Annotated in this window: 54 protein-coding genes (1 of these 54 running past the window's edge); 39 read left to right on the top strand and 15 right to left on the bottom strand. The window is 72.4% G+C overall.

All coding sequences use genetic code 11. From position 1 onward, the window contains the following. Positions 1–270 precede the first annotated feature (270 nt). The 19 genes from ACJ6WD_RS02570 to ACJ6WD_RS02480 all read left to right on the top strand — a co-directional run bounded on the left by ACJ6WD_RS02570 (position 271) and on the right by ACJ6WD_RS02480 (position 20,194). Positions 271–1,749 (top strand): FAD-dependent monooxygenase, encoded by a 1,479-nt coding sequence (locus ACJ6WD_RS02570; RefSeq protein ID WP_020929343.1) that lies wholly within the window; start codon positions 271–273, stop codon positions 1,747–1,749. 23 nt (positions 1,750–1,772) lie between these two features. Next, the gene (locus ACJ6WD_RS02565) at positions 1,773–2,102 is read left to right on the top strand and encodes a TcmI family type II polyketide cyclase (RefSeq protein WP_233656328.1); all 330 of its coding nucleotides are present in this window, start codon (positions 1,773–1,775) and stop codon (positions 2,100–2,102) included. Next, positions 2,099–3,370, top strand: coding sequence for a beta-ketoacyl-[acyl-carrier-protein] synthase family protein (locus tag ACJ6WD_RS02560; protein ID WP_407615052.1), 1,272 nt, complete (start codon positions 2,099–2,101; stop codon positions 3,368–3,370). Before ACJ6WD_RS02565 ends, ACJ6WD_RS02560 begins: the two co-directional genes overlap by 4 nt. Beyond that, positions 3,367–4,623 carry a ketosynthase chain-length factor gene (locus ACJ6WD_RS02555; RefSeq protein WP_407615051.1) on the top strand — a complete coding sequence of 419 codons (1,257 nt, stop codon included), beginning with the start codon at positions 3,367–3,369 and terminating at the stop codon, positions 4,621–4,623. Before ACJ6WD_RS02560 ends, ACJ6WD_RS02555 begins: the two co-directional genes overlap by 4 nt. After that, positions 4,620–4,883 (top strand): acyl carrier protein, encoded by a 264-nt coding sequence (locus tag ACJ6WD_RS02550; RefSeq protein WP_016573124.1) that lies wholly within the window; start codon positions 4,620–4,622, stop codon positions 4,881–4,883. The genes ACJ6WD_RS02555 and ACJ6WD_RS02550 overlap by 4 nt, the downstream gene beginning before the upstream one ends. A 79-nt stretch (positions 4,884–4,962) precedes the next feature. Next, the gene (gene fabG, locus ACJ6WD_RS02545; RefSeq protein WP_233656332.1) at positions 4,963–5,745 is read left to right on the top strand and encodes a 3-oxoacyl-ACP reductase FabG; all 783 of its coding nucleotides are present in this window, start codon (positions 4,963–4,965) and stop codon (positions 5,743–5,745) included. A 31-nt stretch (positions 5,746–5,776) separates the two neighbouring features. Continuing rightward, complete coding sequence (locus tag ACJ6WD_RS02540; protein WP_233656333.1) at positions 5,777–6,724, top strand: aromatase/cyclase; 948 nt, start codon at positions 5,777–5,779, stop codon at positions 6,722–6,724. A gap of 2 nt (positions 6,725–6,726) precedes the next feature. Then, complete coding sequence (locus ACJ6WD_RS02535) at positions 6,727–8,220, top strand: FAD-dependent monooxygenase (protein ID WP_407615050.1); 1,494 nt, start codon at positions 6,727–6,729, stop codon at positions 8,218–8,220. Positions 8,221–8,259: 39 nt separating this feature from the next. Then, positions 8,260–9,021, top strand: a complete 762-nt coding sequence (locus ACJ6WD_RS02530) for an SDR family oxidoreductase (protein WP_407615049.1) — start codon at positions 8,260–8,262, stop codon at positions 9,019–9,021. 97 nt (positions 9,022–9,118) lie between these two features. Beyond that, positions 9,119–10,408 (top strand): MFS transporter, encoded by a 1,290-nt coding sequence (locus ACJ6WD_RS02525; protein ID WP_376554007.1) that lies wholly within the window; start codon positions 9,119–9,121, stop codon positions 10,406–10,408. Between the two features lie 139 nt (positions 10,409–10,547). Further along, entirely contained in the window at positions 10,548–11,732 is a 1,185-nt protein-coding gene (locus ACJ6WD_RS02520) for an acyltransferase (RefSeq protein ID WP_016574576.1), read from the top strand. Between the two features lie 34 nt (positions 11,733–11,766). After that, entirely contained in the window at positions 11,767–12,357 is a 591-nt protein-coding gene (locus tag ACJ6WD_RS02515) for an NADPH-dependent FMN reductase (protein WP_016574577.1), read from the top strand. An 11-nt stretch (positions 12,358–12,368) separates the two neighbouring features. Further along, entirely contained in the window at positions 12,369–13,421 is a 1,053-nt protein-coding gene (locus tag ACJ6WD_RS02510) for an aldo/keto reductase (RefSeq protein ID WP_233656744.1), read from the top strand. Between the two features lie 154 nt (positions 13,422–13,575). After that, entirely contained in the window at positions 13,576–14,553 is a 978-nt protein-coding gene (rfbB, locus tag ACJ6WD_RS02505; RefSeq protein WP_233656338.1) for a dTDP-glucose 4,6-dehydratase, read from the top strand. A 42-nt stretch (positions 14,554–14,595) separates the two neighbouring features. After that, entirely contained in the window at positions 14,596–15,906 is a 1,311-nt protein-coding gene (rfbH, locus tag ACJ6WD_RS02500; protein WP_016576558.1) for a lipopolysaccharide biosynthesis protein RfbH, read from the top strand. A 192-nt stretch (positions 15,907–16,098) separates the two neighbouring features. Then, positions 16,099–16,851, top strand: a complete 753-nt coding sequence (locus tag ACJ6WD_RS02495; protein WP_407615048.1) for an NAD-dependent epimerase/dehydratase family protein — start codon at positions 16,099–16,101, stop codon at positions 16,849–16,851. A gap of 60 nt (positions 16,852–16,911) precedes the next feature. Continuing rightward, positions 16,912–18,330 carry an NDP-hexose 2,3-dehydratase family protein gene (locus ACJ6WD_RS02490; RefSeq protein ID WP_233656340.1) on the top strand — a complete coding sequence of 473 codons (1,419 nt, stop codon included), beginning with the start codon at positions 16,912–16,914 and terminating at the stop codon, positions 18,328–18,330. Beyond that, entirely contained in the window at positions 18,327–19,346 is a 1,020-nt protein-coding gene (locus ACJ6WD_RS02485; protein ID WP_233656341.1) for a Gfo/Idh/MocA family protein, read from the top strand. Before ACJ6WD_RS02490 ends, ACJ6WD_RS02485 begins: the two co-directional genes overlap by 4 nt. Before the next feature lie 44 nt (positions 19,347–19,390). Beyond that, positions 19,391–20,194 (top strand): SAM-dependent methyltransferase, encoded by an 804-nt coding sequence (locus ACJ6WD_RS02480; RefSeq protein WP_376553998.1) that lies wholly within the window; start codon positions 19,391–19,393, stop codon positions 20,192–20,194. Between the two features lie 10 nt (positions 20,195–20,204). Here the strand turns inward: ACJ6WD_RS02480 and ACJ6WD_RS02475 are convergent, their stop codons facing one another. After that, complete coding sequence (locus tag ACJ6WD_RS02475) at positions 20,205–20,795, bottom strand: TetR/AcrR family transcriptional regulator (protein ID WP_407615047.1); 591 nt, start codon at positions 20,793–20,795, stop codon at positions 20,205–20,207. A gap of 150 nt (positions 20,796–20,945) precedes the next feature. Between ACJ6WD_RS02475 and ACJ6WD_RS02470 the strand changes: the two genes are divergently transcribed. The 12 genes from ACJ6WD_RS02470 to ACJ6WD_RS02415 all read left to right on the top strand — a co-directional run bounded on the left by ACJ6WD_RS02470 (position 20,946) and on the right by ACJ6WD_RS02415 (position 36,566). Next, the gene (locus ACJ6WD_RS02470; protein ID WP_233656344.1) at positions 20,946–22,190 is read left to right on the top strand and encodes a nucleotide disphospho-sugar-binding domain-containing protein; all 1,245 of its coding nucleotides are present in this window, start codon (positions 20,946–20,948) and stop codon (positions 22,188–22,190) included. 117 nt (positions 22,191–22,307) lie between these two features. Beyond that, positions 22,308–23,492 (top strand): nucleotide disphospho-sugar-binding domain-containing protein, encoded by a 1,185-nt coding sequence (locus ACJ6WD_RS02465; protein ID WP_407615046.1) that lies wholly within the window; start codon positions 22,308–22,310, stop codon positions 23,490–23,492. A gap of 49 nt (positions 23,493–23,541) precedes the next feature. After that, on the top strand, positions 23,542–24,729 hold the full coding sequence (locus tag ACJ6WD_RS02460; protein ID WP_275462006.1) for a cytochrome P450: 1,188 nt from the start codon (positions 23,542–23,544) through the stop codon (positions 24,727–24,729). 55 nt (positions 24,730–24,784) lie between these two features. Continuing rightward, positions 24,785–25,924, top strand: a complete 1,140-nt coding sequence (locus ACJ6WD_RS02455; protein WP_407615045.1) for a nucleotide disphospho-sugar-binding domain-containing protein — start codon at positions 24,785–24,787, stop codon at positions 25,922–25,924. Positions 25,925–26,004: 80 nt separating this feature from the next. After that, positions 26,005–27,153, top strand: a complete 1,149-nt coding sequence (locus tag ACJ6WD_RS02450) for a nucleotide disphospho-sugar-binding domain-containing protein (protein ID WP_407615044.1) — start codon at positions 26,005–26,007, stop codon at positions 27,151–27,153. 386 nt (positions 27,154–27,539) lie between these two features. Continuing rightward, on the top strand, positions 27,540–28,181 hold the full coding sequence (locus ACJ6WD_RS02445) for a dTDP-4-dehydrorhamnose 3,5-epimerase family protein (protein ID WP_016576275.1): 642 nt from the start codon (positions 27,540–27,542) through the stop codon (positions 28,179–28,181). Beyond that, a complete protein-coding gene (gene rfbA / locus ACJ6WD_RS02440) occupies positions 28,178–29,095 on the top strand; it encodes a glucose-1-phosphate thymidylyltransferase RfbA (RefSeq protein WP_233656348.1) in 918 nt (305 codons plus the stop codon). Before ACJ6WD_RS02445 ends, rfbA begins: the two co-directional genes overlap by 4 nt. Before the next feature lie 64 nt (positions 29,096–29,159). Beyond that, the gene (locus tag ACJ6WD_RS02435) at positions 29,160–30,155 is read left to right on the top strand and encodes an NAD(P)-dependent oxidoreductase (RefSeq protein WP_233656349.1); all 996 of its coding nucleotides are present in this window, start codon (positions 29,160–29,162) and stop codon (positions 30,153–30,155) included. Between the two features lie 44 nt (positions 30,156–30,199). Continuing rightward, on the top strand, positions 30,200–30,976 hold the full coding sequence (locus tag ACJ6WD_RS02430) for a class I SAM-dependent methyltransferase (protein ID WP_016578212.1): 777 nt from the start codon (positions 30,200–30,202) through the stop codon (positions 30,974–30,976). A gap of 96 nt (positions 30,977–31,072) precedes the next feature. Continuing rightward, positions 31,073–32,317, top strand: a complete 1,245-nt coding sequence (locus tag ACJ6WD_RS02425; protein WP_331249699.1) for a class I SAM-dependent methyltransferase — start codon at positions 31,073–31,075, stop codon at positions 32,315–32,317. Positions 32,318–32,548: 231 nt separating this feature from the next. Next, positions 32,549–34,339: a carbamoyltransferase gene (locus tag ACJ6WD_RS02420; RefSeq protein WP_407615043.1), complete on the top strand. Its 1,791-nt coding sequence runs from the start codon at positions 32,549–32,551 to the stop codon at positions 34,337–34,339. Positions 34,340–34,964: 625 nt separating this feature from the next. After that, complete coding sequence (locus tag ACJ6WD_RS02415; protein ID WP_407615042.1) at positions 34,965–36,566, top strand: hypothetical protein; 1,602 nt, start codon at positions 34,965–34,967, stop codon at positions 36,564–36,566. A gap of 77 nt (positions 36,567–36,643) precedes the next feature. Here ACJ6WD_RS02415 and ACJ6WD_RS02410 read toward each other — a convergent pair whose 3' ends face one another. The 6 genes from ACJ6WD_RS02410 to ACJ6WD_RS02385 all read right to left on the bottom strand — a co-directional run bounded on the left by ACJ6WD_RS02410 (position 36,644) and on the right by ACJ6WD_RS02385 (position 42,700). After that, positions 36,644–38,101: a cytochrome P450 gene (locus ACJ6WD_RS02410; protein WP_331249696.1), complete on the bottom strand. Its 1,458-nt coding sequence runs from the start codon at positions 38,099–38,101 to the stop codon at positions 36,644–36,646. Further along, complete coding sequence (locus ACJ6WD_RS02405; protein ID WP_233656356.1) at positions 38,098–38,721, bottom strand: ATP/GTP-binding protein; 624 nt, start codon at positions 38,719–38,721, stop codon at positions 38,098–38,100. The genes ACJ6WD_RS02410 and ACJ6WD_RS02405 overlap by 4 nt, the downstream gene beginning before the upstream one ends. After that, positions 38,702–39,073 (bottom strand): DUF742 domain-containing protein, encoded by a 372-nt coding sequence (locus tag ACJ6WD_RS02400; RefSeq protein WP_016573506.1) that lies wholly within the window; start codon positions 39,071–39,073, stop codon positions 38,702–38,704. The genes ACJ6WD_RS02405 and ACJ6WD_RS02400 overlap by 20 nt, the downstream gene beginning before the upstream one ends. Positions 39,074–39,078: 5 nt before the next feature. Continuing rightward, positions 39,079–39,456, bottom strand: coding sequence for a roadblock/LC7 domain-containing protein (locus ACJ6WD_RS02395; RefSeq protein WP_037633891.1), 378 nt, complete (start codon positions 39,454–39,456; stop codon positions 39,079–39,081). A gap of 50 nt (positions 39,457–39,506) precedes the next feature. Beyond that, positions 39,507–41,003 (bottom strand): ATP-binding protein, encoded by a 1,497-nt coding sequence (locus tag ACJ6WD_RS02390; protein WP_374206753.1) that lies wholly within the window; start codon positions 41,001–41,003, stop codon positions 39,507–39,509. A gap of 797 nt (positions 41,004–41,800) precedes the next feature. Then, on the bottom strand, positions 41,801–42,700 hold the full coding sequence (locus ACJ6WD_RS02385; protein ID WP_407615041.1) for an MBL fold metallo-hydrolase: 900 nt from the start codon (positions 42,698–42,700) through the stop codon (positions 41,801–41,803). A 291-nt stretch (positions 42,701–42,991) separates the two neighbouring features. On the opposite strand from ACJ6WD_RS02385, the gene ACJ6WD_RS02380 reads away from it, so the two are divergent. Both ACJ6WD_RS02380 and ACJ6WD_RS02375 read left to right on the top strand, forming a co-directional pair. Beyond that, positions 42,992–43,549, top strand: a complete 558-nt coding sequence (locus tag ACJ6WD_RS02380) for a TetR/AcrR family transcriptional regulator (protein WP_407615109.1) — start codon at positions 42,992–42,994, stop codon at positions 43,547–43,549. A gap of 260 nt (positions 43,550–43,809) precedes the next feature. After that, entirely contained in the window at positions 43,810–44,685 is an 876-nt protein-coding gene (locus tag ACJ6WD_RS02375; protein WP_233656359.1) for a serine protease, read from the top strand. Between the two features lie 53 nt (positions 44,686–44,738). Here ACJ6WD_RS02375 and ACJ6WD_RS02370 read toward each other — a convergent pair whose 3' ends face one another. The 3 genes from ACJ6WD_RS02370 to ACJ6WD_RS02360 all read right to left on the bottom strand — a co-directional run bounded on the left by ACJ6WD_RS02370 (position 44,739) and on the right by ACJ6WD_RS02360 (position 46,946). After that, entirely contained in the window at positions 44,739–45,086 is a 348-nt protein-coding gene (locus ACJ6WD_RS02370) for a VOC family protein (protein ID WP_233656360.1), read from the bottom strand. A gap of 893 nt (positions 45,087–45,979) precedes the next feature. Next, positions 45,980–46,309 (bottom strand): branched-chain amino acid transporter permease, encoded by a 330-nt coding sequence (locus ACJ6WD_RS02365; RefSeq protein ID WP_016573497.1) that lies wholly within the window; start codon positions 46,307–46,309, stop codon positions 45,980–45,982. Next, positions 46,302–46,946 carry an AzlC family ABC transporter permease gene (locus ACJ6WD_RS02360; RefSeq protein WP_038523164.1) on the bottom strand — a complete coding sequence of 215 codons (645 nt, stop codon included), beginning with the start codon at positions 46,944–46,946 and terminating at the stop codon, positions 46,302–46,304. Before ACJ6WD_RS02360 ends, ACJ6WD_RS02365 begins: the two co-directional genes overlap by 8 nt. Before the next feature lie 209 nt (positions 46,947–47,155). Here ACJ6WD_RS02360 and ACJ6WD_RS02355 point away from each other — a divergent pair, with 209 nt between their 5' ends. Both ACJ6WD_RS02355 and ACJ6WD_RS02350 read left to right on the top strand, forming a co-directional pair. Next, positions 47,156–47,572 carry an Lrp/AsnC family transcriptional regulator gene (locus ACJ6WD_RS02355; RefSeq protein WP_233656746.1) on the top strand — a complete coding sequence of 139 codons (417 nt, stop codon included), beginning with the start codon at positions 47,156–47,158 and terminating at the stop codon, positions 47,570–47,572. Positions 47,573–47,623: 51 nt separating this feature from the next. Continuing rightward, positions 47,624–48,019 (top strand): GNAT family N-acetyltransferase, encoded by a 396-nt coding sequence (locus ACJ6WD_RS02350; protein ID WP_376553971.1) that lies wholly within the window; start codon positions 47,624–47,626, stop codon positions 48,017–48,019. 274 nt (positions 48,020–48,293) lie between these two features. Here ACJ6WD_RS02350 and ACJ6WD_RS02345 read toward each other — a convergent pair whose 3' ends face one another. Together ACJ6WD_RS02345 and ACJ6WD_RS02340 are read right to left on the bottom strand one after the other, a co-directional pair. Beyond that, positions 48,294–48,818, bottom strand: a complete 525-nt coding sequence (locus ACJ6WD_RS02345) for a hypothetical protein (RefSeq protein ID WP_407615040.1) — start codon at positions 48,816–48,818, stop codon at positions 48,294–48,296. Between the two features lie 138 nt (positions 48,819–48,956). After that, positions 48,957–49,994 (bottom strand): NAD(P)-dependent alcohol dehydrogenase, encoded by a 1,038-nt coding sequence (locus ACJ6WD_RS02340; RefSeq protein ID WP_407615039.1) that lies wholly within the window; start codon positions 49,992–49,994, stop codon positions 48,957–48,959. 314 nt (positions 49,995–50,308) lie between these two features. Here ACJ6WD_RS02340 and ACJ6WD_RS02335 point away from each other — a divergent pair, with 314 nt between their 5' ends. Further along, entirely contained in the window at positions 50,309–51,841 is a 1,533-nt protein-coding gene (locus ACJ6WD_RS02335) for a flavin-containing monooxygenase (protein ID WP_407615038.1), read from the top strand. On the opposite strand, the gene ACJ6WD_RS02330 is transcribed toward ACJ6WD_RS02335, so the two are convergent. Beyond that, entirely contained in the window at positions 51,823–52,173 is a 351-nt protein-coding gene (locus tag ACJ6WD_RS02330) for a hypothetical protein (RefSeq protein WP_407615037.1), read from the bottom strand. The genes ACJ6WD_RS02335 and ACJ6WD_RS02330 overlap by 19 nt on opposite strands. Positions 52,174–52,200: 27 nt before the next feature. Then, the gene (locus ACJ6WD_RS02325; RefSeq protein ID WP_407615036.1) at positions 52,201–52,521 is read right to left on the bottom strand and encodes a class I SAM-dependent methyltransferase; all 321 of its coding nucleotides are present in this window, start codon (positions 52,519–52,521) and stop codon (positions 52,201–52,203) included. Between the two features lie 200 nt (positions 52,522–52,721). Between ACJ6WD_RS02325 and ACJ6WD_RS02320 the strand changes: the two genes are divergently transcribed. Continuing rightward, positions 52,722–54,041: a sensor histidine kinase gene (locus ACJ6WD_RS02320; protein WP_407615035.1), complete on the top strand. Its 1,320-nt coding sequence runs from the start codon at positions 52,722–52,724 to the stop codon at positions 54,039–54,041. A 6-nt stretch (positions 54,042–54,047) separates the two neighbouring features. Continuing rightward, complete coding sequence (locus tag ACJ6WD_RS02315; protein ID WP_376438629.1) at positions 54,048–54,707, top strand: response regulator; 660 nt, start codon at positions 54,048–54,050, stop codon at positions 54,705–54,707. A gap of 90 nt (positions 54,708–54,797) precedes the next feature. Here the strand turns inward: ACJ6WD_RS02315 and ACJ6WD_RS02310 are convergent, their stop codons facing one another. Next, positions 54,798–55,721, bottom strand: a complete 924-nt coding sequence (locus ACJ6WD_RS02310) for a CAP domain-containing protein (RefSeq protein WP_407615034.1) — start codon at positions 55,719–55,721, stop codon at positions 54,798–54,800. Positions 55,722–56,103: 382 nt separating this feature from the next. Here ACJ6WD_RS02310 and ACJ6WD_RS02305 point away from each other — a divergent pair, with 382 nt between their 5' ends. Next, positions 56,104–56,405, top strand: the 5' portion of a protein-coding gene (locus ACJ6WD_RS02305; protein WP_407615033.1) for a sigma-70 family RNA polymerase sigma factor. It continues 1,234 nt past the right edge of the window; 302 of the gene's 1,536 nt are visible here — the first part of the coding sequence; it begins with the start codon at positions 56,104–56,106; its stop codon lies beyond the right edge, outside the window.

The following is a 56,405-nucleotide window of genomic DNA, read 5'->3' as shown; positions in this document are numbered from 1 at the left end:
GCCTTTTCCGGGGCCGTTCAAGCGCCTAAGGGCCCCTTTCGCAAAGGCTGTGCCCGGCCGTCACGAAGCCCGCTCCGCACAAGGAGCCACATGCCGTCGCGGCCCTCGCCGGAGGGTTTTCCCGAACCTTCGCCACGTGCCGTGAAGAAGGGTGTGCAGCACCTACCGCGGCACCGTGCAGGTGCCGCCCGCGGCGCCCCTCAGCGGCCGGACCGCCTATTCCGCCTTCCTTTCACACAGGGGCCCCACCAGCCCAAGGGAGAGACACACATGGATGCTTCCGTCATCGTCGTGGGCGCCGGCCCGGCCGGACTCATGCTGGCCGGCGAACTGCGCCTGGCCGGCGTCGACGTCATCGTTCTCGAACGCCTTCCGCAGCGCACCGGCGAATCCCGCGGCCTCGGATTCACCGCCCGCACCATGGAGGTCTTCGACCAGCGCGGCCTGCTCCCGGGCTTCGGCGAGATCGAGACCAGCACCCTGGGCCACTTCGGCGGCCAGCCCGTCGACTTCGCCGTGCTGGACGGTGCCCACTACGGAGTCAAGGGCGTCCCCCAGTCCACGACGGAGACCGTCCTGGAACAGTGGGCCACCACGCTGGGCGCCGACATCCGCCGCGGCCACGAAGTCCTCGCCCTCGCCGACGACGCCGACGGCGGCGCCGTGACGGTGACCGTCGCCGGCCCCGAGGGCACCCACCACCTGCGCGCCGGCTACCTGGTGGGCTGTGACGGCGGCCGCAGCACCGTCCGCAAGGCCGCCGGCTTCGACTTCCCCGGCACCGCGCCGACCCGCGAGATGTTCCTGGCCGACGTCCGAGGCTGCGACATCACCCCCCGGCCCATCGGCGAGACCGTCGCCGGCGGCATGGTGATGTCCGCACCGCTCGGCGACGGCGTGGACCGCATCATCGTGTGCGAACGCGGCGCCCCGCCCCGCCGCCGCACCGAGCCGCCCGCCTTCGAGGAGGTGGCGGCCGGTTGGCAGCGCCTGACCGGCCAGGACATCTCGCACGGCACCCCGGTCTGGGTCAGCGCCTTCGGCGACCCCGCCCGCCAGGTGACCGCCTACCGGCGCGGTCGCGTCCTGCTGGCCGGCGACTCCGCCCACGTGCACCTGCCGGCCGGCGGACAAGGCATGAACACCAGCATCCAGGACGCCGTCAACCTCGGCTGGAAGCTCGCCGCGGTCCTCCACGGCACCGCCCCCGCCGACCTGTTGGACACCTACCACGCCGAACGCCACCCGGTGGGCCGGCGCCTGCTGATGAACACCCAGGCGCAGGGCATGCTCTTCCTCAGCGGCGACGAGATGCAGCCCGTCCGCGACGTGCTGGCCGAACTCATCCGCTACGACGTCGTCAGCCGCCACCTGGCCGGCATGGTCTCGGGCCTGGAGATCCGCTACGACGTCGGCCCCGGCGACCACCCCCTGCTCGGCATGCGCATGCCCCACCTGGAGCTGATCACCGCCGACGGCCGGAAGACCAGCACCACCCGCCTGCTACACCCCGCCCGTGGCGTCCTCCTCGACCTGGCGGACGACGCGGACCTGCGCCGCGCCGCCGCGCCGTGGGCCCACGCCGTCGACGTCGTCACGGCCACCCCGCACGCGCTCGCGCCCGCCAGCCCGCTGGCCGGCACCACCGCCGTCCTGCTGCGCCCCGACGGCCACCTCGCCTGGATCCACCCCGCCGGCCCCGCCGCGCCCACCGACGCCCTCACCCGCTGGTTCGGCCCCGCCCGCTAGCCCGAGCACGAAAGCAGGCACACATGCACACCACCTTGATCGTCGCCCGCATGGACCCCGCCTCCGCCGCCGACGTCTCCCGACTCTTCACCGACTTCGACACCACCGACCTGCCGCACCGCATGGGCACCCGCCGCCGCCAGCTCTTCTCCTACCGCGGCCTGTACTTCCACCTCCAGGACTTCGACGACGCCGACGGCGGCCAACGCATCGAGGAGGCCAAGGCCGATCCGCGGTTCGTCGCCGTCAGCGACGACCTCAAGCCCTTCATCCAGGCGTACGACCCCGCCACCTGGCGCTCGCCGGCCGACGCCATGGCGCACCGCTTCTACCACTGGCAGGCCCGTTCATGACCGCCCGCCGCGTCGTCATCACCGGCATCGGCGTCCTCGCCCCGGGCGGCATCGGCACCAAGGACTTCTGGAGCCTGCTCAGCGAGGGCCGCACCGCCACCCAGGCCATCACCCTCTTCGACCCCGCCCCCTTCCGCTCGCGGGTCGCCGCCCAAGCCGCCTTCGACCCCGAGGAACACGGCCTCGGCCCGCAGGAGGTCCGTCGGATGGACCGCGCCGCCCAGTTCGCCGTCGTCACCGCCCGACAGGCCCTCGCCGACAGCGGCCTGGACCGCGGCGAGCACCCCCCGCACCGCATCGGCGTCACCCTCGGCAGCGCGGTCGGCGCCTCCATGACGCTGGACCAGGAGTACCGCGTCGTCAGCGACGGCGGGCGCCTCGAACACGTCAGCCACGCGTACGCGCCCCGCCACCTCTACAACGCGTTCGTGCCCAGCTCGTTCGCCGCCGAGACCGCCTGGGCGGTGGCCGCCGAGGGCCCCACCACCGTCGTCTCCACCGGCTGCACCTCCGGCATCGACGCCGTCGGCCACGCCGTCGAACTCATCCGGGACGGCTCCGCCGACGTCATGGTCGCCGGCGCCACCGACGCCCCCATCTCGCCCATCACGCTGGCCTGCTTCGACGCCATCAAGGCCACCACGCCCCGCAACGACGACCCCGCACACGCCTCCCGGCCCTTCGACGGCACCCGCAACGGCTTCGTCCTGGGCGAAGGCGCCGCCCTCTTCGTGCTCGAAGAACTCCAGGCGGCCCGCCGGCGCGGCGCCCACATCTACGCCGAGATCGCCGGCTACGCCCAACGCTGCAACGCCTTCCACATGACGGGCCTGCGCCCCGACGGCGCCGAGATGGCCACCGCCATCGACGCCGCCCTCGCCGAGGCCCGCACCCACCCCACCGACATCGACTACGTCAGCGCCCACGGCTCCGGCACCAAGCAGAACGACCGCCACGAGACCGCCGCCCTGAAGAAGAGCCTCGGCGACCACGCCTACCGCGTCCCCGTCAGCTCCATCAAGTCGATGGTCGGCCACTCGCTGGGCGCCATCGGCTCCATCGAGATCGCCGCCTGCGCCCTGGCCATGGAGAACCACGTCGTGCCCCCCACCGCCAACCTCCACACCCCCGACCCCGAGTGCGACCTGGACTACGTCCCGCTGACCGCCCGCGACTGGCGCACCGACACCGTGTTGACCGTGGGCAGCGGCTTCGGCGGGTTCCAGAGCGCCATGGTGCTGACCCGGCCCGGAAGGAACGCCGCGTGAGCCCCGCCACCGTGGTCACCGGCATCGGCATCACCGCCCCCAACGGCCTGGGAGCCAGGCACTACTGGGACGCGACCCGCACCGGCCGCAGCGCCATCGCACCGGCCACCCGTTTCGACCCCACCGGATACCCCGCCCAACTCGCCGGCGAGATCACCGACTTCACCGCCGAGGACCACCTTCCGGGACCGCTGCTCGCACAGACCGATCGCGTCACCCGCCTGGCCCTCCTCGCCGCCGACTGGGCCCTCGCCGACGCCGGCATCACCCCCAGCACCCTCGACGCCTACGACATGGGCGTCGTCACGGCCAGCTCCTCCGGCGGCTTCGAGTTCGGGCAGAACGAACTGCGGGCCCTGTGGAGCAAGGGCAGCCGGCACGTCAGCGCCTACCAGGCATTCGCGTGGTTCTACGCCGTCAACACCGGCCAGATCTCCATCCGGCACGGCATGAAGGGACCCAGCGGCGTCGTCGTCAGCGACCAGGCCGGCGGCCTGGACGCCCTCGCCCAGGCGCGACGCCACATCCGCAAGGGCACCCCGCTGGTCCTCTCCGGCGGCCTGGACGCCTCCCTGTGCCCGTGGGGTTGGGTCGCCCAGCTCGCCAGCGAGCGCCTGAGCACCTCCCGGGACCCGCACCGCGCCTACCTGCCCTTCGACGCGGCCGCACACGGCCACGTACCGGGCGAGGGCGGTGCGCTGCTCCTCCTCGAAGACGCCGACGCCGCGCGCGACCGCGGCGCGCACGTCTACGGCGAGATCGCCGGCTACGGCGCGACGTTCGACCCGGCCCCGACCAGCGGCCGGCCCCCGACCCTGCGCCGGGCCGTCGAACTGGCCCTGGACGACGCCCGGACGGCACCTGCCGACATCGACGTCGTCTTCGCCGACGCCGCGGCCCTGCCCGACCTGGACCGCATCGAGACCCGGGCGCTCACCGACGTCTTCGGCGCCCACGCCGTGCCCGTCACCGCCCCCAAGACGATGACCGGCCGCCTCAACTCCGGTGCCGCGCCGCTGGACGTGGCCGCCGCCCTGCTCGCCCTGCGCGACGGGCTCATTCCCCCGACGGTCAACGTCACGCCCGACCCCGGCCACCCCATCGACCTGGTCACCGAGGCCCGCCCGGCCGCCCTGCGCACCGCGCTGGTCCTGGCCCGCGGCCACGGCGGCTTCAACTCCGCACTGGTCGTCCGCGCCGCCGACCCCGGCCGGCACGACGCACCAGCCGACCCGCGAGAGGGACGCACATGACCCGACCCACCTTCACCTTCGACGACCTCAAGGAGATCCTGCGCGAGGGCGCCGGAGCCGACCCGGAGACGCTGGCCGAGACGACCCTCGACGCCACCTTCGGCGACCTCGGCTTCGAATCGCTGGCCCTGCTGGAGACCCTCGGCCGCATCGAGCGGCAGTACGACCTGGCCCTGGACGACGCGGCGTTCACCGGGGCCACCACCCCCAGGGCCCTGATCGCCCTGGTCAACGAGCAGCTCAACGGCGCCGCCGCCTGAAGCCGTCGGCGCCGTGCCCGCCCGTCGATGCCCGGCACGGCGCCGACACCCCCGCCCACCCCCTTCGTGAAGGAGAACCGTGCCCGACCAGCAGCCCGTCGCCCTCATCACCGGCGGCACCAGCGGAATCGGACTGGCCACCGCCCGCCTCCTGGCCACCCAGGGCCACGCCGTCCACCTCGGCGCCCGCACCCCCGAGGACGTCACCCGCACCGTCGGGGAGCTGCGCGCCGAGGGCCTCACCGTCGACGGCAGCAGCTGCGACGTGCGGGACGGCGCGCAGGTCACCGCCTTCGTCCAGGCCGCCGTCGAGCGCTTCGGCACCATCGACGTCCTGGTCAACAACGCGGGGCGCAGCGGCGGCGGCGTGACCGCCGACGTCCCCGACGACCTGTGGGCCGACGTCATGGCCACCAACCTCACCAGCGTCTTCACCGTGACCCGCGAGGTCCTCAACGCCGGTGGCATGCGCAAGAAGAACCGCGGCCGCATCATCAACATCGCCTCCACCGCGGGCAAGCAGGGCGTCGTCCTCGGCGCCCCCTACTCCGCCTCCAAGCACGGCGTCGTCGGCTTCACCAAGGCCCTGGGCAACGAACTGGCGCCCACCGGCATCACCGTCAACGCCGTCTGCCCCGGCTACGTCGAAACCCCGATGGCCCAACGCGTCCGGGCGGGCTACGCCGCCGCGTACGACACCACCGAGGACGCGGTCATGAAGAAGTTCACCGCCAAGATCCCCCTCGGCCGCTACACCACCCCGGAGGAAGTGGCCGGCCTGGTCGGCTACTTGGCCTCCGACACCGCCGCCGCCATCACCGCCCAGGCCCTCAACGTCTGCGGCGGCCTGGGCAACTTCTGACCGACCGGCGCACCAGCTAAGGAGACCCACCATGACGCAACCGGGCCCGCGCACCGTCGAGCACGAGATCACGATCTCGGCCCCGGCCCGCGCCGTGTACCAGCTGCTCGCCCAGGTGGCCAACTGGCCCAGGATCTTCCCGCCGACCCTCCACGTCGAGCAGCTCGAACAGGACGGGCGCAGCGAGCGGATCCAGATCTGGGCCACCGCCAACGGCGAACCCAAGAACTGGACGTCCCGCCGCACCCTGGACCCCGAAGGGCTCCGCATCGACTTCCGCCAGGAGGTCTCCGCCCCGCCGGTGGCGTCCATGGGCGGTGCCTGGGTCATCGAACCGCTCGCCGCGGACCGCTCCCGCGTCCGCCTCCTGCACGACTACCGCGCCGTCGACGACGACCCCGACAAGCTCCAGTGGATCGACCAGGCCGTCGACGACAACTCACGCCAGGAACTGGCCGCGCTCAGGACCAACGTCGAAGCCGACCGGGCCGCGGGGGAGTGGACGTTCTCCTTCGAGGACACCGTGCACATCGACGGCGCCCCGAGCGACGTCTACGACTTCATCAACGAAGCGGACCGGTGGCCGCAGCGGCTCCCGCACGTCGCCCAGGTCGACCTCGCCGAAGCCACCCCCGGCCTCCAGCACCTGACGATGGAGACCCGGGCCAAGGACGGCTCCACGCACACCACCCAGTCCTACCGCGTCTGCTTCCCGCACCGGCAGATCGCCTACAAGCAGACCACCCTGCCGGCACTGATGACCCTGCACACCGGCCGGTGGACCTTCCAGGAGCACGGCAGCGGTGTACGGGCCACCTCGCAGCACACCGTCGTCCTCAACCCCGCCAACATCTCCGCCGTCCTCGGCCCGGAGGCCGGCATCCCCGAAGCCACCGCGTACGTGCGCGGCGCCCTGAGCACCAACAGCCGCGCCACCCTCGGCCACGCCAAGGACTACGCCGAAGCCCGGCGGCAGTGACCATGACGGCACCCGCCCTCGACACCCCCGTCGTCGTGGTCGGCGCCGGACCGGTCGGACTGATGCTCGCCGGCGAACTGCGGCTGGGCGGCGCGGAGGTGACCGTGCTGGAACAACGGCCCGCGCCCACCACCGAATCCCGCGCCTCCACGCTGCACGCCCGCACCATGGACATCCTCCACCAACGCGGCCTGCTGACGGAGTTGGGAGACCCGCCCCGTGGCGGCCCCGGCCACTTCGGCGGCATGCGCCTGGACCTGTCCGGTCCCAGCCCGCACAGCGGCCAGTGGAAGGTCCCCCAGGCCCGCACCGAGGCCCTCCTCGCACGGTGGGCCACCGGCCTGGGCGCCCGGATCCTGCGCGGCCACCGCCTGGTCGGCCTGACCCAGACGGGCGACCACGTCCGCGCCGACGTCGTGGCGGACGGCGTCCACCGCACCGTGCGCGCCCGCTACCTCATCGGCTGCGACGGCGAGACCAGCACCGTGCGGGAGTTGGGCGGGTTCGCCTTCCCCGGTCACGACGCCACCAAGGAGCTGCTGCGCGCCGACGTCGCCGACGTCACGGTGCCCGACCGGCGGTTCGAACGTCACCCGGGCGGCCTGGCCATCGCCTCCCGCGGCCCCGGCGGCATCACCCGCGTCATGGTCCACCGCTACGGCACCCCGGCCGCGCCCCGGACCACCGACCCCACCTTCGAGGAGGTCACCGCGGCCTGGAAGCACGTCACCGGCGAGGACCTCACCCACGGCCGCCCGCTCTGGCTGAACGCCTTCGGCAACGCCTGCCGCCAGGCCGACCGCTACCGCAACGGCCGGATCCTGCTCGCCGGTGACGCCGCGCACCACCAAATGCCGGTCGGCGGGCAGGCGTTGAACCTGGGCCTGCACGACGCGGTCAACCTCGGCTGGAAACTCGCCGCGCACCTCGGCGGCACCGCCGGCGACGGCCTGCTCGACAGCTACCACGACGAACGCCACCCGGTCGGCGCCCGCATCCTGGGCAACATCACCGCCCAGGCACTGCTCCTGCTCGGCGGCCCCGAAGTGGAGCCGCTGCGCGCCGTGTTCGGCGAACTCCTCGCCCTGCCCGAGGCCCGCACCCACCTCGCCGCCATGATCAGCGGCCTGGACCACGCCTACCCACCCGGGCCCGGCCACCACCCCCTGGTGGGCACCCCCGTGCGCCACCACGCACTGCGCACCACCACCGAGGCCACCGACACCTTCGCGCCGCTCCAGGCAGGCCGCGGCCTGCTCGTCGACCTCAGCGGCGACCCGGCCCTCGCCACGTGCGCCGCCCCCTGGGCGGACGGCCGGGTCCGGGTCCTGCGGGCCAGTGTGCCGCCCGGCACCGCACCGCCGGCCTTCACCGCCGCACTCGTCCGGCCCGACGGCCACCTCGCCTGGGCCGACGGCACGCCCGACAGCCTGGCGGCCGCCCTGCGGCGGTGGTTCGGGCCACCCCACGTCAGCCCCCGGGCCACCGGGCGCTGACCGCACACCCACCCCCACCACGACACCAAGGAGGACACCGTGGGCAAGCTCGCGGGAAAGACCGCACTGGTCACCGGCTCCAGCCGCGGCATCGGCCGCGCCACCGCCCGGCGCCTGGCGCGCGAGGGCGCGACCGTCGCCGTGCACTACACCGCCGACGAACGGGCCGCCGCGCAGACCGTCGCCGACATCGAGGCCGACGGCGGCCGGGCCTTCGCGGTCCGCGCCGAACTGGGCGTTCCCGGTGACGTCGAGACCCTCTTCGAGGCCCTCGAAGCCGGGCTGAAGGACCGCACCGGCACCACCACCCTGGACGTCCTGGTCAACAACGCGGCCATCATGGGCGGCGTGGCGCCCGAAGAGGTCACCCCGGAACTCTTCGACCGCCTGGTCGCCGTCAACGCCAAGGCGCCGTTCTTCATCGTGCAGCGCGCGCTGCCCCTGATCCCCGACGGCGGGCGCATCGTCAACATCTCCTCCGGCCTGACCCGCTTCGCCAACCCCCAGGAGGTCGCCTACTCGATGACCAAGGGCGCCGTCGAGCAGCTCGCCCTGCACTTCGCCAAGCACCTGGGCCCGCGCGGCATCACCGTCAACAGCGTTGCCCCCGGCATCACCAACAACGGCAGCCCGGTCTTCGACATCCCCGAAGCCGTCGAGCAGATGGCCCAGATGTCGGCCTTCGGCCGGGTCGGCGACCCCAGTGACGTCGCCGACGTGGTCGCCTTCCTCGCCTCCGACGACGCCCGCTGGATCACCGGTGCCTTCCTCGACGCCACCGGCGGAACCCTCCTGGGCTGACCCACCGCCCGCCCGCCCCGCCGCCCCGCGCGGCACCGGCCGCGGCCCCTCCGGGGCGTCGCGGCCGGCCCACAGCCCACCCCTTGGCGGTGACACCATGGCGCACCCGCACGCCTCACCCGCACACCCCGCCGCACCCCACGACCCGCCCCGCGCCCGCGGTGGTTGGGCGCTGTTGCTCGTGCTCGCCGGCAACATGCTGATCGACGCCCTGGAAGTCTCCGTCGTCATCGTCGCCCTGCCCCCGATCAGCGCCGGCCTGGGCCTGACCCCGCTCGCCGTGCAGTGGGTCATGGGCGGTTTCGCACTCGGCTTCGCCGGGCTCCTCCTGGTGGGCGCCGCCCTGGTCTCGCGCTTCGGACGCCGCCCCCTCTACCTCGGCGCCCTCGCCGTCTTCGTCCTGGCCTCCCTGGCCGGCGGACTGACCAGTGACCCGACCCTGCTGGTCGTCACCCGCGTCCTGAAGGGTGTCTGCGCCGCCCTGACCGCACCCACCGGCCTGGCCATCATCACCACCACCTACCGCGAGGGCCTTGAACGCCGGCGTGCCGTCTCCGTGTACACCTTCTTCGGCGCCATCGGCTTCACCGCCGGACTGCTCCTCTCCGGCGCCCTGGCCTCCCTCGACTGGCGGCTGACGTTCGTGTGCACGGCACCGGCCGCCCTGCTCCTGCTGTGCCTGGCCACCCGCGCCGTCCCCCACGACCCCCGCCGCGGGCCCGGCCGGCCCCGCACGCCGATCCGGCCCCCGTACCACCTGTTGACCAACGGGCGCCTGCTCCGCAGCGCACTGGGCGCCGCCACCCTCAACGGCACCTACCTCGCCCTGTTGGTCCTGGCGGCCTGCTACCTCCAGACCGCCTGGCACTGGTCCCCGTGGCAGACCGCACTGGCCTTCCTGCCCGCCTGCACGCCCCTGGCCGTCGCCGCCCTCTTCGCCGGCCCGATGGTCGCCCGCTTCGGCGCCCCGCGGCTGATCGCCCTGGGCGCCCTGGCGCCCCTGGCCGGGTACCTCCTCGCCCTCGCCGCCACCCCGCCGCATTCCTACGCCGCCGGTCTGCTGCCCACGTTGGTGCTGGTCGGCGCGGGATTCGTGCTGTCCTTCACCGCCTTGAACCTGCACGCCGGCAGCGCGTTGCCGGCCACCGACCGCCCCGCCGCCACCGCGCTGTACCAGACCGCCGTCCAACTGGGCGCGGTCCTCGTGCCCACGGCCAGCGCCGCACTGCTGACGGCACAGTTGGCCGGCCGGCCACCCGGCGCACCCGGCACCGCGGGCGCCTACCGGGCGCCCCTGATGCTGATCAGCGTCGTCGCGGCCATCGGCCTCGCCCTCGCCCTGTGGGGGTTGCGCGCCGCCAAGTCCCCCCGCAGCACGGCACGTTGAGGCGGCAGCCGGCTGACCGGGCGGGTACCGCTGCCCCAGACTGTTGCCCACCACCCGCCCGCCACCGACGCACCGGCCGAACGGTTCTCCCCGGCACCGCATGCCCAGGCACCGAACTCCCGAAGGAAGGCACCCGCCCATGACGCCCCCCGCCCCACCCTCCAGACTGCCCTCGCTCACCGGCATGCGGTTCCTGGCCGCCGCGATGGTCTTCGCGGTGCACGGTGCCGCCGCCGGCGCCTTCCGCGACATCGGCGCGGCCGCCGACTACTTCCGCTTCTTCGGCAACGCGGGCGCCCTCGGGGTCTCCTTCTTCTTCGTCCTCAGCGGTTTCGTGCTGACCTGGTCGGCCCGGCCCACCGACACCACCACCGGGTTCTGGCGCCGACGACTGTTGAAGATCTTCCCCAACCACCTGGTCACCTTCGTCGTCGCACTGGTGCTCCTGGCCCTGATCGGCACCACGGTCGCCACCAAGCAGACCGTGGTCACCCTGTTCCTGCTGCACGCCTGGATGCCCGACAGCTCCTACGTCGAGGCCGCCAACAACGTCAGCTGGTCACTGTCGGTGGAGTTGCTCTTCTACCTGTCCTTCCCGCTGCTCATCAAGGCGGTCAACAAGATCCGGGCCAGCCGCCTGTGGTACGCCGCCGGGATCAGCGCCCTGCTGGTCGTCCTGATGCCGGTGATCGCCCAGCACCTGCTCCCGGGCACCCCCCACTACTCGTTCCTGCCGGTGTCCTGGACCCAGATCTGGTTCGTCTACGTCTTCCCGGCCGTCCGCCTCCTGGAGTTCCTGCTCGGCATGATCATGGCCCGGATCCTGCTCACCGGCCGCTGGATCAACCTGCCGATCGTCCCGGCCGCCGTCCTCACGGTCGTCGCCTACCTGGTCCCGATCTACGTCGACCACAACCCGCTGTTCAACTACGCGGCCTTCACCATCGTCCCGCTGGCCCTGCTGATACCGGCCGCCGCCGCAGCCGACGTCCAAGGCCGCCGCACCCTGGTCAGCACCCGGCCCATGGTGTGGCTGGGGGAGATCTCGTTCGCCTTCTACCTCGTCCACTACCTGGTCCTGAAGTTCGGCCACCGGGCCTTCGGCTCCCAACCCAACATCTTCGGCCAGCCCTCCGGACCCGCCTGGAGCACCCCGGTCGCCCTCGCCTTCCTCGTGGGCTGCTTCGCCGTCTCCGTCGTCGCGGCCTGGGCGCTGTACGCAGGCGTCGAACGCCCGGCCATGCGCCGCTGGTCCCGGCCCAAGAACCGCCGCCCGCGGCAGGACGAACCGCAACCCCACGGCGTCCCCGCCGACGCCCGCTGAACCACCACCACCCCGCCCTCCGAGAGGACCCCCCATGTCCGCACAGCAGCCCCTGCGCCTGGCCGTCATCATCGGCAGTGTCCGCGACGGCCGGTTCGGCCCCACCGTCACCGAGTGGTTCACCCGGCTCGCCGCCCAGCGCCCCGACCTGGACGTCGACGTCATCGACCTGGCCGACGTCCCCCTGAGCACCACCGGCCCGACCCGCGAACCCTCGCCCGAGATGACCGCGGTCCTCGCCACCACCCGCCCCCGGCTCGCCCGGGCCGACGCCTTCGTGGTCGTCACCCCCGAGTACAACCACAGCTTCCCCGCCGCCCTGAAGAACGCCATCGACTGGCACCTGGTCGAATGGCAGGCCAAGCCCGTCGGCTTCGTCTCCTACGGCGGCATCGCCGGCGGCCTGCGCGCCGTCGAACAGCTCCGCCAGGTCTTCGCCGAACTCCACGCCGTCACCGTCCGCGACACGGTCAGCTTCCACGGCGGCGTCGCCGCCTTCGACGACCAGGGCCAGCCCAAGGAGCCCGAGGGGTGCGAGACCGCCGCCAAGGCCCTGCTGGACCAGCTCACCTGGTGGGCCCACGCGCTGCGCCGGGCACGCGCCGAGCGTCCCTACGGCGCGTGACCGCGATGCCCATGAAGTACGACGTCCTGGGCAGGACCGGGCTACGAGTCTCCGAACTCGCCCTGGGCGCCGGCACGTTCGGCGTCGACGACTGGGGCGCCTCCACGGAGGTCGCCGCCGAACTCATCGACACCTACGCCCAGGCCGGCGGCAACTTCCTCGACACCGGCAACGTCTACGGCGGCGGACGCTCCGAGGAATGCCTGGGCACCGTCCTGGCCGGCGGCCGCCGCGACCACTTCGTGCTGGCCACCAAGTACAACGCCATGACCAGGCCGGGCGACGTCAACTCCGCCGGCAACCACCGCAAGAACCTCGTCGCCTCCCTGGAAGCCAGCCTGCGCCGCCTGCGCACCGACCGCATCGACCTGCTCTGGCTGCACGCCCGGGACGCCCTCACCCCCGTCGAGGAGGTGATGCGCGCCCTCGACGACCAGATCCGCGCCGGAAAGGTCCTCTACGTCGGCGCCTCCAACTGGCCCGCCTGGGAGGTCTCCCGCGCCAACATGCTCGCCGACCTGCGCGGCTGGTCCGCCTTCGCCGGCCTCCAGGCCCGCTACAACCTGCTGGACCGCACCCCCGAGCGGGACCTGCTCCCCATGGCCGCGGCCTGCGACGTCACCGTCTTCGCCTGGGGCGCACTGGCCGAGGGGCGACTGACCGGCAAGTACCTGAGGGGCGAGCGCGGCCGGCTGTCCGTGGAGAACTGGGCCGGCGACCGCGACGACGACACCGCCCTGGTCCGCGAGGTCGTCCGCATCGCCGACGAAGGGGGCTGGACGCCCGCGCAGGTCGCCCTCGCCTGGCTGCGCACCCGCCCCCACCCGGTCCTCCCGATCCTCGGCGCCACCCGCCCCGAACAGCTCCACGACACCCTCGCCAGCCTGGACGTGACCCTGGACCGCGCACACCTCACGCGCCTGGACGACCTCAGCGCCCCCACGCTGGGCTTCCCCCGCGACCTGATGCGCCATCCCAAATACACCCGCGGCGCCTACGGAGACCGCTGGCAGGACATCGAACGGCGCCGGGCCCCGGCCCGTACCGTGACCGACGTCCTGTAACCCCCCAGCCCCCACCGGGCCGGGACCGGGCCCGTCCCGCGCCCCGTCCGGTCCGGGCCCGCCCGCCCAAGGAGAGCCACCAGATGACTCCCACCCGCGCCGCCGGCCCCAGCAGAAGGCAGCCGCCCCGCACCCCCACAGGAGGCACCACCCGATGAAACTCCTCGTCACCGGCGGTGCCGGCTTCATCGGCTCGCACTTCGTCCGGATGCTCCTCGGTGACCGCTTCGCAGGTTGGGAAGGCGCCCGCGTCACCGTCCTGGACAACCTCACCTACGCCGGCAACCGCGCCAACCTGCCCCCCTCCCACCCGCGCCTGGAGTTCGTCCGGGGCGACATCTGCGACACCGACCTGCTGTGCGAGCTGCTCCCCGGCCACGACGCCGTGGTCCACTTCGCCGCCGAATCCCACGTGGACCGCTCGATCTCGGGCCCGGCCGACTTCTTCCGCACCAACGTCCTGGGCACCCAGTCCGTGATGGAGGCCGCCCTGCGCTGCGGCACCGAACGGGTCGTCCACGTCTCCACCGACGAGGTCTACGGCTCCATCGAGGACGGTGCCTGGACCGAGGACTACCCGCTGCTGCCCAACACCCCCTACGCCGCCTCCAAGGCCGGCTCCGACCTGGTGGTCCGCTCCTACTGGCGCACCCACGGCATCGACGTGTCGCTCACCCGTTGTTCCAACAACTACGGCCCCTACCAACACCCCGAAAAGCTCATCCCGCTCTTCGTCACCCACCTCCTCCAGGGCCAGCCCGTACCCCTCTACGGCAACGGCCACAACGTGCGCGAATGGCTGCACGTCGAGGACCACTGCCGCGCCATCGGCCTGGTCCTCAACAAGGGCGGGGCGGGGGAGACCTACAACGTCGGCGGCGGCAACGAACGCACCAACCTCGACATCACCCAGGCCCTCCTCGACCTGTGCGGCGCCGACTGGTCCCAGGTACGGCGGGTCCCCGACCGCAAGGGCCACGACCTGCGCTACGCCCTGGACGACAGCAAGATCCGCCGGGAACTGGGCTACGCGCCACGGATCGATTTCGACCGGGGACTGGCCGACACGGTCGCCTGGTACCGGGACAACGCCGACTGGTGGCAGGACACCGACACCCCGGTGTCGCGGTGAGCGAGGAAGTGACCATCCGCGTCCGGACATCAAGGAGACCAAGTGGACACCCGCGACGCTAAGGCGCTGCTGCTGGACGACGTACGCACGTACCACCGCCAGACCCAGGCCGACCAGCGATTCGTCCCCGGCCAGACCGAGATCTGGCCCTCCGGCGCCGTCCTCGACGAAGACGACCGGGTCGCCCTCGTCGAGGCGGCACTGGACCTGCGCATCGCCGCGGGACGCAGCGCCCGCAAGTTCGAATCCGCCTTCGCCCGGACCCTCAAGCGCCGCAAGGCCCACCTGACCAACTCGGGATCCTCGGCCAACCTCCTGGCCCTCTCCGCGCTGACCTCGCACCTCCTGGAGGACCGGCGACTGCGTCCGGGCGACGAGGTCATCACCGTGGCCGCGGGGTTCCCGACCACCGTCAACCCCATCCTGCAAAACGGACTGGTCCCCGTCTTCGTCGACGTCGAACTGGGCACCTACAACACCACCGCCGACCGCGTCGCCCAGGCCATCGGGCCCCGCACCAGGGCGATCATCATCGCGCACGCCCTCGGCAACCCCTTCGAGGTCGCCGAAATGGCCCAACTCGCCGAGGAACACGACCTGTTCCTGATCGAGGACAACTGCGACGCGGTCGGCTCCACCTACGACGGCCGACTCACCGGCACCTTCGGCGACCTGGCCACCGTCAGCTTCTACCCCGCCCACCACCTCACGATGGGCGAGGGCGGCTGCGTCCTGACCTCCAACCTCGCCCTGGCCCGCATCGTGGAATCGATGCGCGACTGGGGCCGGGACTGCTGGTGCGAGCCCGGCGAGAACGACAAGTGCCTCAAGCGCTTCACGTACCAGATGGGCGACCTGCCGGCCGGCTACGACCACAAGTACATCTTCTCCCACGTGGGCTACAACCTGAAGGCGACCGACCTCCAGGCCGCCCTGGGCCTGACCCAGTTGGCCAAGCTGGAGGAGTTCGGCGCCGCCCGCCGCCGCAACTGGCGGCGCCTGCGCGAGGGCCTGGACGACGTGCCCCACCTGCTGCTCCCCGAGGCCACTCCGCGCAGCGACCCCAGCTGGTTCGGCTTCGTGCTCACCATCGACCCCGACGCCCCCTTCCGGCGCGCCGAACTCGTCGACTTCCTCGAAGGCCGCAAGATCGGCACCCGCCGCCTGTTCGCCGGCAACCTCACCCGGCACCCCGCCTACATCGGCCAACCACAGCGCGTGGTGGGGGAGTTGACCAACAGCGACCTGATCACCGAGCACACCTTCTGGATCGGCGTGTACCCGGCGCTGACCGACGAGATGCTCGACTACGTGATCGACTCGATCCGGGAATTCGTCAAGACGCACAGCTGACGGACCCCGCCGGGCCGACGGCGAACGCGCACCCCCGTCCCCCCGCACCACCTCCCGCCCGCCCCGCCGGTGGCTCAGGACCTCGCGTGACGGCGCGGCCAGCACGCATCCCGGGGTGACGCCGCGCCGCGCCGCGAGCCCCGCACGACACGCTCCCCGGCCCAGGCCGAGGGCCCCCTTCGAGAGGTTCCGATGGACATAGTGGGAAACGGGTTCCTCGCCCGCCACCTGACACCCCTGGCCGAGCGCCACCCCGACACGGTGGTGCTGGCCGCCGGCGTCTCCTGGGCCAGTCACACCTCGGACGCCGACTTCGCCCGCGAGGCCGCCCTGCTGCGCGAAGTCGCCGCGGAATGCCGGGCCACCGCACGTCGCCTGCTGTTCTTCTCCACCGCGTCCACCGGGATGTACGGCACCGCGGACGGCCCCGGGCACGAGGACCTCACCATCACGCCGTGCACCCCCTACGGCGCCCACAAGATCGCCATGGAGCGCCACCTGCGCGCCTCGGGCACCGACTTCCTGGCGCTGCGCCTGGGCCATCTGGTCGGCCCCGGACAGCCGCCCCACCAACTCCTGCCCACCCTGCTGCGCCAACTCCACCTGGGCTCCGTGGCCGTCCACAAGGACGCCACCCGCGACCTGATCGACGTCGACGACGTCATCGCCATCGTCGACCACCTGCTGACCCGCGGCGCGAGCCGGCAGATCGTCAACGTGGCCTCCGGCGTCGCGGTGCCCGTCGACCGCATCATCGACCACCTTGAGGAGCGCACCGGGCTGCACGCCACCCGCAGCTACGTCGACGTCGGCGGCCACCACACCATCTCCATCACCAAGCTCCGCACCCTCGTCCCCGAGGTCGCCGCCATGGGGTTCGGCCCCGACTACTACCGAGGCGTCCTCGACGACTTCCTGGCCGCCGCCACCCCGGCAACCCCCTGATCCCGCCCCGGGTCCGTCCCGACCGACAGGAACTCCCGCCGGAGTTCGGAAAGTTGGATCATGCCATCCCACGCCGACGCCTCCCACGCCGCGCCGCCCACGGTGCGGCCCCGCGCCGACGCCACGACCGCCGAACGGTTCGCCCGCTCCGCGGCCGCCCTCGAACCCACCGCTCCCGCCGCCCCCGGAACCCCCGACGTCCCCGCCTGGCTCGGCCGGCGACGACGCGCCCACGACTTCCGCGTCGAACGGATCCCGCTGGCCGACCTGGAGGGCTGGACGTTCGCCCCCACCACCGGCAACCTCGGCCACCACAGCGGCAAGTTCTTCACCGTCGAGGGGCTGGACGTCACCGCCGTCGACGACGAGGGCCACCACCACTGGCAGCAGCCCATCATCCGCCAGCCCGAAGTCGGCATCCTCGGCATCCTGGTCAAGGAGTTCGACGGCGTCCTGCACTTCCTGATGCAGGCCAAGATGGAGCCGGGCAACCCCAACCTGGTGCAGCTCTCGCCCACCGTCCAGGCCACCCGCAGCAACTACACCCGGGCCCACCGCGGCGCCGCGGTGAAGTACATCGAGTACTTCACCCGCCCCGGCCGCGGCCGGGTGCTCGCCGACGTCCTCCAGTCCGAACACGGTTCCTGGTTCTTCCGCAAGAGCAACCGCAACATGATCGTGGAGGCCGACGGCGACGTCCCCCTCCTGGAGGACTTCCGCTGGCTGACCCTCGGTCAGATCGCCGGCCTCCTGCATCAGGACAACATCGTCAACATGGACGCCCGCACCGTCCTGTCCTGCATCCCCCTGCCCGACGCCCACGGCCGGGCCCACCTCTCGGACACCGACCTGCTGTCGTGGTTCACCGAGGAACGCGCCCGCCACACCGTCAGCGCCACCCGCATCCCCCTGGCCGACGTCAGCGGCTGGAAGCGCGGCCCCTACGTCGTCGAGCACGAGGAGGGCCGCTACTTCAAGGCCGTCGGGGTGTCGGTGCGGGCCGGGAACCGTGAGGTCACCGGCTGGACCCAACCCCTCTTCGAACCGGTCGAACCCGGCGTCGTCGCGTTCCTGACCCGCACCTTCGACGGCGTCCCGCACGTCCTGGCCCACGCCCGCGTCGAAGGCGGCTTCCTGGACGCCGTCGAACTCGGCCCCACCGTCCAGTACACCCCCGCCAACTACGCGCACCTACCGGCCCGCCGCCGGCCCCCCTTCCTCCAGCACGTCCTGACCGCGCCCCCCGAGGCCGTGCGCTACCAGGCCGTCCACTCCGAGGAGGGTGGCCGCTTCCTCAACGCCGAGAGCCGCTACCTGATCGTCGAAGCCGACCAGACCACCGCCCCGCTCACCCCGCCGGCCGGCTACCAGTGGGTCACCCCCGGCCAACTCACCTCACTGGTCCGCCACGGCCACTACGTCAACGTCCAGGCCCGCACCCTCCTGGCCTGTCTCGGCGCGATGCGGCCGGCCCGATGACCCGCCCGCTGCGCCTCGGCGTCCTGGGCCTGGCCTCCATCGCCCGCCGCCGCATGCTGCCCGCCATGGCCGCCTGCCCCGACGTGCGGATCACCGCCCTGGCCAGCCGGGACGTGTCCGCCGCCGAGCAGGCCGCCGCCCAGTACGGCTGCCAGGCGGCCCCCGACTACACCGCGCTGCTGGCCAGGCCGGACGTCGACGCCGTCTACGTCCCGCTGCCCGCCGCCCTGCACGCCACCTGGACCCGGGCCGCCCTCGACGCCGGCAAACACGTGCTGGCGGAGAAGCCCACCACCACCAACGCCGCCGAAACCCGCGCACTGCTGTCCCTGGCCCGCTCCCGGGGCCTGGTCCTGGCGGAGAACGTCATGTTCCTCCACCACGCCCAACACGCCACCGTCCAACGCCTCGTCCGCGACGGCGCGATCGGCGAACTCCGTTCGTTCACAGCCCAGTTCAGCATTCCCGGGCTGCCCGACGACGACATCCGGCACCGCCCCGAACTGGGCGGCGGCGCACTGGCCGACGTCGGCGTCTACCCGCTGCGCGCCGCCCTGCACCTGCTCGGCGCGGACCTCGACGTGGTCGGCGCCGCCCTCACCCACGGCGCCGGCCGCCAGGTGGAGACCGCCGGCGGCGTCCTCCTGCAGAGCGCCACGGGCGTCACCGCGCACCTCACCTTCGGCCTGGACCACGCCTACCGCTCCTGGTACGAGCTGTGCGGCAGCACCGGGCGCCTCGTCGTCGACCACGCCTTCACACCGCCGGCCGACCACGCCCCCGTCCTCCGCATCGAACGCGGCACGGGGAGCGAAGAGCTGCACCTTGCGCCCGACGACCAGGTCACCAACACCCTGACCGCCTTCGCCGCGGCCGTCCGCACGCCCAGGCAGCGCCCCGCACCGGACCCGATGGTGCTGCGCCAGGCGGAACTGCTGGACGCCGTCCGCGACCGCGCCGTCGTCCACCACGCCCGGCCCGCCACCGCGCACGACGCGGCCCGCCACCCGGCGTGAGACCGCACCCGCGCCCACCGACCCCACCCCGTCAGGAGCCCGTGATGACCGCGACCCTTCCGTGGATCCCCGAGGACATGGACCGCAACACCGCCAGCGCCGCCCGCGCCTACGACTACCTCCTGGGCGGCACCCACCACTTCCCCGCCGACCGCGAACTGGGCGACCAGGTCCTGTCGGTGCTGCCGGCCAACGTCATGGCCCGACAGAACCGGGACTACCTCCAGCGCGTGATGGGCTTCCTGCTGGCCGCCGGCATCCGCCAGTTCATCGACCTCGGTTCCGGCCTGCCGGTCATGGGCAACGTCCACGAGATCGCCCGACAGGCCGATCCGCACGCCCGCGTCGTCTACGTCGACAACGAACCGGCCACCGTCGCCCACAGCGCGCTGCTCCTGCGCGACGAGGAACGCACCGCCATGGTCGCCGCCGACATCCGTGACCCCGAGGCCGTCCTGGAGGCCGAGGCCACCACCCGGCTCATCGACTTCTCCCAGCCCGTCGGCTTCCTCATGCTCGGCGTCACCCAGTTCCTGCCGGACGACGCACAGCTGTGGGAGATCACCGCCCGCTACCGCGACGCCCTGCCCGCCGGCAGCCACCTCGCCCTGTCCTGCTTCACCTGGGACAACGACGCCGACACCATGCGCCGCACGATCGAGATGTTCGAGAACAGCGGGCGCGCCCCGATCGTGCCCCGCACCGGCGCCGAAGTCACCCGCCTGCTGGGCGACTTCGAACTCCTCGACCCCGGGCTGGTCTTCACGCCCCAGTGGCGCCCCGACGCCACCTCCGGCGACGCCGACGAGCGCTCCAACCTCTACGCCGCCGTCGCCCGCAAGCCCTGACCCACCCGGGTCAGGCGCCCTCGCCGTGGGCGGTCTCCACCATGTCCGTGGCGATCGCCAACAGCGCCGTGCGCTTGACCTCCGGATCCCCCTCGAAGTGCCCCAGCGCGAACGTCCCGAAGTGCAGGGTGAACAGCGCGCCCATGCACCGCAACTGCTCGGTCAGCGGAGTGTCGGGATCGGTGAGCATCTCGCCGATGGCCGTCATCTGCTGGTTGAACTCCTGACCGACCTTCAAGTCCCGCAGCGTCGCCTCGTTCTCCCGCATGAACCGGAACAACGGGACCGTGGCGTCCATCGCCGCCCCGTACCGGCGCAGCAGCTCCTTCTTCGTCTCCAACGTCGGCGGCTGCTGCCGCCCCCAGGCGATGAGGTCGTCCACCGGACGCCCCAGGTCCTCGAAGATGCTCTGGAGGATGTCCTCCTTGGACCTGAAGTGGTAGTAGATCGCGGGCTTGGTGACCCCCAGGACCTCCGCGATCTCCCGCAGCGAGGTCTTCTCGTAGCCGTGCCGCACGAACAGCTCCAGCGCCACTTCCTGGATGCGCTTGCGGGTGTCCCCCCGGTCCTTCCTGGCGCCACTGCCGGCCACGGTCGTCACTCCTCGATCTCCTCGCACCCACGGGCGAAAGCCGCCCCTCCGGCGGCCACTTGCGCTCCACCGGAGGGCAGGCGGCCAGGCCCGAGTCTACGTCCGACCACCCGCACCGCCGCCGGCGGTGACCCCGCACGACCATGTGAAAGGAACGCGATGCGCGTTGTGTTCTCGGTGTCCAACTGGCCCGGGCACTGGTTCTCCATGGTGCCCCTGGGCTGGGCCCTGCAAGCCGCCGGTCACGAGGTCAAGGTCCTGTGCACCCCCTGCCAGACGGAACCGCTGACCCACGCCGGACTGCTCGCGGTACCCGTCCTGGAGGCGATGGACATGACCGTGCGGGGCCGGCTGCACAACTACCGCAAGGCGCGCGCGGGCACCTGGGCCTTCACCGGCCTGCCCCCGCACCCCCTGACCGGCGAACAGCTCACCTCCCTCGACGCGTTCGACATGGACACCTGGTCCAAGGAGAACCACGACTGGGCCGTCGGTGTCACCGCCCGCAGCTGCGACGCGGCCGTGGACTTCGCCCGCTGGTGGCGGCCCGAACTGGTCGTGAACGACCTGATGAGCCTGGAAGGCCCCCTGGTCGGACGGGCCCTGAACGTCCCTGCGCTGCTCCACCTGTGGGGACCGATGGGCCCCCAGGACCCGGTCCCCGGCGCCCCGCCCGGCGCCAGCTTCGTCCCCATGGACCCCAGCGACGCCTTCTCCCGGCACCACGCGGGTCGGATGGGACCGGACGTCTACGAGCACGTCATCGACCCCTCACCCACCACCGCCCGCCCACCGCTGGACGCCCACCGCATCCCCGTGCGCCACGTCCCCTACAACGGCCCCGGCGCCGTTCCGCCCTCCCTGACCGGCCACCACGGCACCAAGCCGCGCGTCTGCGTGGTGTGGGGGACCTCCGTCAGCGGCGTGTACGGACCGGCCTCCTTCGCCGTGCCGCGCATCCTCGAAGCCCTCGCCGACCTGGACGTCGAGGTCCTGCTGACCCTCACCGGCGCCGACCGCGCCCGCATCACGCAGGCCGGCCCGCTCCCACCCGGCGTGCGCCTGTTGGAACGCACCCCCCTGCACCTGCTGCTCCCGGCCTGCGACGCGGTGATCCACCACGGCGGTGCCGGCTGCACGATGACCGCCCTGGCCGCCGGCACGCCGCAGCTCGCGATCCACGCCGGATCCGACCAGGAAGTGATCGCCGAGCGGCTCGCCGGCGTCCGCGCCGCCCAGTCCCTGCCCAACGCGCACGCCGACCCCGAGGCCATCCGGACCGCCGTCCGCCGCCTCCTGGACGACCCCGTCCACCGCGACACCGCCACGCGACTGCGCCGGGAGATGACGGACCTGCCCACCCCGGCGGAACGCGTCGACACCCTCACCGCCCTCGCGCGCTGACGTCCACGCCGGCAGCCGGGACCCACCCGTCCCGCCGGCCGAGCCCGCCCCGACCACCCGCCCCGCCCGCCCGGGGCCCGGCCCCGCCCGCGCCGGAGCAGCCCCAAGGAGAACCCGATGCGCGTCCTGGTGATGACCACCCCCGACCCCAGTCACCTGCCACCCCTGGTCCCCGTGGCGTGGGCCCTGCGCGCCGCCGGCCACGACGTCCTCGTCCTCGGCCAACCCGACAGCGCCGAGTCGGCCCGCACCGCCGGACTGAACTTCGTGAGCCTGGGCGACTGGTTCCGCACGGAGGAACTGGTGCTGCGCGCCCTGGCCCCCGGCAAGCGCCCCCTGGAGTCCCGCCCCCGCGCCGACCCCCGGATGAAGGGCGGCTTCGGCGGCGTGTGGATCGAGCACGCCAAGGACATGGCCGGCACCTACCTCGACTTCGCCCGCGCCCACCGCCCGGACCTGATCCTCTCCGACCCGCTCAACTACAGCGCCCTGATCGCCGGCGGGGTCCTGGGCGTCCCGGCCGTCCACCACCGCTGGGGCGTCGATCCGATCGGCACCCCCCGCCTGCCGGCCGCCCGCCAGGAGCTCCAGGCGACGTGCCAGGCCCTGGGGCTCGACGCCCTGCCCGACCCCGCCGCCGTCCTCGACCCCTGCCCCACCGCCCTCCAACTGCCCGAACTCACCGGCCAAACCCCCCTGCGCTACGTGCCGTTCAACGGCAGCGGCACCGTCCCCGACTGGCTCCGCGCCGAGTGGGGCCGGCCCCGCACCGGCCCGCACCGCGTGGTGGTCTCACTGGGCCGGCGCACCCTCGCCTACCACGGCGTCCCCTTCACCCGGACCCTCCTGCACGCACTGGGCGAGCTGCCCGACGTCGAACTGCTCGCCACCGTCGGCGCCGAGCACCGCCAGCAGATCGGCCCGGTGCCCGACGCCGTCCGCATGGTCGACCCCTTCCCGCTCCATCTCGCCCTCGACTCCTGCGACGCGATCGTCACCCATGGCGGCTCCGCCACCACCATGACCGCCGCCCTGCACGGACTGCCCCAACTCGCCCTGCCCCAGATGGCGGACTGCTTCGCCCACGGCGACCGCCTGGCCGCCACCGGCGCCGGCCTCACCCTGGACACCGTCGCCGCCCAGGACGACCCCGACCGGCTCCGCCGGTCCCTGACCCGCCTGCTCACCGACCGCCAGCACGCCGAGGCGGCCGCCGCACTGCGCCAGGACATGGAGCGGATGCCCACCCCCGGCCAGACCGTCGGCACCCTCGAACGGCTCGCCGGACACCGCACCCGTTGACCCGCCCCACGCCGCACACCCCGAGCACCCCGGACCGAAAGGCACGACCGTGACGAACGCCAGCACGCAGTGGACCTTCCACGAGGACCAGTTCTGGATGCGGGGCGAACTGCCCCCGGGCAGGGTCTGCTACGACGAGAAGAAGGGACTGTGGAACGTCTACGGATACGCCGAGTGCCTCCAGGTCCTGGGCGACGCGGAGACCTTCTCCTCCGACCTGAGCATCCTGGCCCCCGAAGGCAAACGGCAGATCTTCCCCGGCAACCTCACCACGATGGACCCGCCCGAGCACACCAAGATGCGCAAGATCGTCAGTGGGGTGTTCACCCGCGGCGTGGTCGCCGCCCTCGAACCCCGCATCAAGGCGATCACCCACGAACTGCTCGACCAGGTCGAGCCCGGCGACGCCTTCGACCTCGTCGAGGTCCTCGCGCACCCGCTGCCCGTCATCGTCATCGCCGAACTGCTGGGCATCCCCGCCGGCGACCGCCACGTGTTCCGCGAGTGGGTCAGCAAACTGCTGGAGAACAACCAGAGCTTCTCCACCGGCGAGGACACCGAGGAACTGCGCAAGCAGCGCGAAGAGACCTTCGTGCAGATCAACAACCTCTCCACCTACCTGCGCGAACACGTCGAGCAGCGCATCGCCGAGCCCCGCGACGACCTCCTCACCAAGCTCGTCCAGGCCGAGGTCGACGGCGAACGCCTCTCCACCGCCGAGATCGTCAACTTCGCCTTCGTCCTCCTGGTGGCCGGCCACATCACCACCACCATGCTGCTGGGCAACACCATCCTGTGCCTGGACGCCCACCCGACGGCGCTGAAGAGCGTCCGCACGGACCGCAGCCGCATCCCCGCGGCCATCGAGGAGTCCCTGCGCCTGTTCGCCCCGCTGGCGGCCCTGCGCCGGGTCACCCGCAAGCCCGCCCGGATCGGCGACGTCGAGATCCCCGAGCTCCAGGTCGTCATGGTCTGGACGGCCGCCGCCAGCCGCGACCTCGACCAGTTCCGCGACCCGAACACCTTCGACCTGGACCGCGGCAACAACCCGCACCTGTCCTTCGGCCGCGGCTCCCACTTCTGCATGGGCGCCCCCCTGGCCCGCCTGGAGGGCCTCCTCGCCCTGGACATCCTCTTCGACCGCTTCCCGGCACTGCGCTGCGATCCCGACCAGGCACCCGTCTTCATGCCCGGCGCCAACGTGATGGGTGTGGAGTCCCTGCACCTGCTCACCTGACCCGACCGGCCACCGGAGCCCACCCGTCCCGCGGCGTCCCGAAGGAACACCCCACATGAAGCTGCTCTTTGTCGCCGGGCCCACGCCCTCCAACATCTTCGCCCTCGCCCCCCTGGCCACCGCCGCCCGCAACGCCGGCCACCAGGTGTTCATGTCCGCCCCCAAGGAACTCACCGCGGTGGTCACCGGCGTCGGGCTGCCCGCCATCGCGGCCACCACCACCGACCTGACCGCGATCAAGGCCACCCGCCGCTCCGGCGAACCCGAACACGTCCCCGATGACGTCGACCACCCCGACTTCATCCAGTACACCGGCCGTTGGTTCGGACGCCTGGCCGCGCACAGCCTCGTCCGGCTGCGCGAGGTGGTGGCCGCCTGGCGCCCCGACGCCCTCGTCGGCGGCCCGCACGCCTACGCCGCGGCCCTCCTGGCCCACGAGTACGACGTCCCCTGGATACGCCACTCCTGGACGGCCCTGGACACCGTCGGCATCCACACCGGCAGCGAAGGCGAACTCACGCCCGAACTGGCCGAGTTGGGTCTGGGCCGGTTGGTCCTCCCCGACCTGCTCGTCGACAACTGCCCGCCGGCCATCCGCCCCGCCGACGCCGCCCCCGCCCAGCAGATCCGCTGGACCCCCCTCAACACCCAACGCCCCCTCGAACCGTGGATGTACACCCGTCCCGCCCGGCGCCGGGTCTGCGTGACCGGCGGCAGCATGGCCACCACCAGCAACAACTTCGACCTGATCCGCAGCGTGGTGCAACGCCTGACCGCACTCGACGCCGAGATCGTCATCCCCGCCCCGGCGGAGGTCGCCGACGCACTCCACGCCCAGTTCCCACAGGTCAGGGCCGGCTGGATCCCCTTGGACGTCCTCATGCCGACCTGCGACCTCATCGTCCACCACGCCGGCGGGCTGACCGGACTGACCGCCTCCCTCGCCGGCGTCCCCCAACTCCTCCTGCCCCAGGAGGCCAAGGTCCACGAGGCCGCCCGCCTGGTCGCCGACTACGGCGCCGCCCGCAGCCTGCTGCCCCACGAAGCGGACCCGGACAGCGTCGGCAAGGCCCTCGACGCACTCCTGGACGACCCCGCGTACACGGACCGCTCCCACGACCTGGGCCGTGAGATCGCCGCCATGCCCAGCCCGGCCGAGGTCGTCGCCGTACTGGAGGACCTCGCCGCCCGCTGAACCCGCGCGCCCGGGGCCGGGGGAGCGGACACCGCCCCCGGCCCACCCCACCCCAGGCACCCACCCGTGAAGAAGGACCGATGAGAATCCTGTTCGTCACCGGCGGCGGGCCGGCCACCGTCTTCGCCCTGGCACCACTGGCCACCGCCGCCCGCGGCGCCGGCCACGAGGTGTTCATGGCCGGCAACGCCGATCTGCTGCCCGCCATCACCGCCTCGGCGCTCCCGGCGATCCCCACCACGGACCTGCCCGTCCAGCACTTCACCACCCAGGACCGCGCGGGCCGCCCGGTCGACTCCCCGCTGGGCAAGACCCTCGCCGAACAGGGCCACTTCACCGGCCGCTGGTTCGGCCGCCTGGCCGCCGCGAGCCTCCCCGCGCTGCGGCAGTTCGGCCGGCACCGGCGCCCGGACCTGATCGTGGGCGGCACCACCACCTACGCCGCCGCCCTCCTCGCCGCCGAACTCGGCGTCCCCTACGTGCGGCAAGCCTGGGACGCCATCGACGCCCAGCACATCCACCCCGGTGCCGACGAGGAACTCCAGCCGGAACTAGCCGAGTTGGGGCGCGACCGGCTCCCCGAACCGGACCTGTTCCTCGACGTCTGCCCACCCAGCCTCCGCCCTCGCCACGCCGCCCCCGCCAGACCCCTGCGGTTCGTCCTGGGAAACCAACACCGCCCCCTCGAACCGTGGATGTACACCCGCACCGACCGCCCCCGCATCTGCCTGACCGCCGGCAGCCAGGTCACCCGCGACGCCCGGCACCGCCTCTACGAGTTCCTCACCCGCGCCCTCGCCGAAGTCGCCCCGCTGGGCGCCGAGGTCCTCGTCGCGGCCCCCGAAGCCCTCGCCCCCGACCTCCGCGCCAGCCACCCCGACGTGCACGCCGGCTGGGTCCCCCTGGACGTCGTCGCCCCCACCTGCGACCTGCTCGTCCACCACGGCGGCGGCGTGACCAGCCTGACCGGCATGTGTGCCGGCACCCCCCAAGTCATCGTGCCGGGTGCCGAGATGCTCGCCGGTGCCGCCCGCGCCCTGGCCGAGTACGGCGCCGCCCTGACCCTGCCCACCGGCGACGACACCCCCGAGGCCCTCGGCCGGGCCTGCCGGCGGATGCTGGCCGACGACGCCCCGCGCCGGCGCGCCCAGGCCCTGCGCGAGGAGATCCAGGCCATGCCCACGCCCGCCGCCACCGTCCGGGTGCTGGAGGACCTGACGCGCCGGTAGGGCGTGTCCGAGAGGCCACGGCCGGGGCCGCGGCCACCCGACACTGCCTTGACCTTCCCCTGACACCGACTGACCTTCCCCTGACACCGGCCTGAAGGTCCCTGACACCGGCCGCAAAGTTCCCTGAAATCAACGCCGTTGACCCCGTACGCCCCCGAAGATAGATTTCCTAGGGTTCGCGGTATTCCCCGCTCGTCGCCGAATACCGCACCGCGCAGTGCCCAGGCACCGCGCCCGGCCGGCCGCGGCGGACGCCCATCCCGCCCCCGGCCCCCACCCCGCGCACCCCGCCACGGCACCACCACGCCACCCGCAGCGCGGACCCGGGGCCGTACACCGCATGCATCAGGGCCCGAAGCCCCCATCCCGCAATCCGGAGGGACACCTTGCAAGCGCGCAAGCTCGCCGTGCACGGCGCATTCGAATTCACCTCGCAGACGTTCTCCGACGACCGCGGGGTCTTCGTCGCGCCCTTCCAACAGCAGGCATTCCAGGCCGCCAAGGGCGGACCGCTGTTCTCCGTCGCCCAGAGCAACCACAGCGTCTCCCGACGCGGCGTCGTCCGCGGCATCCACTACACCGCCGCACCACCCGGCGCCGCCAAGTACGTCTACTGCGCCAGCGGCCGGTCCCTGGACATCGTCGTCGACATCCGCCGCGGCTCACCGACGTACGGCACCTGGGACGCCGTCCTCCTGGACCAGACCGGCTTCCGCTCGGTGTACCTGCCGGTCGGCGTCGGACACGCCTTCGTCGCCCTCACCGACCACACCGTCATGGCCTACCTCACCTCCGCCCCCTACGTCGCCGAACAGGAACTGGCCCTCTCCCCCCTCGACCCGGCACTGGCCCTGCCCCTGCCCGACGACATCGACCCGATCCTCTCCGAACGGGACGGCGCAGCCCTCACCCTCGCCCAGGCCGCCGACCGCGGCCTGCTCCCCGACTTCGCGCGCTGCCAGGAGCTCGAAGCCCGCCTCGGCACCGCCGCCCAGGCACCGCACGACCTGACCGGGACCCGGGCATGAAGGGCATCCTGCTGGCCGGCGGCAGCGGAACCCGCCTGCGGCCCCTGACCAGCGTGGTCTCCAAGCAGATCCTGCCCGTCTACAACAAACCGATGGTCTACTACCCCCTGTCGGTCCTCATGCTCGCCGGCATCCGGGAGATCCTGGTCATCTCCTCGCCCGCCCACACGGAGAGCTTCCGCACCCTGCTCGGCGACGGCTCCGACCTCGGCCTGACACTGGACTACGCCGAACAGAAGGAACCCAACGGCATCGCCGAAGCCTTCCTGATCGGCGCCGACCACATCGGCACCGACGACGTGGCCCTCATCCTGGGCGACAACATCTTCCACGGCCACGGCTTCTCCGAACTGCTGCGCACCACCACCACCCGCCTCGACGGCTGCGCCCTGTTCGGCTACCCGGTGAAGGACCCCTGGCGCTACGGCGTCGCCGAACTCGACGCCGACCGGCGCCTGACCGCCCTCGCCGAGAAGCCCCGCGAACCCCGCTCCAACATCGCCGTCACCGGCCTGTACATGTACGACCACACCGTCGTCCCGCTCGCCCAGGACCTCATCCCCTCCGACCGCGGCGAGTTGGAGATCACCGACATCAACAAGGCGTACCTGGAGCAGGGCCGCGCCCACCTCGCCGAACTGGGGCGCGGCTTCGTCTGGCTCGACATGGGCACCCACGACTCGCTCCTGGAAGCCGGCCAGTACGTGCAGATGCTGGAACAGCGCCAGGGCATCCGCATCGGCTGCGTCGAGGAAGTCGCCTACCTCAAGGGCTACATCACCGCCGAACAGTGCCACCGGCTGGGCCGGGAACGGGCCGGCACCGAGTACGGGGACTACCTGGTCAACCTCGCCGAAGAAGGCGGGGCACTGTCCCGCACCGTCGGCGCCGGCCACCTCCCCCGCACCGCCTGACCACCCCGGGCACCCCACCGCCACCGCACTCCCGCCCCTTCCTCTCCCACCCTCCGGAGGTCCCATGCAGAACCGCTCACCGGCCCCGCCCCCGGACCCCGACGCCCCCGGCGTCGTCGTCCTGGGCGGCAGCGGCTGCATCGGACGGCACGTCTGCGCGGCCTTCGCCCGGCACGGCTACCGCGTCACCGTCGTGGCCCGCACCCCCGCCCCGCACGTCGCCGCACACGCCTTCCAGTCCCTGGACCTGCTCACCGCTCCCGCCGACGCCCTGACCCGGCTCCTGACCGACACCGGCGCGCAGGCCGTGGTCAACGCCACCGACATGGCCGGCGCCACCGACGTCACCAGCGCCGCCGACGGCGGCGAACAGCGCGCCGCGGAACTGCTGGCCGCCAACGCCGGCCTGGCCCGCACCCTGACCCAGGCCCTCCAGCGGTGCCCGAAGCCGCCCCGCCTGGTCCACCTCGGCACCATCCACGAGTACGGCCCAGGCCAGCGCGGCGTCCCCCTCGACGAGGACCTCACCCCCCGCCCGACCAACGCCTACGCCCGCGCCAAACTCGCCGGCTCACAAGCCGTCCTGGCCGCCGCCAACACCGGGGTCGTCGACGCCGCCGTGCTCCGCCTGGTCAACACCGTCGGCCCCTACCCGACACCGGCCAGCTTCCCCGGCAAGCTCCTGCCCCGGATGCGCGCCGCGGCCCTCGGCGGCGAACCCCTCACCGTCGACGTCGCCGCCGCCGTGCGCGACTGGGTCGACGTCCGCGACGTCGCCGAAGCCGCCGTCCAGGCCGCCAGGCGCCCCCTGCCCCAACGGGTCTTCAACATCGGCAGCGGCGTCGCCGTCCCCATGCGGGAACTGGTCACCCACCTCCTGGTCGCCGCCGGCCTGCCCCTCACCGCCCTCAACGACGACCACGGTCCCGTCCGCAGCCTGGGCGCCGACTGGGTCCAGGCCGACATCCGCCGCGCCCGCACCCTCCTGCACTGGCAACCCCGCATCCCCCTCCACCAGACCTGCAAGGACCTGTGGGACGCCGGCCGGACCAGCCGCTGACCCCGCCGGCACCCGCACCCAGCGCCCTCCACGAAAGGACCACCATGACCGACTCCCCCTACAAGGACCCGCGCGTCGTCCCGCACGAGTCCGAGCAGGAACGCGACTCCCGGCTGCGCCTGACCGAACTCCTCGCCCAGACCCCCATCCCGCCCGAGTACCTGATCGACAACCTCCCCGTGTACCTGCGCCGCCCCCAACTCGCCGACCTCCTGGCGATGGACGCCCTCTACCGCAAGATCGTCGACGTGCCCGGCGTCATCATGGAGTTCGGCGTCCTGCACGGCCGCCACCTCGCCGCCTTCACGGCCCTGCGCAGCATCTACGAGCCCTACAACTCGCTGCGCCGCGTCATCGGCTTCGACACCTTCACCGGCTTCCCCGACATCGCCGACGTCGACCGCGCCACCCCCAGCGCCGTCGAAGGCCGCTTCGCCGTCCCCGCCGACGAGGTCGACCACCTGCGCGCCGTCCTGGCCGCACACGAAGCCAACGAACCCTACGGCCACACCCAGCGCAGCTTCGTCGTCCAGGGCGACGTCCGCAAGACCGTCCCCCAGTACCTGGCCGAGAACCCCGAGACGATCGTGGCCCTCGCCTACATCGACCTCGACCTGTACGAACCCTCCCTGGAGACCCTGCACGCGATCCGCCCGCACCTGGCCAAGGGCAGCATCATCGCCTTCGACGAACTCGCCCACCCCAAGTGGCCCGGCGAGACCAAGGCACTCACCGAGTTCCTGGACCTGGGCAGCGTCACGCTCCACCAGCTGCCGCACCGCGAGTCCCCGATCATCTACCTGGTCTGGGGCGAGGACTAGACCCCGCCCCCGCACCCCGCGTCCCACATCCACCCCGCGTCCCGCCGGACCCCCGACCGGTCGCCCGTCGCCGGCCGAGCTCGACTTGGAGAACCCATGCCCATCGACACCTGCCGCGCCTGCGGCAACAGCGAACTGCTGCCCGTGCTGGACCTGGGCCCGCAGGCCCTCACCGGCGTCTTCCCCCGCAGCCGGGAGGAGCACGTCCCGCAGGTCCCCCTGGAGCTCGTCAAGTGCTCACCCGCCGGCTGCGGCCTGGTCCAGCTGCGCCACACCGCCGACTTCTCCCTGATGTACGGCGAGGGCTACGGCTACCGCTCCGGCATCCGCGAATTCATGATCAACCACCTGCACGGCAAGGTCGCCCAACTCACCGAGCTGGTCCGGCCCGCCGCCGGGGACCTCGTCCTCGACATCGGCAGCAACGACGCCACCCTCCTGCGCGGCTACGCGAGCGGCCCCACCCTGGTCGGCATCGACCCCACCGGCGAGAAGTTCCGCTCCTACTACCCGGCCCACATCGACCTGATCCCGGACTTCTTCTCCCGCCGGCTGTTCCAGGAGCACTTCGGCACCCGCCGCGCCAAGATCGTCACCTCCGTCGCCATGTTCTACGACCTGCCGCGGCCGCTGGAGTTCATGCAGGACGTCCACGACATCCTCGACGACGACGGCGTGTGGCTGATGGAACAGAGCTACCTGCCGGCGATGCTGGAGGCCACCGCCTACGACGTGGTCTGCCACGAACACCTGGAGTACTACGCGCTCCAGCAGATCGAATGGATGGCGCACCGCGTCGGCCTGAAGGTCATCCGCGCCGAACTCACCGCCGTCTACGGCGGCAGCATCAGCATCACCCTCGCCCGCCGCGACAGCCGGCACCGCGTGGAGGAGGCCGCCCTGGCCCGCATCCGGGCCCGCGAGGTGGAACTGGGCCTCGCCACCATGGCCCCGTTCGAGGCGTTCGCCAAGCGTTCCCACGCCGCCCGCGACCAACTGCGGGACTTCCTCGACCAGTCCCGCAAGGACGGCAAGCTCACCCTGGGCTACGGCGCCTCCACCAAGGGCAACGTCATCCTCCAGTTCTGCGGCCTCACCGAGGCGGACCTGCCCTGCATCGGCGAGGTCAGCCCGGAGAAGGCCGGTGCCTTCACCCCCGGCACCACCATCCCCATCGTCTCCGAGGAACAGGCCAAGTCCCACCGGCCCGACCAACTGCTGGTCCTGCCGTGGATCTACCGCGAGGGATTCCTGGAGCGCGAGGCCGACTACATGGCCGGCGGTGGCCAACTCGTCTTCCCCCTCCCGGAGTTGACCGTCGTGCCCGGCCGCGGAAAGTAACCCCGCCGCCCCAGGACGGGCCGCCGGCCGGACACCGTCGGCCCGAGGCCGGGGTCCTTCGCGGCGCCCCCGCCCCGGCCCGGGGCGGCACCACCCCACCCCTTCACCACTGCCCGGCAGGCGAGGTCGACGCCGTTCCCCCTTCGGACGCACGGCGTCCACCCGGCCTGCCCGCAGGAGTTCCACGCCTCTCCCGGCAACCCCACCGGGGGCATCCACGGAGGAATCCCGATGATCATCCTGGGCTACAACGGCTTCTCCCAGGTCGCCGACCTCTTCGCCCGGCTCTACGGCCACGCCCCCGACGGCGTCGACCGCCACAACCTCATCGGCCACGACGCGGCCGCCGCCCTGATCATCGACGGCGAACTGGTCGCCGCCGTCGAGGAAGAACGCCTCAACCGCAACAAGAAGACCAGCGCCTTCCCCCTCAACGCCATCCGCTGGTGCCTGGCACAGGCCGGCCTGGACTACGACGACGTCGACCACTTCGCCTTCGGCTGGAACCACGACAACACCTACGCCGACACCACCGTCACCGCCGTCGCAGGCGCCCCCCTGACCGCCGAGGAGAAACTCACCGTTCTCACCACCTTCGGCGAGCTCTACCTCGGAGCGCTGGGCCGTACCGCACTCATCGAGGACTTCACCCGCCACACCGGCTACGCCCTCCCCGACCACAAGCTGGTCACCGTCCCCCACCACCGCGCCCACCTGGCCTGCGGCCGCACCTTCGCCGGCCTGAGCGAAGCCGCCTTCCTCATCAACGACGGCCAGGCCGAACGCGACAGCGCCATCATGGGCGAGATCCGCAACGGCAAGGTCGAGGTCTTCGACCGCTTCACCATCGACTTCGGCAACTCCCTCGCCCAACTCTTCGGGGAGATCACCCGCTACCTCGGCTTCGTCCCCAACAACGACGAGTACAAGGTGATGGGCCTGGCCGGCTTCGGCACGCCCCCCGCACCCGAGGACAACCCCCTGCTCGGCAACGTCGTCACCCTCGAAGACGACGGGCGCTACGCGCTGGCCCTGGCCCACGACCGACGCGGCCCCCGCGCCTACGCCGAACTGCTCGACAAGCTCTTCGACGGCCACGACGGCAACCGCGAAACCTTCGAGTTCCGCGTCCGTCTGGCCACCGCGGCCCAACAGTTGGTCGAGGTCGTCACCGCCCACCAACTGCGCGCCCTGGCCGCCGCCACCGACCTGCGCGACCTGATCTTCGAAGGCGGCCTGGCCCTCAACTGCGTCAACAACACCAAACTCCTCGAAGAGCTGCCGTTCGACCGCATCGAAGTCAGCTTCGGCGCCAGCGACCCCGGCGTCTCCATCGGCGCCGCCGCCCACGTCGCCCAGTCCCACGCCGCACCGCTGACCCACACCTCCCCCTACCTCGGCCCGGAATACGACACCGAGCAGATCCGCACCGCGCTGGAGGCCCGCGCCTCCGCCGTGACGTGGGAAGAGCTCCCCACCGAGCGGATCGTGGAGCGGACCGCCGAACTGCTCTCCGGCAAGACCGTCATCGGCTGGTTCCAGGGCCGCACCGAATACGGCCCGCGGGCACTGGGCAACCGCAGCATCCTCGCCAACCCGTCCTACCCGGACATGAAGGACATCATCAACAACCGGGTCAAGCACCGCGAGCCCTTCCGCCCCTTCGCACCCCTGGTCCTCGAAGAGGACGCCCCGACCGTCTTCGACCTGGGCAAGAAGCACCGCTCGCCCTACATGACCTTCGTCTTCCCGGTCCGCCCCGCCTACCGGGAGAAGATCGCCGCCGCCACCCACGTCGACGCCACCTCGCGCATCCAGACCCTCACCGACGAGAGCAACCCCCTCTTGGCCCGTCTGCTGCGCGCCTTCACCGCCCGCACCGGCGTGCCGTGCCTGATCAACACCTCCTTCAACGTCGCCGGCGAACCCGTCGTCTGCGCCCCCGAGGACGCCGTCGCGTGCTTCCTGGGCACCGACATCGACCACCTGGTCATCGGCAACTTCCTGGTCACCAAGCGCTGACCCCACCCAACGGCCCGCCACCCCGGCGGGCCGTTTTTTCTCTGTCCGCCTCCTGGACCCGGCCTGGGAACACGCCCGGCGCGCCCCCGCACTCAACCGGACGCCCCCGCCGACCGACGGTGCCGCGCGACGACCCCTGTACACCCGTGCGGCGGTGCGCGATTCTTATGCGTCTGCATCAAGTGGCCGATTGTCGCCGGTAGTTCGACAGGTGCTGTTCCGCGTCCCGAGGAGGATGACGTGCCGCTGCTCACCACGGTGGACACCCTGTCCCGCGCCCGCGCCGCCCGCTGCCCCGCACGGCAGGCCCGGCGCGGCGGCGACGACGACCCGTCACGCCCGGATCGTGCGTGACAGGTGCGGACGGCCTGATGCCTCGCGAGTCCCGCCTTGAGGAAGGACCAGTTGCATGCGTCGTGTGGTCTGTCTTCCGTCGACGGTGGAAAAAGGCGCTGCGGCCCTGCCCGCACTGACCTCCGACGGCCTCTTGGCGCAGCTCTCCCGAAGAGTCCACGCGCCAGCCAACTCGGCTACGAAAAAAGATACTTCGGACCCGGCGGCCTTCGACGTGCTGTGGCTCCCGAAGCGCGAGGCAGGGTCCCCGCTCGACGCCCACCTGGCAACGGTGCGACGGACGCCCCACGGCCCGGAGCGCGGGCGGGCCGGCGGTGACGCGTGGCGGTACGCGCCGGAGGAGACCCTCGCAGCCACCCTCAGCGACCCCCACCGCCTGGGTGAGCGGTTCACGCCATGGTCACGCGCGTGCGCGGAGATGGCCGCCCGCGGCCGGGAGTTGCTGACCGAGATCCACCGCACGCGCTCCGGCGGCCCCGCGGGCGAGCAGGTCCGAAGGGCCCCGGTGACGATCGGACAGGACCGGATAGGGGACATCTGCGCCCGGGCCCGTGCCGGCGCCAACGCCGGGCGCTCGACGAAGTCGACGCTGCCCTGCTGCACCGCGCCCTCGTGGTTGGCGGTGCGGGACGAGTTCGGGCTGCGGGGCGTCGCGGCCTACCCGAACTTCGCCATGGGCTCCTGGTGGATGGGCCTCCTCTCCGACGACTACGGAGACTGGCGCCAGGCATACCTGCCCCTGTTGGACTACGCCTTCTACCTCGAGTACAACGTCGACACCGCCCGGCCCGGCCCGGCCGGTGGCAACGACCTGATGCACGAGGTCCTCGCCCTGTGGGACATGCCCGGCCTGCCGGCCGAACTCCAGGCCCGCCGGCTGCACGTCGCCTGCGACATGGCGTTCTTCGACCTCAAACGCCGCCACGAGGCCAGCCTCAGAACACACCCGACCGACGGCCTGACCACCTGGGTCCACACCGATCGGGATGACTGGCGCGACTTCAAGGCCGTTGACAGCGGCATCTTCGCGCACTACCTGTCGTTCGCCCAAGGCCCCGCGGGCCGCGACGACATGATGCTCACCGGGCTCGTCAACGACTGGGTGGACCTCGGCCCTGACCTGCGCCACGAGGAGTGCGGCCAGGGCGTCCTGGCACTCACCCGCGGTTCCCTGGTCCTGACGGACCTGCTGGACTGCTACGAGCGGACCGTGTGGATGATCAACGCCCAACTGACCCCGGACGCCGGGGTCCGACCCGAGCGGTACGCGGGGTGCATGGAGACCCTCGGCACCTGCGTGTGGCAGATGTGCAACCACCGCCAGGACCTGTGGCGCTACTACGCACTCGCCCACGACCTGTGCGACCGGGCCGCCGCACGGGACCTGTACACGGCCGGCCAACTCGCCGAGTGCTACACCCCCGCCCTGGAACCCCGAACCCCCTCGCCGGGAGAACGCGTCTGCGTGCCGCGCCGCGAGCTGGAGTACGCGGTGCGCGTCGGGGGAGAGCTGCACCGCGGCACGCTGATGGTGCACCACGCGGTCCGCGCGGCCGTCGAAGACGGTCTGCTGCCGATGAGCGCCGTGGAGTACGCACTGGTCGTGCCCCTGCTGCTCCGCGACCGACGGATCACCGAGGGCGTCTTCCTGCGACACATGGACGGTGGCTACTGCGACCACTTCGCCTCCGTCATGCACGCGAGCCACGCCAGCGGGTTCTCCCGTGCCTACGGCACCGCCGTGGCCGCACTGGTGATGGAGCAGTGGTGGCACGGCATCTGGTTCGCGATCGGGGCGGGAAGCCTCATCGAGGCCCAGCCGGACCGCATCGCGGCGGACCGCGACTACGGACCGTCCGGGAGCCGCGCCTAGCCGTACGGTGCCGACGCCCCGGCGTCCGCCTCCCCGCCCGGGGGAGGAGCGAACGCCGGGCGCCCTGGGCGGCACGGCTAGTGTCCAGACAGCCACCGCGTCAACCGGGCCCACCACGACGAGCGGGACCTCGGGGCACCCGCGGGCGGCGTCGACGCGTCGGCGCCGCCCACGACCAGCGGCCCGTCGCCCGCGGATTCCCGGAGGTCGTGCGGGCCGTCGGCGCCGTCCCCGGAGGTGTCGGCGGACGCCGGGACGCCCGGGGTGAACTTCACCGGCAGCGCGCGCAGATGGCGGGCGATCCAGTGGGACACCCACGTCAGGTCGCCCTCGGGAACGGCCAGGTCGATGTCGGGCAGCCGCATCAGCAGGACGTCGATCCCCGTGTCGACGATGGCCCGACCGATGTCCTGGCCGGGACATTCGTGCGGTCCGCTGCTGAAGGCGAGGTGGGACCGGTTGCCGTGCATGGGCACCGAGCGATCGGGACGGATGACGGGGTCGCCGTTGCCGGGGGCCAGGCCGAGGAGGAGCATGTCCCCGGCCCGGACGGACTGGCCGCCGAGCTCCGTGTCGCCGCTGGCCCACCGGGCGGGCAGCACCGAGGTCGGCGGCTCGTCCCACAGCATCTGCTCCAGGGCGTCGGGCAGGGTCATGCTGCCCCCTGTGAGCGACGCCCGGAAGCGGGGATCGGTGAGCACCATGCGCAGGGTGTTCGCGGTGAGGTTGGTGGTGTTCTCGTTCGCGGCGAGGGCGACGATGCGCAGGTGCTGGGCGACTTCCTCGTCGGTGAGCCGCGTGGGGTGGCTCATCAGCCACGAGGTGAAGTCGGGGCCGGGGGCGTCCCGCTTGCGGGCGACGAGCTGTTCCAGTGCCGCCATGAGGAACGCGTTGCTCTCGACGGCCGTCTCCGACCCCTTGAGCAGGTCCCGGGTGGCCTCGACCAACCGCGGACCGGCCTCGTCGGGCATGCCGAGGAGCTGCGTCAGCACCAGCATCGGCAGTTGCTCCGCGAACTGGCGCACGAGGTCGGCCCGTCCGTCGGCGACGAACGCGTCGATCAGCTGGTTGGCGGACCGGGTGACGCAGCGGCGGATCCCGCGGCGGTCGAACCGCGCCATGCTCTCGTTGATCGCGAGGCGCAGCCGCTCATGCTCCTTGCCGTCCATGAAGAGGCAGACGGGCTGCCAGGCGAGCGCGGGCATCAAGGGCGAGTCCGCGGGGACCCGGCCCTCCCGGAAGCAGTGCCAGATGCGCGAGTCGTGGGAGAAGCGCGTGGGCGTGCGGAGGACTTCGAGGTTCTCGCGGTACCCGAGGACCAACCAGGCCGGCAGGTCACCGTCCACCAAGACGGGCGCCACCGGGCCGTGTTCGCTCCGCAGCCGCTCGAAGAAGCCGGGCGCATCGTGCGCGACCTCCGGCCCGAAGAGTCGCGCCAGATGGTCGGTGCCGCCCGCTCGGGCATGCGCCGGGCACCCCTGAGGGGGGCCGGACGCCGACGTCGTACCGGGCTGGTGTGAGGGAAAGGCGGTCACCGGGACTCCGAGGCTGTGGTGGTGAGGGCGTACAGATGGCGCACGAGGGTCAGCAGGGCGTCGCGGCTGGAGGAACGCTCCCGGGCGTCGCAGTCGACCATGGGCACGTCGTCGGGCAGGTCCATGGCGGCGCGGAGCTCCGACATGGGGTAGAAGGGGGCGTCCGGGAAGGCGTTGACGGCGACGACGAACGGCAGTCCGCGCTCCTCCAGCCGGCCGAGTACGTCGAAGCTGTCGTCGAGGCGCCGGGTGTCGATCAGCACCACCGCGCCCAGCGCGCCCTCGAAGAGGCCGTTCCACAGGAACCAGAACCGCTGCTGGCCCGGGGTGCCGAAGAGGTACAGCACGAGCTCTTCGCTGAGGCTGATCCGGCCGAAGTCCATCGCCACGGTCGTCTGGGTCTTGCGCTCCACGCCGGCGAGGTCGTCGACGCCCACCCCGGCCTGCGTCATGGTTTCCTCGGTGGTCAGCGGACGGATCTCGCTGACCGATCCGACCAGGGTGGTCTTCCCCACCCCGAAGCCACCGACGATCACGACCTTGACCGCGGTGGAGACCGAGTCCGGCAGGACGTCCTCGCTCCGCGGACCGACGACGGGTTCAGAGATTTTGCAGTCCATGCATCACCGCCTCCAACAGTTCGGCATCGGGCAACGACGCGGCCGGGATCGGTGCCCTGGCTTCGACGTGGCCGTTGTCCAGCAGGTCCGCGAGCAGTACCGTGACCACGCTGATCGGCAGGTGGACGTACGCGGAGATCTCGGCGACCGACAGCGGGTAGTCGCATATGCGGAGGATGGCGGACTGTTCCGGCTGGAGGCTCGACGAGGGCCGGTGCCGGGTCACGATCAGCGTGACCATGTCCAGCGTGTTCGACCGGCCCGGCGCGCTCCGCCCGGACGTGAGGACGTAGAGGCGCTCGGGGCCGCCCTCGTCCCACCGCTTGTGTTCTTCCGGTTTCGAGTCGCTCACGGGACCTACCGGTCGGCCCGCGGCGGGCTGGTGAGGTGCTGACCGATGCGGGCGACCAGGTCCCGCATGCCCTGCCCCATGAGGCCGGCGTCCACGTCGTCGTCGGCCAGCACCGCCAGGTACGCCCCGGCGCCGGCCGCCATGAGGTAGAAGAAGCCGCCGTTGACCTCGATGACGACGAGTTTCATCCGCCCGTCGCCGTAGGGGAATTCGGTGGCGATGGCCGCCGACAGGCTCTGCAGCCCGGCGCAGGCCGCGGCCAGCCGATCCGCGGTCTCCTCGTCCGTGCCGTACTGGGCCATGCACAAACCGTCCGAGGACAGCACCACGACATCACGGGTGTGCGGAACACTGGACGCCAGGCCCTCGAGCATCCAATTCATATTGAGTCGCTGCTGTGTCGCCACTTACTTACTCATCCTTACCTAATGACTCAGTAACGCTCGGACTCTTCATCGCTCGGGCCGTCGGGACGGCGCGCGGGGGAGTCGACCCGGGGCTCCCCGGAGATGCCCTCCTGGAAGGCGGCCAGCCACAACCCCGCCTGCGGGGGCGGAGCGGCCGACGCCGGGGTGCCGCATCCCGTGGCGGAGGTCGCGGGCTTCTGACGCAGGGGCGGGATCACGGTGCGCGTGCGGCGCCTGCGTTGCGGGAGCCCGTTGGCGCTGCGTGCGGCGGAGACGGGCGCGGCCGCCTCGTCGGCCCCCTGGGCGTGGCGCGCCGGACCGCCGTGGTGCCGGGGCGGCGGAAGGACGGCGGCCTTGGCGATGGCCCCGCCGGGCACGGGGGTCGCGGTGATCAGCTCCGGCGGGACGATCAGGACGACGCGCACCCCGCCGTACGCCGAACTCCGGAAGGAGACCTTGAAGTTGTACGTGCGGGCGAGCCGACCGACCACGGCCATGCCGAGACGCGGAGACTCGCCCAGGTCGTCCAGGTCGAGCCCCGTGGGGGAGTCCTGCGCCAAGGCTTGCTCCGCGCGCATGCGGGCCTCCTCGGTCAGGCCGATCCCGGCGTCCTCCATCTCGATGGCCACGCCGTTCTGGATCTCGGTCGCGGTCAGGTGGACGCGGGTCTGCGGTGGCGAGTAGCGGGTGGCGTTGTCCAGCAGTTCGGACAGGGCGTGGATCAGCGGCTCGACGCCCCGTCCGAGGATGCCGACCTCGGCCACGGAGTGCAGATCGACGCGTTGGTAGTCGAGGATGCGGGACATCGCACCGCGCAGCACGTTGAACAGCGGGATGGTCTGCTGCCACTGCCGACCGGGGCGCGCCCCACCGAGCACCGCGATGCTGTCCGCGAGCCGGCCGACGAGCGCGGTGCGGTGATCGAGGCGCAGCAGGTCCCCGAAGACATCCGGTTCGTGCCCGTGCTTGTCCTCCATCTCCCGGAGTTCTTGGGCCTGTTGGTGGACGATGGCCTGGACGCGCCGGGCGATGTTGACGAAGGCGCGCTGGGCGGAGTCCCGCAGGTCCTCCTCGGCCTCGACGGCCTGTAGGACGTAGCGCAGCACCGCCCGGTACGCGGCCTCGAACTCCGGGCTGACGCGGGAGACGTGGACGACCCTCTGGAGCACTTCCTCGGCCCGGGCGCCCTGTTGGAGCTGTCCCATCGCCGTGGGCAGGGTCTCCTTGGCCATCCGTACGGTTTCGGCCTCCTGTTGGGACAGGTGCCCGCGGAGGACGGCCTCCCGCTCGGCGCACTCCTGACGCAGCCTTTCGAGCGCGCGCCCTCGGCGGGCGGTCTCACCGGTCGCGAGGGCCACCGCCACCGTGGCGACGACGCCGATGGAGACGACCGGCGCACGGGCCATCGGCGGTGTCAGTGACACGGCCACGGCCGTGCACACGGCCAGGAGTACGGACGGGAGCAGCCATATGGGGGTGGGTGCCGCCCCCGGCCGCCCGGGGGGCGAATCAGCTTGAACCATCGGCGTCCTCAGAGCGCTAAAAGGGGTGGACAGGGCGACGTGCAGGGTGGAGAGGGGCACCGCGAGGAAGGCCGCCGGCAAGGTCGACCACGAGGGGATCGCGCTCGCCAATTGCTTGGCCGCGGCGCATGACCAAGGCGGCGTTCCGCACGCATGGGGCCGGGTCCCAGGACGCCCGAGCTTGTGTGCGATTGGCGGTACCACGACAGTTGGTCGCGACGGATCGTAATCGCCGCAACTCGCTGCGCGACAGCGAGCATAGCGGGGGCGGGATGATTATGTGGCTTGAGTGCGCATAACACATAAATGTACTCGTGTGCGAAATACAGAAGGAGTGTTCGGGTTCGGTGCCGGGCGACATCGGGGCTCGGGCGGGCCGCGGCCGCGTCGGGAGACGACGCTGTGGCGGGGAGTGGTGACGGTGGCCTTCTTCGGTCTGCCGGCTGGCAGTTGGGGGCTCAGGGGCAGCGCATGAGGTGGGCGCATGAGGTGCCCGCTCCAGAAGGACCGGGCGAGGGGCTGCGCACTCTTCCCGGATCTCGGCGGGTTCTGCAAGGAATTCGTGGATCGAGGGCGCGGCGGCTCCGGCGGCGTTCCGGGAATTCGACACCGTGCCGCAGTCGGAATTCCCGTGAATCACCGTGCCAGGAATGGCCTGTTGTGGACCGCGCTCGTGCCTGATTGTCGAACGCGGAGGGAATCTCGGAATCTCCGCACATGCCTCTTCGGTGAGCAGGGGCGGACGATTCTCCGTGCCGTACCTGCCGCCGGACGTGCGTGGCGCGCGGACCTCGCCCTCAGTCCCAGGCGGCCCACGCCGCCACCGTGAACCGGTCGCCGACGCGCCGCACTTCGGCCGCCCCCGGGCCGGGGAAGTGCGTGGGGAACACCAGGGCGCCCCGGTCCGCTGCCTCCGCCAGTACCCGGCGGCGGCTGTCGCGTGCGCGGGGCTCGTCCTCGTCGAAGCGGGGGCAGTCGTCCGGTTCCGCGATCTGCAACGGGCTGTGCACCAGGTCCCCGGCGAACACCGCCCGTTCCGTGCCCGACCGCAACCACACGACGCAGGAGCCCGGCGTGTGGCCGGGGGCGGGCTCGATGCGGAGGTGGGCGTCGACGACGTGCTGGTCGCCCTCCCACAGGGTGGTCTGCCCTGCCTGGTGCACGGGGGCGACGCTGTCCTCGAAGACGTTGGCCATCTGGCGGCCGGAGCGGGTCCGGTGGCCGGCTGCCGGGTCCCAGTAGTCGAAGTCGGCGCGCGGGATGACGTAGCGGGCGCGGGGGAAGGTCGGTTGCCAGGCGCCGTCCTCGGTCCGGCGGGTGTTCCAACCGACGTGGTCGCTGTGGACGTGGGTGCAGATCACCGTGTCCACGTCGGTCAACCGGACTCCGGCGGCGGCCAGTTGTGCGAGGTAGTCGGTGTGCAGATGGTGGAAGTTCGGCATGGCCGGGCGTTCCCGGTCGTTGCCGACGCCGGTGTCGATCAGGATCGTCCGGCCCTCGCTGCGGACGAGCCAGGTCTGGATCGTCAGGGCGACCTCGTCGGCGGCCGGGTCCAGGAAGGCGGGGACGAGCCACTTCTCGTGCGCCCGCCAGTGCTCGACGGGCACGTCGGGGAAGACGTAGTCGCGGGGGCGGCCCCTCGCCGGCAACTCCACGACGCGGGTGATCTCGACGTTGCCGAGCACCATGGTGTCCATGTCTCCAGCCTGCGTCCCGGACGAGGCGGGCGCTATCGCTCACCGGACCGCACCGCGGGGCCCTCCGGGCGCTCGGATGCGGGAGCCGGGTGCCCGCCCGGGCGGGGCGGGCGCGCCAGCGTCGTCGGGGCGCGGGATCCGGTGGCCGTGGGCGCCAGGTGGCACGTAGGCGCTGCTCTTCGTGGTGCGACGATCCGGCTGACTTTCCGCTCAGGATTTCTCGGCCCGGGCGGAGGGGGGTGCGGGCGCCGATTAAGCTGGGTGATCGTGAGCGACCGTAGAACAGCGATCATGGAGGCGGCCGCGCGGGTCATCGCCCGGCGCGGGGTCCGCGGACTGCGGGTCGAGGAGCTGGCCGCCGAGGCCGGGGTGTCCACCGCGCTGATCTACTACCACTTCAAGGACCGGGCCGGCATCCTGCGGCGGACCCTGGAGTTCATCAACGACCGGGCCGCCGCCTACACCACCGAGCGCGACCCGGACGCCGCTCCCCTCGACCCCCGGCAGGAGCTCGAACAGGCGCTGCTGCTGGAGTTGCAGGACGACGAGGCGGTCCGCGAGAACAGCATCGCCTGGGGCGAACTGCGCGCCAGCGCCATCTTCGAACCCCACCTGCGCGAGGACCTGGCCAAGGCCACGCTGATCTGGGTCCAAGAGGTCGCCGACCTGCTCGGCCGGGTGCGCCCCATGGCGACCGCCGCGGGCCTCGCCGTCGCCGCCGAACGCCTGACGGCCGTGGTGGAAGGGCTCAGCATGCGGTGGCTCAGCGGCATCCTGCCGCTGGGGCACGCCCGCGAGCTGGTGATGGACGCCATCGACGCCGAGTTGGAGCGACTGGGACGCCGGTAGGTCCAGGCGCCGTGCGGTCGCGGAGAGGGCCGGACGTGAGCGCCTGCCGTGTTGGCTGAAAAGTCAGTCAATGGGGTCCAGTGGACTGCGGACGTCGCGGCGGCGGTCAGGGGAGGACCGCGACGCCCGCGTACGGGGGGCGTGCTCGTCGCCTCCCGGTGCCGCGCACGACCCTCGGTGCACCCGCGCCCCTCCCGGGAACACCGGCAGCGGGGGCCGAACGCCCGTGGACCGCCCGGTGCGTGTCCTAGCATCCCGGCATGCGCCACAAGTCTGCTGCCGCAGTCGCCCTGCTCGCCGCTCTGGCCGCCGTGTCGGGCTGCGCCAGCGGGGACGTACCGGCCCGGAACACCCTGATCCCCGCGCCGACGGCGTCCTCGCCGTCCGCGTCCGCCACCGGTTCGGCACCCGGCTGGTCCGCGCAGCGGATGCGCGGCGCCAAGCCCTTCCGCCACCCGCCGGGGGTCTCGCACACCCCGCCGCCGACCACGTCCAACGCCCGGGTGGGCGCCCTGTTCAGCCACGGCGGCACCGGCGACCACTTCTGCACCGGGAGCGTCGTCGACAGCCCCGGCAAGTCCGTGGTGATCACCGCGGCGCACTGCATCCACACCGGCGCGGGCGGCGGCTACCAGACGGACCTGGCGTTCGTCCCGGGCTACCGCGACGGCCAGGCACCCAACGGCACCTGGCCGATCGAGAAGCTGGTGGTGGACGACCACTGGGCGCGGTCCTCCGACCCCGGCTACGACGTGGGGTTCGTCATCGTGGGCAAGGTCGGCGGCAAGCGGATCGCCGACGTGCTCGGCGCCAACCGCTTCGGGTACGACGCCGGCTACGACAACACCGTGCGGATCACCGGCTACCCGGCGAGCGGCCAGGACCCCATCTCCTGCGGCAACAAGACCACGAAGTTCCAAGCGGACCAGATGAAGGTGGACTGCACCGGCTACAGCGGCGGGACCAGCGGCAGCCCGTGGCTGACCCACTTCGACCGCGCCACCCGCACCGGCGAGGTCATCGGCGTCATCGGCGGCTACCAGGCCGGCGGCGACACCGACGACGTCTCCTACAGCCCCTACTTCAACGACGCCATCAAGTCCCTCTACGACAAGGCCGTCAGCGAGGAGGGCTAGGCGTGTCCGACGGGTCAGGGCCGGGCCGCGCGCCCGGTCCGTGCGCCCCGGCCTCAGCCGTGGCCGAGCACGTTCACCACGCGGCCGTTCGGGTCGCGCACGAAGAAGCGGCGGACGCCCCACTCCTCGTCGGTGAGCGGATGGACGATCTCCGCGCCCTGCGCGCGCATCGTGGCGTAGGCGGCGTCCACGTCCCCGACCTCGATGCTCATGTCCGGTGCCACGGGGGCCGTCTTGTCGTCGGTCATGAAGCTCACCTGGACGGCGGGGTTGTCGGCGGAGGCCAACGTCATGATCCAGCCGTGGTTCATCACCTCCTCGAACCCCAGCAGGCCGTAGAACCGCGCGCTCTCCTCCAGGGTTTCCGACTGCACGTTGGGGACGATCCGGCGCACGTACATCTCACGGCACCTCCGTGATGCGGGACGAAAGGGCGCCAGCAGCGTAGCGAAGGCGGGGCCGGAACAGGGGGTCTTTCGGCTGTCCGTCGGGTGCCTGTCCGCGACCCGTCACCGGCCCGTGCCGCCGCCGCTGCGCGGTCGGTTACTGTGCGCGGATGTCACACGCACGTACGCACTGCGGCTACCGGACCGGCGGTCTGTGGCGCGCGGCCGGCCTCTCGTTCGGCTTGTTGGTGGTCGGTTCGGGACTGGCCCTGTTCGCCATGGTGGAGTTCGACGAGCGGTGCATGCAGGGGCTGACGAAGGGCCCCGGCCGCTTTCTGCGGACCCGCGACCAGGCGTTCCCGCCCGCCACCGTCTGCGAGTTCGACCAGGGAGAGGTGGCGTCCTTCGGCGGCCGGGCGGTGCCCGGCACGCTGCTGTGGGCGGCCCTGGCGGTCATGGTCGGCTGCCTGCTCGTGGCGCTCCTCGCGGAGTGCCTGGACCCGCGCCCCGGCAGTCGCCTGGTCGTCCCGATGTCCAGGGGGCAGAAGGTCGCCCGCACCGGTACGGCGTTCTTCGTGACCGGATCGGTGTTCCTGCTGTGCTACGCGCCGGCTGCCTGGCGGCTCTTCACCGGTCCCTCGTCGGCCTGTTCGGCGGGCGCGGGCTGGAGCAGCCATCCGCCCAGGACCCTGGAGTACAGCTTCCTCCCGCCGCAGGCGTCCTGCCGGTACGGCAGCGGCCTGGTCCGGCCGATGAACCCCGAGTGGATGGCGTCGCTGGCGACCGAGTTGGCCGTCCCCGCCGCACTGGCCGGCGTCGGCTTCGTCCTCGCCTGGCGACGCTGGCGGGCCGAACGGCGCGCGGCCCGCGGGTCGTCGACCGGCGGCGGTGGGCACCTCGACGTGCGCTCAGTGGCCGAAGACGGTGCTGGCCAGGACCACGTTGACCACGGTGCCGCCGAGGATGCTCAGCAGCGCGTTGCGGCGCCACAGGTGCAGTCCGACGGTGACGGCCAGGGCCGCGAGGGGGGCCACGGCCTCGGGCCGGGACAGCGGTAGGTCGCGCAGGCAGTAGACGCACAGGATCACCATGACGCCGGCCGGCATGCGGGCGCCGAGGTACCGGACCACGGCGCTGGCGCGCAGCGGCGCCAGGACGGTGAACGGGAGGGCGCGCAGGGCCCAGGTGACGGCGGCCGAGACCGCGACGGCCAGGAGCAGGTACCGGGTGTCAGGCATGGGAGGACCTTGAGCGGGTGACGAAGTGGCGGACGAGGAGGGCGCCGGTGAACAGGGCGAAGGCGCCCAGCATCAGCTGCCCGGGAACTATCAGGCGGGCGATCAGCGCGCTGAGCAGCGCCAGCAGGGGCGTGGGCAGGTCGCCGCGCCGTTCCCGGACGGCGTCCAGGGCCAGCACGGTGAACAGCGCGGTCAGCGCGAAGTCCAGGCCGGTGACCGTGTCGGGCACCACGGAGCCCAGCAGGGCACCGGCGGTGGCGCCGCCGACCCAGTACGCCTGCATGAGCACCTGGAGCCACAGCAGTCGCGCGCCGCTCCAGGACCGGGCCTGCGGTCCGGTCGCCAGCGCGTAGGACTCGTCGTTGAGCGCGAAGGTGCTGTAGGCCCGGGCGGGGCGCCCGGACACCTTGTCCAGCGGGAAGGACAGCGCGTAGAACACGTGCCGGACGTTGACCAGGAAGGCGGTCAGCGCGATGGTCGCCAGCGGTACGGCCGCCAGGACCAGGCCGACGAGGATGAACTCGAACGAGCCGGCGTAGATGACCGCGGTGGACAGGCTCGCGCACCACCAGGGCAGGCCGGCGTGGGTGATGAGCACCCCGAGGGCGAGGCCGAGCGGCAGCAGGCCCAGGCCCACGGACGTCGAGTCCTTCAGGGCCGCCAGCGCCTCGGACCGCCGCCGGGGCGGGGGAACGGGGGCAGGACGAGGAGGGCCGCTGACGGCGACCGGAGAGCCAGGCATGCTGAAATTTTACGTGGACATCCGCCACATATGGTTGCTAACCATTCCCGTATCATGTGCCTGTGAGCAATGAAATGCACCTCGATGCCATTGATCGAGAAATTTTGTTTCATCTGCGCCAGGACGGGCGGCTGACCAACGTGGAACTGGCGAAGCGGGTCGGCCTGACCCCGCCGCCGTGCCTGCGCCGCCTCAAGCGGTTGGAGGAGGCCGGCGTCATCACCGGCTACCGCGCCGTCATCGACCCGGAAGCCGTCGGCCGCGGCCTGGAGGTGATGGTCGACGTCGAGGTCCACGCCAACGACCTCAGGACCATCGAGACGCTGGAGGAGACACTGGCCGGCTACGAGGAGGTCGTGGAGCTGCGCCGGATGTTCGGCCGCCCCGACTACTTCCTGCGCGTCGCCGTCGCCGACCACGCCGCCTACAACGCGTTCCTGACGAGCAAGCTCACCGGCCTCCCCGGCATCCTGCGCGTCGAGTCCCACCTGACGATGAAGAAGGTCAAGACCGGCGACTGACCATCGCCCGACACCCGGCGCGGCAGCCGGCGGGGACCTTACGATCGGGGCGTGACGATCGAGTACGAGTGGCGCGGCGACTTCGACGACGACGCGCTCGACACGCTGCACGCGGACGGCTTCGGCCACCCGGCCACCGCAACGGACTGGCGCGCCCGCCTGCACCGGTACAGCCTCGGCTGGGTCTGCGCCCGGGAGGACGGCGCGCTGATCGGCTTCGTCAACGTCGCCTGGGACGGCGGCCGCCACGCCTTCGTCCTGGACACGGTGGTCGCACCGCACCGCCGGTCGCACGGCGTGGGCGCCGCCCTCATCGCCACCGCGGCCGACCGGGCCCGCGCCGCGCACTGCGCCTGGCTCCACGTCGACTTCGAGGAGCACCTGCGCCCGTTCTACTTCGCCGCCTGCGGCTTCGAGCCGACGACGGCCGGCCTGATCGCCCTCTGACCCCGCATGCCGTGCCGTCCCGGCGCCCGATCCCAACTCCTGTGTGGACGGCGCACGTTCACCGCCCCCGTCCCTCGGCCCCCGATCGCCGGGCAGAGGGCAGAGGGCAGAAGGCGTCCAGGCGACGGTGCACCCCCCGGACCGGGACGCCCGCGCCGAGATCGCCCGGATCGTGGGCACCCCGTGGCAGGGCAGGGGCACCGCCGACGACGCCTGACGCACGGCCCGTTCGCCGGCATGCCAGGCAACGGGGCGGCCCGCCCCACCGGCCGTCTCAGCGGTGCTGGACCGGCGGGCACTCACCGGTGTCCTCGCCGATCGAGTTGATCTCGGCGTTGGACCGCGGGTCGCCCGCGTAGTCGATCTGGTTCGTGCAGCTCTGCCCGGGCTTCTTGGGCGTGCCGGTCGTCGCGCTGCCCTTCGTGGGCGCCGGGCAGTGGCCGGTCCGCTCGCCGATCGAGTTGATCTCGGCGTTGGAGCGCGGGTCGCCCGCGTAGTCGACCTGGTTCGTGCACCGCACGCCCGCCTTCGTCGGAGCACTCGACGCCGTGCTCTTGGCCCCGCCCTGGGAGGACTTGGCCGTGGACGCGCCGGACTGCGGGGCGCTCGCGTCCCCCGCCGCGCCGGACGACCCCGAGGCGGCGGACGAGGCGGTGGACGAGGCGGCGGACGACGAGACGGACGAGGCCGGTGTGCTGGTCCCGCCCCCCTGGCAGGCGGTCAGCCCGAAGGCGGCGATGGTGATCACCGCGGCAGCGGCGACCTTGCGGACGTGGCTCAGTGCGGCCCGGTGCGACATGGTCTTTCGTCCCGTTCTCTGAAGAGTGTGCGAGGCGGAGTTGCCTTCCCGAGAAAGAGACTGCCGGGCCCCGCTGACACTCCGACGCCGTCCCGCTAACGGCTCGCTAACGTCCCCGGGCCGCCGGCGGACGGCCCGTCACGGCCGCACCACCGCCTTGAGGGAGTCGGGCGTGCGGTCGGCGTCGAGGGCGTCCGCGGTGTGGTCGAGGTCGAACCGGGCGGTGACGAGGGCGGCCGGGTCGACCTGTCCGGACGCGGCGAGGTGGGTGGCGAGCGGCCAGGTGTCCGTGTAGCGGAAGACGCCGGTCACCGTGAGCTCGCGGCGCTGGATGACCGGGAGGGGCATCGGGACCTCGTCCGCGCCCATGCCCACGAGCACGACGGTGCCCGCGCCGCGGACTGCCGCGATGCCCGACCGGACGGCCGGCGGCGCGCCGGAGCAGTCGATGAAGGCGTCCACGTCCAGCCCGGCGACGGCATCGGTCGCCGGGTCGAGTGCGGCCGTCGCGCCGTACCGGGCCGCCCTCGCGCGCCGCTCGGGCATCGGGTCGGAGACGAGCACCTCGGCGGCGCCGAACGCCTGCGCGGTCCGGGCGGTCAGCATGCCGACCGGTCCCGCGCCGGCGATCAACACCCGCGATCCCGGGCCCACTTCGGCCTTGCGGTTGGCGCTGACGGCGACCGAGAGCGGTTCGAGCAGGGCGGCGGCGTCGTCCGGGACGGAGTCCGGCACCGGATGCGCGAACGGTGCCTGGATCGTGACGTACTCCTGGAAGGCGCCGTCGACCGGTGGAGTGGCGTAGAACTCCATGGCGGGGCAGAGGTTGTAGCGGCCGGCCGTGCACTGTCGGCAGACCCGGCAGGGGCGTTGGGGCTCGATCGCGACGCGTTCGCCGATCCGGGCGTCGGGCACGCGGGCGCCGACCGCGACGATGCGGCCGGACGCCTCGTGCCCGAGCACCAGTGGGGCGTCGACGACGAAGTCACCGATCCGGCCCTCCCGGTAGTAGTGCACGTCGGAGCCGCACACTCCGACGGACGCCACGTCGATCAGGACGTCGTCCTCGGCGGGGACCGGCACCGGCCGTTCCTCGATGCGGATCTCGCCCTTGGCGACCAGGACCGACGCGCGCATCGTGCGCGGCACGCCCGCGCCGCCCGTGGTGGTGCTCATGGAAGCTCCTCGTCTCGTCGTCTCGGGTTCCGTGCGTGCCCGGGTTCCGGCCGGTCGGCCGCGCACCGGGACGCTGCTCGAAGAGCATGTACCGCGGCGGGTGCGCCGGCCGGTACCCCGCGTGGGTGCGGTGGGGCGTTTCGCGCCGCGTCGGCCGTGGCCGGGGGACGCACCGGCACGCGGTCCGCGCCCCCGTCGTACGCTCCGCCCCGCACGTGTCCGCGCGCCGAACTCGGCCGAAATGCCGCCGGTACCGACCGGGCGGTGGGCATCAACCCCTCGCAGCCCTTCATCCCCGCGGCCAGGAGGCACCAGTGACGCCCACGCACAGCAGTCCGACCCAGTCCGTGGACTTCGACGTACTGATCATCGGCGCCGGGATCTCGGGCATCGGCGCGGCCTGCCATCTCAAGGCCCGCCGCCCGGGCACCACGTTCGCGGTCCTGGAGGGGCGCGACGCGATCGGCGGCACGTGGAGCCTGTTCCGCTACCCCGGCGTCCGCTCCGACTCGGACATGCCCACCTTCGGCTTCGGCTTCCAGCCGTGGACCGCGCACACGTCGATCGCCGACGGGCCCCTCATCCTGGACTACCTGCGACGGACGGTCCGCGCGCACCACCTGACCGACCACCTGCGCTTCGGGCACCGGGTCGTCGGCGCCGCGTTCTCCTCGGCGACGGGCCGGTGGACCGTCACCTCCCGACTCGCCGGCAACGGCCGGGAGACCACGCACACCGCGCGGTTCCTCTTCCTGGGCACCGGCTACTACGACTACGAGACGGGCTTCACGCCGGCCTTCGACGGCGTCGCGGACTTCACCGGCCAGGTGGTCCACCCGCAGCACTGGCCGGCGGACCTGGACCACGCGGGCAAGCGCGTCCTGGTGATCGGCAGCGGCGCCACGGCCGTCACGCTGATCCCCGCGCTGGCCGCCACCGCGGCGCACGTCACGATGGTGCAGCGCTCGCCGAGCTACGTGTTCTCGACGGCGGCCGAGGACCCGATCGCCCGCGTGCTGGGCCGCGCGCTCGGCCCTCGGCGCGCGCACCGGATCGTCCGGCGCAAGAACCTCCTGCTCACCCGGGGGATGTACCGGCTGTGCCGGCGCGCCCCGACGCTGATGCGCCGGCTGCTGATCGCCCGGGTGCGCCGGCAGTTGCCCGCCGGCTACGACGTCGCGACCCACTTCACCCCGCGCTACGACCCGTGGGACCAGCGGCTGTGCGTGGTGCCGGACGGCGACCTGTTCAAGGCGATCTCGGCCGGCCGGGCCTCGGTGGTCACCGACCGGATCGAGCGGTTCACCACGACGGGCCTCCGGTTGGCGTCCGGCCGGGAACTGGCCGCCGACCTGGTCGTGACCGCGACCGGCCTGACCATGTCCCCCTTCGGCAAGGTCCGGTTGAGCGTGGACGGGCGCCGGGTGAACCCGGCGGACACGACGGCGTACAAGGCGGTGATGCTCTCCGGGGTGCCCAACCTCGTGTTCGCGCTGGGCTACACCAACCTGTCCTGGACGCTCAAGGTGGACCTGGTCTGCGCGTACTTCTGCCGGCTGCTCGACCACATGGACGCGCACGGCCACGCCACCGTCGAGCCGGTGCCGGCCGACCCGGACATGGCGCGGGTGCCCTACATGGACCTGAGCGCCGGCTACATACGACGGGGCATCGGACAGTTCCCGCGGGCGGGCACCCGCGGCCCGTGGACGGTCGAGATGGCCTATGAGAAGGACGTCGAACGGCTGCGGAACGGCCCGGTGGAGGACCCCGCACTGAAATTCACGGCACCGGCACCGGCACCGGCCCCTGCACCCGACGCCGACCGCTACGGCAGGTTGAAGTAGATCATCGGATTGTGGTCGCTGTGCCGGACCGGCTCGTCGAGCCCCAACTCGGCCTTCACTACGGCGAGTTGGCGGGACACCTCGGGTGCCTTGGCGGTGGACGGGGTGAAGAACCCGACGTTCTTCTCGGCCAACCACTTGACGATGACCGAGCCCTCGCTGAAGGGCTTGGGGCGCCGCCCGTGGAAGACGTCGTGGACGCTGGTGGGCGTGCCCGCGGGGACGCCGGGGAAGAGGTTGTCGACGTACCAGTGGGCGAACCGCGCACCGTGGTCGGCGTCGATGAAGAGGTAGTCCACCTCGGTGGGGACCGCTTCGAGGTGCCGGCGCACGTCGCCCTTGGTGAACGACCAACGGTCCTAGGCGAGTTCGGCCGGTACGTTGCGCACCACGTGGTCCACGATGTCGAACGAGTGCAGCCGCCCGGTCCCGTTGTCCCGCAAGGCGCGAAGGAGCCACGTCGTGGACCATCCGTGGAACGTGCCGATCTCCACCACGACCTCGGGACGCAGGTCGCGCAGCAGCAGATAGGTTATCTCGGCCTCGTAGTCGTCGAGTTGGGCCTTCATCGACGGGCCGCGGTCCGCCAGGAGCCGGCGCTGGGCGTCCCGCGCCGCCCGCAGGTCGTCCTCGTACTTCCCGTACAGGGCGGCGACGTGGTCGGTGGTGATGGTGTCCATGCTGTCCTCCAACGAGCGGGCAGGTGCAGCCCGGGTGTTCCTGGCGCGGCCCGCGCCGATGAGAACCTAGGGTCCCGAGGACCTCGACCACGTCACACTCGGGAGCCATGTTCCGGCGTAGCTCTGAGGTATGACGTCCGGCCGGCGACCGGCCCCTGCGGACGACTCCGGCGTGCGCCACCCGTCCGTACCATGGTCCGGTGATCCCGGAAGAGTCGAACGCGGCGGCCGGGCCGGACCCCCGACGCGACGGCCCGCGGCAGGTCGGGGCCGTGCTCCGGGCGGTGCGACGCGAGGCGTGCGACGTCTCCCGCCGGGCTGCGCCGCCGTTCCGGAACGCCGAGCGCCGGTTCCTGCGGCACCTCCCGCTCCTCGCCGTCGCGTTGGTCGCGGCCGACCTGGTCACCGGCGGGACGCTGATCGTCGCGGACGGGCTGGGCCTGCCGTGGTGGGGTGCGGGGCTCGTCGCCGGTGTCCAGGGGCCGCCGTTGGTGCTCGCCCTGTACCGGCCGGTGCTGGCCTGGTGGTCGTCGCTCGCCGCGTCGCTGCCGTACGCGCTCCTCGCGGCCCTCGCCGAGCCGGCGGGGCGGGCTGGCGAGCCGTGGCCGTGGACGGCACCGGGACTCTGGGCGCACCTGGGGGTCACGCTGCTGGTGGCCTGCCGGGTGCGGACCGGGACGTACGTGGCGCAGTGGCTGCTGACGATGGCGCTCGGCGGGGCGCTCACCGCCGGGCTGGCACCGCCGTCGTCGGTCAACGACCTGCTGCTGTGGGGGCTGTTCTCGGCGCTGGGGTTGGCGGTCGTCACCGTCGTGCGCGGGCGGAGCCGGGCCCGTCGCGCGTTGCGCGCGCAGGAGGCCCTGACGGAGTTCGAACGGGGCCGGCGCGCGCTGCTGGAGGAGCGCACCCGCATCGCCCGCGAGTTGCACGACGTCGTCGCGCACCACATGTCCGTCGTGGCGGTGCAGGCGGAGGCGGCACCGTACCGGGTGGCCGAACCGCCGCCGGAACTGAGCGAGAGCTTCGCCAGCATCAGGGAGAACGCGCTGGCCGCCCTCACCGAACTGCGGTACGTCCTGGGCATGTTGCGGTCGCCGGAAGAGCGTCCGGAGGCCCGCTACGCACCGCAGCCGACGCTGGAGAACCTCGACGGCCTGGTGGCCAACGTGCGGGCGGCGGGGCTGCTGATCGACACGGTGGTCACCGGCGAGGCGCGCGCGGTGCCGCAGCGGGTCGAGCTGTCGGCGTTCCGGATAGCGCAGGAGGCGCTGAGCAATGCGCTGCGGCACGCCCCGGGGTGCCGGGTCGAGGTGGAGCTCACCTACGGGCGTGGCGAGCTCGGCATACGCGTGGCCAACAGCCCGGCGCCGGCCGGTGCGCCACGCCAGCGGGGCACGGGACACGGTGTGTTGGGCATCCGGGAGAGGGCGTTGCTGCTCGGCGGTTCCGTGCGGATCGGCACCCGGGAGGACGGCTGGTTCGAGGTCACGGCCTCCCTCCCCACCAGTGAGCAGGAGTGAGGACGCATGACGATCCGGGTGTTGATCGCGGACGACCAGCAACTGATCCGGCAGAGCTTCGGGATCCTGCTGAACGCCCAGCCGGACATCGAGGTGGTGGACGAGGCGGTCAACGGTCAGGACGCGATCGACCGCATCGCCGCCCGGTGTCCGGACGTGGCCCTGATGGACATCAGGATGCCGGTGCTCGACGGCCTGGAGGCGACCCGGCGCATCACGCGGGACTTCCCGGACGTCAAGAGCATCATGCTGACGACGTTCGACCTCGACGAGTACGTGTATGAGGCGCTGCGGGCCGGCGCGCACGGCTTCTTGCTGAAGGACTCCTCCGCGCAGCAACTCGCCGATGCGGTGCGCACGGTGGCCATGGGCGGCGCGCTGCTGGCACCCTCCGTCACCAAGCGGCTGATCGAGGAGTTCGCCAGGGGCGGCGCGCCGCGCACCGTGCCGCGCGGCCGGGTGGCGGACCTGACGGAGCGCGAGACGGAGGTGCTCTCCCTGATCGCGCGGGGGCTGTCCAACTCCGAGTTGGCCGCACATCTGGTCATCGCCGAGCAGACGGTGAAGACCCACGTCAGCCGCATCCTGGTGAAGTTGGGGTTGCGGGACCGCACCCAGGCGGTGGTCTTCGCGTACGAGACGGGCCTGGTGCGCGCCGGGGAATGACGGGATGGCGGCGGCCCGGGTGGGGCACCTTCCGGGGCGGGTCCGGAAGGTGCCCCGACGGCCCTGTGGCCGTCGGTCGGGCCCGGGCGGTCAGGAGTGGGTGGCGAAGTCCTGCGTCCACCACGGCCCGTTGGAGCTGAGGTTCACGCCCACACCGGTGGCCTTGTAGGCGCAGTTGAGGATGTTTGCGCGGTGCCCGGGGCTGTTCATCCAGCCGTCCACCGCCGTCGCCGGGTCCTTCGGGCTCTTGAAGATGTTCTCGCCCCAGCTCATCCAGGGGAATCCGGCACGGGTCATCCGGGTGCCCGGGTCGACGCCCTCCGGGGTCTCGTGGGCGTAGTAGTTCCGGGCGGCCATGTCGTCCGAATGCCCCTGGGCCGCCGCCGTCAGGTGCGGGTCGGCGGTGAGCGGGGCGCAACCGTGCTGGGCCCGCTGGGCGTTGACCAGCTCGACGACCTTCCGGGCGAACTCCGCCGCGGTGCCGGTCGCGGTGCGCGCGCCGACCGAGGCGCCCGCGCCGCCGCCCGCGCCGGACGCGACGCGGGGCGGGTGGCCGGCGGTCCGGGGGGTCGGGCGCGGCGCGGCGGGGGTGGGGGTCGCCCGGGGCGTCGCGGCCCGCTCGCCGTCCCCTGCCGTCTCCTTCGCCGTCGGGGACGGGGAGGGGGACGGCTTGTGGCGGCGGGGGGAGTGCGCGTCGCCGCCGGACTCCGGGAGGACGGCGGTTCCCGCGGTGGTCCGCACCGGGGTGGCCGGATCGGCGGCGAGTGCCTGGTCGCCCCCGGAGCCGGGGCGTATCAGCACCAGGCACGTACCGGTCACGGCGAGGACCGCCGCCCCCGTCAGCAGCGCGGCCCTCGTCCGCGGCCGGGCGGTGTCGGCGCGGTGGTTCCCGCTGCGGCCGGCGGGGCGGGGCGCGGCGTGCCGCCGGGGTGCCGCGGGCGGGGAGGTGCGGTGTCCGGGGTCGGTCGGGGCCTGGTCGTGCGGGGCGGGGCGGTGACGGTCGTCGTGGTGCATGCTCGGGGTTCCGTTTCCGGTCCGGTCGGCGGGCCGCGCGGTCGGTGACGGGCGGACCGTCACCGGTGGCCGACGCCGCCGACCTGGGGGACGAGGGGTCGTGCGGGCCGCGTGGCGCACGGTCCGCAATGGGGAGACCCCCGGCGGCCCCGCGGACAACGAAAATCCCGGGGATTTCTTTTCCACGGTGTCGAGGCGGCGTCGAGCGGGTGCCCGCCGGTGCCCGGCGGCGGGCTCCGGCGCCTCCCCGGCGGCGGTGGGGAGCCCGTGCCGCGACGGCGTCCGACCGGCACGTAGTTTTTCTGTTATCGCCGTGCGCCGAACGGGTCACCTGAGCACGGGGGCCATGACGGTGTATACGGATGAACGGGAACGAACAGGCGTGAAGTGGGAAAACGGTACGGCGACCGTGGAGGCGGCCAGGGCGGGTGACGACGCTGCCCGGGAACAACTGCTCTCCGCGTACCTGCCCCTGATCTACAACGTCGTGGGACGGGCGCTGGACGGCCATGCGGACGTCGACGACGTGGTGCAGGAGACCATGGTGCGCGCCCTGGAGTCGCTGGCGGACCTGCGCGAGCCGGCGTCCTTCCGTTCCTGGTTGGTGGCGATCGCCATGAACCAGGTGCGGCGCCGCTGGACCGGCGCCCACCGGCACCCCGTCGTCGGCCTGGACCAGACGGC

Origin of the sequence: Streptomyces sp. VTCC 41912, from assembly GCF_045799175.1 — a bacterium.
GTDB lineage: Bacteria > Actinomycetota > Actinomycetes > Streptomycetales > Streptomycetaceae > Streptomyces > Streptomyces albulus_C.
This window is presented reverse-complemented; position numbering and strand designations above follow the sequence as displayed.

What these genes read in the sequence shown, in the direction of transcription:
- ACJ6WD_RS02570 (WP_020929343.1), top strand. Translation starts at nt 271, where the DNA reads ATGGATGCTTCCGTCATCGTCGTGGGCGCCGGCCCGGCCGGACTCATG.
- ACJ6WD_RS02565 (WP_233656328.1), top strand. Translation starts at nt 1,773, where the DNA reads ATGCACACCACCTTGATCGTCGCCCGCATGGACCCCGCCTCCGCCGCC.
- ACJ6WD_RS02560 (WP_407615052.1), top strand. Translation starts at nt 2,099, where the DNA reads ATGACCGCCCGCCGCGTCGTCATCACCGGCATCGGCGTCCTCGCCCCG.
- ACJ6WD_RS02550 (WP_016573124.1), top strand. Translation starts at nt 4,620, where the DNA reads ATGACCCGACCCACCTTCACCTTCGACGACCTCAAGGAGATCCTGCGC.
- ACJ6WD_RS02540 (WP_233656333.1), top strand. Translation starts at nt 5,777, where the DNA reads ATGACGCAACCGGGCCCGCGCACCGTCGAGCACGAGATCACGATCTCG.
- ACJ6WD_RS02535 (WP_407615050.1), top strand. Translation starts at nt 6,727, where the DNA reads ATGACGGCACCCGCCCTCGACACCCCCGTCGTCGTGGTCGGCGCCGGA.
- ACJ6WD_RS02525 (WP_376554007.1), top strand. Translation starts at nt 9,119, where the DNA reads ATGGCGCACCCGCACGCCTCACCCGCACACCCCGCCGCACCCCACGAC.
- ACJ6WD_RS02520 (WP_016574576.1), top strand. Translation starts at nt 10,548, where the DNA reads ATGACGCCCCCCGCCCCACCCTCCAGACTGCCCTCGCTCACCGGCATG.
- ACJ6WD_RS02515 (WP_016574577.1), top strand. Translation starts at nt 11,767, where the DNA reads ATGTCCGCACAGCAGCCCCTGCGCCTGGCCGTCATCATCGGCAGTGTC.
- ACJ6WD_RS02510 (WP_233656744.1), top strand. Translation starts at nt 12,369, where the DNA reads ATGAAGTACGACGTCCTGGGCAGGACCGGGCTACGAGTCTCCGAACTC.
- rfbB (WP_233656338.1), top strand. Translation starts at nt 13,576, where the DNA reads ATGAAACTCCTCGTCACCGGCGGTGCCGGCTTCATCGGCTCGCACTTC.
- ACJ6WD_RS02495 (WP_407615048.1), top strand. Translation starts at nt 16,099, where the DNA reads ATGGACATAGTGGGAAACGGGTTCCTCGCCCGCCACCTGACACCCCTG.
- ACJ6WD_RS02490 (WP_233656340.1), top strand. Translation starts at nt 16,912, where the DNA reads ATGCCATCCCACGCCGACGCCTCCCACGCCGCGCCGCCCACGGTGCGG.
- ACJ6WD_RS02485 (WP_233656341.1), top strand. Translation starts at nt 18,327, where the DNA reads ATGACCCGCCCGCTGCGCCTCGGCGTCCTGGGCCTGGCCTCCATCGCC.
- ACJ6WD_RS02480 (WP_376553998.1), top strand. Translation starts at nt 19,391, where the DNA reads ATGACCGCGACCCTTCCGTGGATCCCCGAGGACATGGACCGCAACACC.
- ACJ6WD_RS02470 (WP_233656344.1), top strand. Translation starts at nt 20,946, where the DNA reads ATGCGCGTTGTGTTCTCGGTGTCCAACTGGCCCGGGCACTGGTTCTCC.
- ACJ6WD_RS02465 (WP_407615046.1), top strand. Translation starts at nt 22,308, where the DNA reads ATGCGCGTCCTGGTGATGACCACCCCCGACCCCAGTCACCTGCCACCC.
- ACJ6WD_RS02455 (WP_407615045.1), top strand. Translation starts at nt 24,785, where the DNA reads ATGAAGCTGCTCTTTGTCGCCGGGCCCACGCCCTCCAACATCTTCGCC.
- ACJ6WD_RS02450 (WP_407615044.1), top strand. Translation starts at nt 26,005, where the DNA reads ATGAGAATCCTGTTCGTCACCGGCGGCGGGCCGGCCACCGTCTTCGCC.
- rfbA (WP_233656348.1), top strand. Translation starts at nt 28,178, where the DNA reads ATGAAGGGCATCCTGCTGGCCGGCGGCAGCGGAACCCGCCTGCGGCCC.
- ACJ6WD_RS02435 (WP_233656349.1), top strand. Translation starts at nt 29,160, where the DNA reads ATGCAGAACCGCTCACCGGCCCCGCCCCCGGACCCCGACGCCCCCGGC.
- ACJ6WD_RS02430 (WP_016578212.1), top strand. Translation starts at nt 30,200, where the DNA reads ATGACCGACTCCCCCTACAAGGACCCGCGCGTCGTCCCGCACGAGTCC.
- ACJ6WD_RS02425 (WP_331249699.1), top strand. Translation starts at nt 31,073, where the DNA reads ATGCCCATCGACACCTGCCGCGCCTGCGGCAACAGCGAACTGCTGCCC.
- ACJ6WD_RS02420 (WP_407615043.1), top strand. Translation starts at nt 32,549, where the DNA reads ATGATCATCCTGGGCTACAACGGCTTCTCCCAGGTCGCCGACCTCTTC.
- ACJ6WD_RS02405 (WP_233656356.1), bottom strand. Translation starts at nt 38,721, where the DNA reads ATGGACTGCAAAATCTCTGAACCCGTCGTCGGTCCGCGGAGCGAGGAC.
- ACJ6WD_RS02395 (WP_037633891.1), bottom strand. Translation starts at nt 39,456, where the DNA reads ATGAATTGGATGCTCGAGGGCCTGGCGTCCAGTGTTCCGCACACCCGT.
- ACJ6WD_RS02390 (WP_374206753.1), bottom strand. Translation starts at nt 41,003, where the DNA reads ATGGTTCAAGCTGATTCGCCCCCCGGGCGGCCGGGGGCGGCACCCACC.
- ACJ6WD_RS02385 (WP_407615041.1), bottom strand. Translation starts at nt 42,700, where the DNA reads ATGGACACCATGGTGCTCGGCAACGTCGAGATCACCCGCGTCGTGGAG.
- ACJ6WD_RS02380 (WP_407615109.1), top strand. Translation starts at nt 42,992, where the DNA reads ATGGAGGCGGCCGCGCGGGTCATCGCCCGGCGCGGGGTCCGCGGACTG.
- ACJ6WD_RS02375 (WP_233656359.1), top strand. Translation starts at nt 43,810, where the DNA reads ATGCGCCACAAGTCTGCTGCCGCAGTCGCCCTGCTCGCCGCTCTGGCC.
- ACJ6WD_RS02370 (WP_233656360.1), bottom strand. Translation starts at nt 45,086, where the DNA reads ATGTACGTGCGCCGGATCGTCCCCAACGTGCAGTCGGAAACCCTGGAG.
- ACJ6WD_RS02365 (WP_016573497.1), bottom strand. Translation starts at nt 46,309, where the DNA reads ATGCCTGACACCCGGTACCTGCTCCTGGCCGTCGCGGTCTCGGCCGCC.
- ACJ6WD_RS02345 (WP_407615040.1), bottom strand. Translation starts at nt 48,818, where the DNA reads ATGTCGCACCGGGCCGCACTGAGCCACGTCCGCAAGGTCGCCGCTGCC.
- ACJ6WD_RS02340 (WP_407615039.1), bottom strand. Translation starts at nt 49,994, where the DNA reads ATGAGCACCACCACGGGCGGCGCGGGCGTGCCGCGCACGATGCGCGCG.
- ACJ6WD_RS02325 (WP_407615036.1), bottom strand. Translation starts at nt 52,521, where the DNA reads ATGGACACCATCACCACCGACCACGTCGCCGCCCTGTACGGGAAGTAC.
- ACJ6WD_RS02315 (WP_376438629.1), top strand. Translation starts at nt 54,048, where the DNA reads ATGACGATCCGGGTGTTGATCGCGGACGACCAGCAACTGATCCGGCAG.
- ACJ6WD_RS02310 (WP_407615034.1), bottom strand. Translation starts at nt 55,721, where the DNA reads ATGCACCACGACGACCGTCACCGCCCCGCCCCGCACGACCAGGCCCCG.